The organism is Brachyspira sp. G79, from assembly GCF_002379365.1.
In the GTDB taxonomy this organism is placed as follows: domain Bacteria; phylum Spirochaetota; class Brachyspiria; order Brachyspirales; family Brachyspiraceae; genus Brachyspira.
The window spans coordinates 2,155,504-2,204,563 of sequence record NZ_JQIU01000008.1 but is presented as its reverse complement, the minus strand read 5'-3'; the positions used below and the strand labels follow the sequence as shown (position 1 = coordinate 2,204,563).

General features: G+C 26.8%; 53 protein-coding genes, 1 tRNA gene, 4 pseudogenes and 1 riboswitch. Of the genes and pseudogenes, 42 read left to right on the top strand and 16 right to left on the bottom strand.

Annotation, left to right across the window (positions count from 1 at the left end; genetic code table 11):
• The 3 genes and pseudogenes from KQ44_RS14605 to KQ44_RS15470 all read left to right on the top strand — a co-directional run.
• A pseudogene (locus KQ44_RS14605) lies at nucleotides 1-210 on the top strand (hypothetical protein); the annotation flags it as partial.
• A 75-nt stretch (nucleotides 211-285) separates the two neighbouring features.
• Nucleotides 286-519 (top strand): Imm17 family immunity protein, encoded by a 234-nt coding sequence (locus KQ44_RS11110; RefSeq protein ID WP_096737452.1) that lies wholly within the window; start codon nucleotides 286-288, stop codon nucleotides 517-519.
• Between the two features lie 19 nt (nucleotides 520-538).
• Nucleotides 539-1,232 (top strand): annotated as a pseudogene (locus KQ44_RS15470) (uracil-DNA glycosylase family protein).
• Between the two features lie 392 nt (nucleotides 1,233-1,624).
• Here KQ44_RS15470 and KQ44_RS11100 read toward each other — a convergent pair.
• The 3 genes from KQ44_RS11100 to KQ44_RS11090 all read right to left on the bottom strand — a co-directional run bounded on the left by KQ44_RS11100 (nucleotide 1,625) and on the right by KQ44_RS11090 (nucleotide 4,822).
• A complete protein-coding gene (locus KQ44_RS11100) occupies nucleotides 1,625-3,277 on the bottom strand; it encodes a Na+/H+ antiporter NhaC family protein (protein WP_096737451.1) in 1,653 nt (550 codons plus the stop codon).
• Between the two features lie 298 nt (nucleotides 3,278-3,575).
• Nucleotides 3,576-4,403, bottom strand: coding sequence for a hypothetical protein (locus tag KQ44_RS11095; RefSeq protein ID WP_096737450.1), 828 nt, complete (start codon nucleotides 4,401-4,403; stop codon nucleotides 3,576-3,578).
• A 95-nt stretch (nucleotides 4,404-4,498) separates the two neighbouring features.
• Entirely contained in the window at nucleotides 4,499-4,822 is a 324-nt protein-coding gene (locus tag KQ44_RS11090) for a hypothetical protein (RefSeq protein WP_240516612.1), read from the bottom strand.
• 211 nt (nucleotides 4,823-5,033) lie between these two features.
• On the opposite strand from KQ44_RS11090, the gene KQ44_RS11085 reads away from it, so the two are divergent.
• The 12 genes and pseudogenes from KQ44_RS11085 to KQ44_RS15155 all read left to right on the top strand — a co-directional run bounded on the left by KQ44_RS11085 (nucleotide 5,034) and on the right by KQ44_RS15155 (nucleotide 17,908).
• Nucleotides 5,034-5,486 (top strand): DIP1984 family protein, encoded by a 453-nt coding sequence (locus KQ44_RS11085; protein ID WP_096737448.1) that lies wholly within the window; start codon nucleotides 5,034-5,036, stop codon nucleotides 5,484-5,486.
• Between the two features lie 456 nt (nucleotides 5,487-5,942).
• Nucleotides 5,943-6,082, top strand: a riboswitch (FMN riboswitch).
• A 149-nt stretch (nucleotides 6,083-6,231) separates the two neighbouring features.
• Nucleotides 6,232-7,340, top strand: a pseudogene (gene ribD, locus KQ44_RS11080) (bifunctional diaminohydroxyphosphoribosylaminopyrimidine deaminase/5-amino-6-(5-phosphoribosylamino)uracil reductase RibD).
• Between the two features lie 149 nt (nucleotides 7,341-7,489).
• Nucleotides 7,490-8,143 carry a riboflavin synthase gene (locus tag KQ44_RS11075; protein WP_096737447.1) on the top strand — a complete coding sequence of 218 codons (654 nt, stop codon included), beginning with the start codon at nucleotides 7,490-7,492 and terminating at the stop codon, nucleotides 8,141-8,143.
• Nucleotides 8,144-8,215: 72 nt separating this feature from the next.
• Entirely contained in the window at nucleotides 8,216-9,415 is a 1,200-nt protein-coding gene (locus KQ44_RS11070; RefSeq protein ID WP_096737446.1) for a bifunctional 3,4-dihydroxy-2-butanone-4-phosphate synthase/GTP cyclohydrolase II, read from the top strand.
• A gap of 445 nt (nucleotides 9,416-9,860) precedes the next feature.
• Nucleotides 9,861-10,730 (top strand): hypothetical protein, encoded by an 870-nt coding sequence (locus tag KQ44_RS11065; RefSeq protein WP_096737445.1) that lies wholly within the window; start codon nucleotides 9,861-9,863, stop codon nucleotides 10,728-10,730.
• A gap of 415 nt (nucleotides 10,731-11,145) precedes the next feature.
• Nucleotides 11,146-11,982: a hypothetical protein gene (locus KQ44_RS11060; RefSeq protein WP_096737444.1), complete on the top strand. Its 837-nt coding sequence runs from the start codon at nucleotides 11,146-11,148 to the stop codon at nucleotides 11,980-11,982.
• 201 nt (nucleotides 11,983-12,183) lie between these two features.
• On the top strand, nucleotides 12,184-13,050 hold the full coding sequence (locus KQ44_RS11055; protein WP_096737443.1) for an Rpn family recombination-promoting nuclease/putative transposase: 867 nt from the start codon (nucleotides 12,184-12,186) through the stop codon (nucleotides 13,048-13,050).
• A 349-nt stretch (nucleotides 13,051-13,399) separates the two neighbouring features.
• Nucleotides 13,400-13,870 carry a 6,7-dimethyl-8-ribityllumazine synthase gene (gene ribE, locus KQ44_RS11050; RefSeq protein ID WP_008727357.1) on the top strand — a complete coding sequence of 157 codons (471 nt, stop codon included), beginning with the start codon at nucleotides 13,400-13,402 and terminating at the stop codon, nucleotides 13,868-13,870.
• Nucleotides 13,871-14,059: 189 nt separating this feature from the next.
• The gene (locus tag KQ44_RS11045) at nucleotides 14,060-14,554 is read left to right on the top strand and encodes a ferritin family protein (RefSeq protein WP_096737442.1); all 495 of its coding nucleotides are present in this window, start codon (nucleotides 14,060-14,062) and stop codon (nucleotides 14,552-14,554) included.
• 248 nt (nucleotides 14,555-14,802) lie between these two features.
• Nucleotides 14,803-17,547, top strand: a complete 2,745-nt coding sequence (locus tag KQ44_RS11040; RefSeq protein ID WP_240516611.1) for a PD-(D/E)XK nuclease family protein — start codon at nucleotides 14,803-14,805, stop codon at nucleotides 17,545-17,547.
• Between the two features lie 47 nt (nucleotides 17,548-17,594).
• Nucleotides 17,595-17,762 carry a hypothetical protein gene (locus KQ44_RS15160; protein WP_240516610.1) on the top strand — a complete coding sequence of 56 codons (168 nt, stop codon included), beginning with the start codon at nucleotides 17,595-17,597 and terminating at the stop codon, nucleotides 17,760-17,762.
• Nucleotides 17,738-17,908 (top strand): hypothetical protein, encoded by a 171-nt coding sequence (locus tag KQ44_RS15155; protein WP_240516609.1) that lies wholly within the window; start codon nucleotides 17,738-17,740, stop codon nucleotides 17,906-17,908. Before KQ44_RS15160 ends, KQ44_RS15155 begins: the two co-directional genes overlap by 25 nt.
• Nucleotides 17,909-18,161: 253 nt before the next feature.
• On the opposite strand, the pseudogene KQ44_RS15615 reads toward KQ44_RS15155, so the two are convergent.
• Nucleotides 18,162-18,589 (bottom strand): annotated as a pseudogene (locus tag KQ44_RS15615) (EamA family transporter).
• 144 nt (nucleotides 18,590-18,733) lie between these two features.
• On the opposite strand from KQ44_RS15615, the gene KQ44_RS11030 reads away from it, so the two are divergent.
• Both KQ44_RS11030 and KQ44_RS11025 read left to right on the top strand, forming a co-directional pair.
• Nucleotides 18,734-19,276: a hypothetical protein gene (locus KQ44_RS11030; RefSeq protein ID WP_096737441.1), complete on the top strand. Its 543-nt coding sequence runs from the start codon at nucleotides 18,734-18,736 to the stop codon at nucleotides 19,274-19,276.
• Nucleotides 19,273-19,695 carry a hypothetical protein gene (locus KQ44_RS11025; protein WP_096737440.1) on the top strand — a complete coding sequence of 141 codons (423 nt, stop codon included), beginning with the start codon at nucleotides 19,273-19,275 and terminating at the stop codon, nucleotides 19,693-19,695. Before KQ44_RS11030 ends, KQ44_RS11025 begins: the two co-directional genes overlap by 4 nt.
• Here KQ44_RS11025 and KQ44_RS11020 read toward each other — a convergent pair.
• The 3 genes from KQ44_RS11020 to KQ44_RS15455 all read right to left on the bottom strand — a co-directional run bounded on the left by KQ44_RS11020 (nucleotide 19,692) and on the right by KQ44_RS15455 (nucleotide 21,330).
• Nucleotides 19,692-20,573, bottom strand: a complete 882-nt coding sequence (locus tag KQ44_RS11020) for a VIT1/CCC1 transporter family protein (RefSeq protein WP_096737439.1) — start codon at nucleotides 20,571-20,573, stop codon at nucleotides 19,692-19,694. The two genes, KQ44_RS11025 and KQ44_RS11020, sit on opposite strands and share 4 nt — an antisense overlap.
• A gap of 69 nt (nucleotides 20,574-20,642) precedes the next feature.
• The gene (locus KQ44_RS15460) at nucleotides 20,643-21,020 is read right to left on the bottom strand and encodes an HAD-IA family hydrolase (protein WP_276307043.1); all 378 of its coding nucleotides are present in this window, start codon (nucleotides 21,018-21,020) and stop codon (nucleotides 20,643-20,645) included.
• Nucleotides 21,007-21,330 (bottom strand): HAD family phosphatase, encoded by a 324-nt coding sequence (locus KQ44_RS15455; protein WP_276307042.1) that lies wholly within the window; start codon nucleotides 21,328-21,330, stop codon nucleotides 21,007-21,009. The genes KQ44_RS15460 and KQ44_RS15455 overlap by 14 nt, the downstream gene beginning before the upstream one ends.
• A gap of 637 nt (nucleotides 21,331-21,967) precedes the next feature.
• On the opposite strand from KQ44_RS15455, the gene der reads away from it, so the two are divergent.
• From der to KQ44_RS10925, 18 genes are all read left to right on the top strand, one after another.
• Entirely contained in the window at nucleotides 21,968-23,431 is a 1,464-nt protein-coding gene (der, locus tag KQ44_RS11010; RefSeq protein ID WP_096737438.1) for a ribosome biogenesis GTPase Der, read from the top strand.
• A 4-nt stretch (nucleotides 23,432-23,435) separates the two neighbouring features.
• Entirely contained in the window at nucleotides 23,436-24,083 is a 648-nt protein-coding gene (gene plsY / locus KQ44_RS11005) for a glycerol-3-phosphate 1-O-acyltransferase PlsY (protein ID WP_096737820.1), read from the top strand.
• 130 nt (nucleotides 24,084-24,213) lie between these two features.
• A complete protein-coding gene (locus KQ44_RS11000) occupies nucleotides 24,214-24,642 on the top strand; it encodes a DUF3592 domain-containing protein (protein WP_096737437.1) in 429 nt (142 codons plus the stop codon).
• A gap of 373 nt (nucleotides 24,643-25,015) precedes the next feature.
• Nucleotides 25,016-26,515: a DUF2828 family protein gene (locus tag KQ44_RS10995; RefSeq protein ID WP_096737436.1), complete on the top strand. Its 1,500-nt coding sequence runs from the start codon at nucleotides 25,016-25,018 to the stop codon at nucleotides 26,513-26,515.
• Between the two features lie 341 nt (nucleotides 26,516-26,856).
• The gene (locus KQ44_RS10990) at nucleotides 26,857-28,098 is read left to right on the top strand and encodes a phage capsid protein (protein ID WP_096737435.1); all 1,242 of its coding nucleotides are present in this window, start codon (nucleotides 26,857-26,859) and stop codon (nucleotides 28,096-28,098) included.
• Between the two features lie 53 nt (nucleotides 28,099-28,151).
• Nucleotides 28,152-28,964, top strand: coding sequence for an Rpn family recombination-promoting nuclease/putative transposase (locus KQ44_RS10985; RefSeq protein WP_096737434.1), 813 nt, complete (start codon nucleotides 28,152-28,154; stop codon nucleotides 28,962-28,964).
• Nucleotides 28,965-29,418: 454 nt separating this feature from the next.
• Entirely contained in the window at nucleotides 29,419-30,399 is a 981-nt protein-coding gene (locus KQ44_RS10980) for a phage capsid protein (protein ID WP_096737433.1), read from the top strand.
• A gap of 95 nt (nucleotides 30,400-30,494) precedes the next feature.
• Entirely contained in the window at nucleotides 30,495-30,863 is a 369-nt protein-coding gene (locus KQ44_RS10975) for a phage capsid protein (RefSeq protein ID WP_096737432.1), read from the top strand.
• A 245-nt stretch (nucleotides 30,864-31,108) separates the two neighbouring features.
• The gene (locus KQ44_RS10970; protein ID WP_008721534.1) at nucleotides 31,109-32,152 is read left to right on the top strand and encodes a hypothetical protein; all 1,044 of its coding nucleotides are present in this window, start codon (nucleotides 31,109-31,111) and stop codon (nucleotides 32,150-32,152) included.
• Nucleotides 32,153-32,373: 221 nt separating this feature from the next.
• Nucleotides 32,374-32,670 (top strand): hypothetical protein, encoded by a 297-nt coding sequence (locus KQ44_RS10965; RefSeq protein ID WP_096737431.1) that lies wholly within the window; start codon nucleotides 32,374-32,376, stop codon nucleotides 32,668-32,670.
• Nucleotides 32,671-32,966: 296 nt separating this feature from the next.
• The gene (locus KQ44_RS10960) at nucleotides 32,967-33,350 is read left to right on the top strand and encodes a hypothetical protein (RefSeq protein ID WP_096737430.1); all 384 of its coding nucleotides are present in this window, start codon (nucleotides 32,967-32,969) and stop codon (nucleotides 33,348-33,350) included.
• A gap of 39 nt (nucleotides 33,351-33,389) precedes the next feature.
• Nucleotides 33,390-33,947 (top strand): hypothetical protein, encoded by a 558-nt coding sequence (locus KQ44_RS10955; protein ID WP_008721524.1) that lies wholly within the window; start codon nucleotides 33,390-33,392, stop codon nucleotides 33,945-33,947.
• On the top strand, nucleotides 33,931-34,203 hold the full coding sequence (locus KQ44_RS10950) for a hypothetical protein (RefSeq protein ID WP_096737429.1): 273 nt from the start codon (nucleotides 33,931-33,933) through the stop codon (nucleotides 34,201-34,203). The genes KQ44_RS10955 and KQ44_RS10950 overlap by 17 nt, the downstream gene beginning before the upstream one ends.
• A gap of 208 nt (nucleotides 34,204-34,411) precedes the next feature.
• Nucleotides 34,412-35,809, top strand: coding sequence for a phage tail protein (locus KQ44_RS10945; protein WP_096737428.1), 1,398 nt, complete (start codon nucleotides 34,412-34,414; stop codon nucleotides 35,807-35,809).
• A gap of 463 nt (nucleotides 35,810-36,272) precedes the next feature.
• A complete protein-coding gene (locus KQ44_RS10935; protein WP_096737426.1) occupies nucleotides 36,273-36,629 on the top strand; it encodes a hypothetical protein in 357 nt (118 codons plus the stop codon).
• Nucleotides 36,630-36,769: 140 nt separating this feature from the next.
• Complete coding sequence (locus tag KQ44_RS15150) at nucleotides 36,770-36,931, top strand: hypothetical protein (protein WP_168171272.1); 162 nt, start codon at nucleotides 36,770-36,772, stop codon at nucleotides 36,929-36,931.
• A gap of 327 nt (nucleotides 36,932-37,258) precedes the next feature.
• Nucleotides 37,259-38,410 carry a hypothetical protein gene (locus KQ44_RS10930; protein WP_205676567.1) on the top strand — a complete coding sequence of 384 codons (1,152 nt, stop codon included), beginning with the start codon at nucleotides 37,259-37,261 and terminating at the stop codon, nucleotides 38,408-38,410.
• Between the two features lie 273 nt (nucleotides 38,411-38,683).
• On the top strand, nucleotides 38,684-39,238 hold the full coding sequence (locus tag KQ44_RS10925) for a hypothetical protein (RefSeq protein ID WP_096737424.1): 555 nt from the start codon (nucleotides 38,684-38,686) through the stop codon (nucleotides 39,236-39,238).
• A gap of 100 nt (nucleotides 39,239-39,338) precedes the next feature.
• Here the strand turns inward: KQ44_RS10925 and KQ44_RS10920 are convergent, their stop codons facing one another.
• Nucleotides 39,339-40,175: a bifunctional 5,10-methylenetetrahydrofolate dehydrogenase/5,10-methenyltetrahydrofolate cyclohydrolase gene (locus KQ44_RS10920; protein ID WP_096737423.1), complete on the bottom strand. Its 837-nt coding sequence runs from the start codon at nucleotides 40,173-40,175 to the stop codon at nucleotides 39,339-39,341.
• 93 nt (nucleotides 40,176-40,268) lie between these two features.
• Here KQ44_RS10920 and KQ44_RS15145 point away from each other — a divergent pair, with 93 nt between their 5' ends.
• From KQ44_RS15145 to KQ44_RS10905, 4 genes are all read left to right on the top strand, one after another.
• Nucleotides 40,269-40,688 (top strand): hypothetical protein, encoded by a 420-nt coding sequence (locus KQ44_RS15145; protein ID WP_240516607.1) that lies wholly within the window; start codon nucleotides 40,269-40,271, stop codon nucleotides 40,686-40,688.
• The gene (locus KQ44_RS10915; RefSeq protein ID WP_240516606.1) at nucleotides 40,655-41,464 is read left to right on the top strand and encodes a hypothetical protein; all 810 of its coding nucleotides are present in this window, start codon (nucleotides 40,655-40,657) and stop codon (nucleotides 41,462-41,464) included. Before KQ44_RS15145 ends, KQ44_RS10915 begins: the two co-directional genes overlap by 34 nt.
• A 72-nt stretch (nucleotides 41,465-41,536) precedes the next feature.
• Nucleotides 41,537-42,946 (top strand): alanine/glycine:cation symporter family protein, encoded by a 1,410-nt coding sequence (locus KQ44_RS10910; protein WP_096737422.1) that lies wholly within the window; start codon nucleotides 41,537-41,539, stop codon nucleotides 42,944-42,946.
• An 82-nt stretch (nucleotides 42,947-43,028) separates the two neighbouring features.
• Nucleotides 43,029-43,102, top strand: a tRNA-Ile gene (locus KQ44_RS10905).
• 124 nt (nucleotides 43,103-43,226) lie between these two features.
• Here the strand turns inward: KQ44_RS10905 and KQ44_RS10900 are convergent.
• Nucleotides 43,227-43,544: a hypothetical protein gene (locus tag KQ44_RS10900; RefSeq protein WP_096737421.1), complete on the bottom strand. Its 318-nt coding sequence runs from the start codon at nucleotides 43,542-43,544 to the stop codon at nucleotides 43,227-43,229.
• Between the two features lie 348 nt (nucleotides 43,545-43,892).
• Between KQ44_RS10900 and KQ44_RS10895 the strand changes: the two genes are divergently transcribed.
• Genes KQ44_RS10895 through KQ44_RS10885 form a run of 3 tightly spaced genes read left to right on the top strand, consistent with a single transcriptional unit; the run spans nucleotide 43,893 to nucleotide 45,542 of the window.
• Complete coding sequence (locus KQ44_RS10895) at nucleotides 43,893-44,411, top strand: YcxB family protein (RefSeq protein WP_096737420.1); 519 nt, start codon at nucleotides 43,893-43,895, stop codon at nucleotides 44,409-44,411.
• 53 nt (nucleotides 44,412-44,464) lie between these two features.
• Entirely contained in the window at nucleotides 44,465-45,067 is a 603-nt protein-coding gene (locus tag KQ44_RS10890; RefSeq protein WP_096737419.1) for a RecX family transcriptional regulator, read from the top strand.
• A gap of 52 nt (nucleotides 45,068-45,119) precedes the next feature.
• Nucleotides 45,120-45,542 (top strand): hypothetical protein, encoded by a 423-nt coding sequence (locus KQ44_RS10885; RefSeq protein WP_096737418.1) that lies wholly within the window; start codon nucleotides 45,120-45,122, stop codon nucleotides 45,540-45,542.
• Nucleotides 45,543-45,553: 11 nt separating this feature from the next.
• Here KQ44_RS10885 and KQ44_RS10880 read toward each other — a convergent pair whose 3' ends face one another.
• From KQ44_RS10880 to KQ44_RS10860, 7 genes are all read right to left on the bottom strand, one after another.
• A complete protein-coding gene (locus KQ44_RS10880) occupies nucleotides 45,554-46,132 on the bottom strand; it encodes a chromate transporter (protein WP_013113681.1) in 579 nt (192 codons plus the stop codon).
• A 24-nt stretch (nucleotides 46,133-46,156) separates the two neighbouring features.
• Nucleotides 46,157-46,741 carry a chromate transporter gene (locus KQ44_RS10875; RefSeq protein WP_096737417.1) on the bottom strand — a complete coding sequence of 195 codons (585 nt, stop codon included), beginning with the start codon at nucleotides 46,739-46,741 and terminating at the stop codon, nucleotides 46,157-46,159.
• A gap of 204 nt (nucleotides 46,742-46,945) precedes the next feature.
• On the bottom strand, nucleotides 46,946-47,263 hold the full coding sequence (locus KQ44_RS10870) for a hypothetical protein (protein ID WP_096737416.1): 318 nt from the start codon (nucleotides 47,261-47,263) through the stop codon (nucleotides 46,946-46,948).
• A gap of 114 nt (nucleotides 47,264-47,377) precedes the next feature.
• Complete coding sequence (locus KQ44_RS10865; RefSeq protein ID WP_096737415.1) at nucleotides 47,378-47,686, bottom strand: hypothetical protein; 309 nt, start codon at nucleotides 47,684-47,686, stop codon at nucleotides 47,378-47,380.
• Nucleotides 47,687-47,856: 170 nt separating this feature from the next.
• Nucleotides 47,857-48,000, bottom strand: a complete 144-nt coding sequence (locus tag KQ44_RS14465; RefSeq protein WP_013113676.1) for a hypothetical protein — start codon at nucleotides 47,998-48,000, stop codon at nucleotides 47,857-47,859.
• A 36-nt stretch (nucleotides 48,001-48,036) separates the two neighbouring features.
• A complete protein-coding gene (locus KQ44_RS14460; protein ID WP_168171271.1) occupies nucleotides 48,037-48,201 on the bottom strand; it encodes a hypothetical protein in 165 nt (54 codons plus the stop codon).
• 47 nt (nucleotides 48,202-48,248) lie between these two features.
• The gene (locus KQ44_RS10860) at nucleotides 48,249-48,932 is read right to left on the bottom strand and encodes a MerR family transcriptional regulator (RefSeq protein WP_096737414.1); all 684 of its coding nucleotides are present in this window, start codon (nucleotides 48,930-48,932) and stop codon (nucleotides 48,249-48,251) included.
• Between the last annotated feature and the right edge of the window lie 128 nt (nucleotides 48,933-49,060).

Below are 49,060 nucleotides of genomic sequence, written 5' to 3'. Positions count from 1 at the left end.
ATTATTGATATTGCAGTTGCTGTTATTTATTTCTTTAATATTTTATTTAATGTTTTTATTTTGACATTAGAATTAATAAGCTCTCCTGCAAAATCAGAAGTTTTAATCATGCTTTTTACTCTTTTTCCTACGGGATTAATTTTTATAGTAAACATTTCTTCTCTTATAATGCAGGAAAAACTTAATAATATTTGGAATAAAGTTCAGTAATTTTTTATAATATTATTTATTATTGCCTGTCTTATTATAATTTAATATTATCAATAATTATTGGTTTTATTAATTATGAGATATGAAGAGATTATAAAAAAGTTTCCATATTTGTTTGCAATATTAGCGGGCATTTTATTTATTTTAGCTGCTGTTTTTAAATGGTATTTTCTTCTAAACTATAACAGTTCAAATTTTATGATGAATATATATAAGATGTTTGGAGAGATTGGGGTTAGAGTAGTTACATTTATTTTGGGTATTATAATAATAATATGCTCTATAATAATTTGGATAATAAGAAAATAATTTTTGATGATTTTTAATAATGGATATAGAAAAACATTTATTTGATGATATTAACTTCTTTCCTGATAGAATGAGAGTTTTGATACTAGGTACTTTTCCAGTTCCTAATTATTCAAATATAGAAAAGTTTGAAAAATTAAGCAGCAAAGAAAAAGAAAATGCTTGGTATTATGCAAGTAAGAGAAGTGAGTTCTGGAAGATAATATCATACAGTTTTGACATTGATTATAATAATTTAATTTCATCAAAACAAAATAAAAAAAACTTTTTGAAGAAAATAGGGTAGGTATAGCTGATGTTTTCTTAAAATGCAAAAGAAAAAATAAAGAGAGTGCCAGAGATACTGACTTAATAATACTTGAATACAATAATATATTAAGCGAAATAATAACAAATAAAGATTTGAAGATTATAATATTTACAAGCAGATTTACAGAGAATCATTTTTTTAAGATACTTAAGAGTAATAAAATAGATTATAATACAGAAGAGAGTAGGGGAGTTTATGATTATTATAATAATGGGGCAAATGATAAAGGTATTACTATTAATATTATAAATTCATTAAAAGAGCGTTATTTATATATTAATAATTCCAATAATTCAAAAAAATAAAACTTGCAACTATTACGTTAAAAATAAGTCCTATAAAGGGTGTAAGTTTATATTCAACAAAGAAAGAACTTTACAAATATTATTTAACTGTCAATTAGATTTTATTTTTACTCCCACCCTTTAAATTTTTGAATAATATTTGTTATTTATAGCTTATTTTTCTGTTTTTACTTTGATTGTTATTATGACTGCCCACCCAAGTGCGTTTTAAATTTATAACATTATTCAACGCACGTTTAATCGATTCTTAGATATAAACCTATTATTAATTTTAATTTGTATTATATATAAATGTTTCATGCTGCGTGCGTTTAGGAGAATCTTAAATTTAAATAACGCTTGGGCGGGTGTACTTAAAAAATATAGACTTATAGATTTTATCAGAACCTATTAAAAAAATAAAACTTTTAAATCTAAAAGGGTGGGGATTAGAAAAAATATTTTATTCTAATCCCTACAATATAATAGCATAAATATTAAAAAGCTATAATTATTTAGAATCTTCTGATATATTTTTTTTATATAGAAGAGATACTCTGTCATAGAATTTAGGTGCAAGCAAAGCAAGTATACACATCACTATAAAACCTATTAATAAAGCAGCTATAGGACTTAAAGTAATACCTCCTACTACAACACCTACAAATGATGAAATAGCAACTAATCCAGCATAAGGAATCTGAGTTGCCACATGCTCAAGTAAAGGACAATTACTTCCAGTAGAAGAAAGTATAGTAGTGTCAGATATAGGCGAACAGTGATCACCAAAAACAGCTCCAGAAACAACAGAGCCTACACTTATAAGAAGAATATTAAGAAGAGCATCTCCAGTATATCCATTTCCAGCAGCAAGTCCATTAGCTATAGGTATAACTATAGGTATTAGTATAGCAAAAGTACCCCAGCTTGTACCAGTAGAGAAAGCTATAACGCAGCCAAGCAAATATCCTATAGCAGGAAGTATCCAAAGAGGGAAACCGCCTCCTTTTACAGCCTCAGAAAGAAAAGCAGCAAGACCAAGTCCTCCGTCTTCAGGGCTTGATTTTATAACACTTCCTATAGACCAAGCTAATGCAAGTACTACTAAAGCTGGAACCATTGATTTTATACCTTCTATTATAGAGTTACCAGCTGAACGTATATTTAATAATCTTCTAGCCATATAATATATGTACATTATTATAATAGAAATAACTGCCCCATAAAATAAAGCCTTAGAAGCATCAGTATCCAAAAAAGCCTGATTTAAAGATATGCTAGACATAGCAGCAGAAAAAGTATCTATCCCTTCTTTTCCTATTAATCCCATATATGTTGTAACTGGAAACATCACTATACATACTATAATAAGAACAACTATCGCTATAACCATGTCATACCATTTAGCAGTATCATTTGAAGAGCTTTCCAAATTACCCGGGCAATCACCGTATAATTCCTCATCAAATAATTTTCCTTTTTGGGCATTATCTTCACTTCTTTTCATAGGTCCGAAATCTTTAAATACCAAAGCCATAAGAACTACAAATGCCAAAGCCAAAAGCGGATAAACAGAATAAGGTATCATTTTTATAAAGAAAACAAATTCGCTGATATTTAAAGATTCAAAACCTTCGGAATCTCTAATATAGCTCATAACAGTAACAACCCAAGTAGATATAGGAGCAAGTATACAAACAGGAGCAGCAGTTGAATCTAGTATATATGCTAGTTTAGCCCTTGAAATTTTATTCTGGTCGAAAGCAGGACGCATAACAGTACCTACAGATAAACTGTTGAAATAGTCATCTATAAATATAATAAGTCCAAAAAACCAAGTGAATATAAGTATGCTCTTTTTTGTTTTTAAATATTTACTAGCCCAAAGACCAAATGCCTTAGTAGCACCAGTCTTTGAAAGCATGCTCACAAAAGCACCAAGCAAAGCACAAAATAAAAGTATGCGTATATTCCAAGCATCACCGCTCATTTCAGCAACCTTATCTGTAAATATTGTAATAGCTGTAAATATATTTCCATGTGCTATTATCAATGTTCCAGAAAGTATACCAAGCGTAAGAGAGATGATAACTTCTTTTGTGACCAAAGCAAGTATAATGGCCAAAAGAGGCGGTATAATACCTAACATACCATAATGTTCCATAAAGTTTACTCCTAATTAATATATACATTTTTTATAATTATAAAAATATTTTAATGATAAATGTTAATGACAATAAAAAATATAAAAAAAGCCCCCTTATTTTGGGAGGCTGAATTTTAAAAATTATTATATATTGCAAAATATCAATAATTTAACACTCCCAAAGAGAGAAGGCTTTTTTTAACTTTTTGTGCAAAAAAGAATTATTCATTATAATATTCCAAAATTATTTCTTACTTTTAATAGTAAAGATAATTTTATATTAAAAATACTGATTTGTCAATAGCATACATTTTAATCAATTAAACTCATAATGAAGTGTGTATCTTTCCATAATTGATTTGTTTCCAAAGCAGACTAATGCTATATAATACTTACTTCCAGCTTCAAAACTTGTATTTAATCTGTTAATTGATTTCTTTATATAATTATAATTTTCATCAAATAAAAGCATCTCTATATCCTTTGAATATTCAAGAACTATATTAATAGAAGTATTTATATCTGTATCATTTTCTATTTTATAAATATCTATATCTGTTATATCAGAGTTTTTTATATAAGGTTTTATATTTTCATCTATATCAAAATCATTATACAAAAAATATCCGTAAACTAATTCATTGGGATAATTAATTATATTTGCTGAATTAATATTATTATTAGGCTCTATCTCATTAGAAGGAAAATAATCATTTTTAAACTCAAATCTCAAATCATATTTACCCTCTTTATCAGAACTTAATTTAAGAAAATAACTATCATCATAAAACATAAAATCTTTTAATTCAATAAAGCCTTTATAATTTTCAATATCTTTTGTATTAATATTAATTACATTGCTGTTTGAAGATGATATCAAAGTTAAATTTATATCCAATTTGTTTGCATAAATAGATAAATCCATAACCGATGCATTGGTGGGTTTTATCTGGTAATAATCTATATCTTCATCACTTTTAAAACTAGCATTTATAGAAGTACTTGTGTCTATAAACTGTGAATATTCTAAACTATCATTAGGCTCTATTTCATCTCTATTTACAGAGATCATATTATTTTCTCTATTATTATTTTTGCATGAAAGTATTATAAGTAATAATATTATTATCAATTTATATTTCATCTGCTTCTCTTTTATTAATTATATAATTAAAAATATACATTCCTTTATAAAAGAATGCAAACTAATAAATTAATATTATATCACATATTAAAAAATTATAAATTTGTACTATCAGAAATAAGTTTATAAATCCAAGTATCCTCAGAATTATTTAAAGGCAGAGTATATTTCTTTCCGTCATAATCTGTAAATATTATTCTTTTTTTATTATAATCAATCATCATTTTACTATTATCAATATTTAAATACTGAAAACTGTTTGTATCTTTAATATCCTTTATATATTTAGCTTCTTCTATGTATTTTATATTTTGGCTGCCGTTTTTATTATCTATTTGTCCAGATATATATGTTATATTATTAAATGATGTTTTATCTTCTCTTTTAAGCAGTATAAAAGTTAATGTTTCATTTGTCAATCTGTTTCCTTTAGCATCTTCATCGAATATTAAAATGCCTATATTATCATTTACATATATATTGCAGCTTATTAAAATAATAATAATAAAATAGACTCAAATAAAATTTTTCTATAATAAATCACCTTAAAATTATTATTGACTAGAATAACTTTTCTATTATACTTTATTCATATTATAACAATTAAAAATAAAAAAAATAGGAGATATTATGAAATTAGGAGAAGCTTTATTAAAAAAAGATGAATATATTAAAAGACAGGAAAATATTAAAAAGAGAATAAAAAGTAATGTTGTACTAAGAGATGATAATGAAAACAATGAAAATCCTAATGATTTAATAAAAGAATATATTGATGTAAATAATGAGCTTTCAGATTTAATTGTAAAAATAAGTAATAAAGAACATGAAACAAAACTTGATATAGGAATATCTATTGCTGATGCCATAAACATAAGAGATAAATTAGATAGAGAATTAGATATTTATAAAACTGTTTTAAAAGAGCTTAACAGCAAAGATTATAGAAATGCTAAAAATGAAATAAAGATGAAAGTTTTAGTTAATGTAAAAGAGATTCAGGCAGAAGCTGATAAACTTTCAAAGGCATACAGTGATATAGATGTTATTATTCAGTCTGCTAATTGGAATACTGATTTATGATTTATATTTTCACTTTATTTTACGCACGCAGAACGGATTAAAAAACATAAATTGATTAACAATTCTAATTTTTATTACTTATAAGGATAAAGTTAAACGTGCGTTAAATAATATTACAAATTTAAAAATCACTTGGGTGGGCAGCCAGAGTAACAGTAAAAGCTAAAAAATAAAAATTATTTATAAATAACAGATAATATTAAAAATTTAAAGGGTGGGTATGAAAATAAATTTTAAAACTTTACTCTAATTCCCGCCCTTTTAGATTTAAAAGCTTTATTTTTTTATATCGGATTTAATTAAATATACAAGTCTATACATCAAAAAGTACGCCCACCCTAGCGTTATTTAAATTTTACACTTTTATCTACGCATGTACTTAATTAGTTTAAATATTTTAATCAAATCTACGTTATACTTGACAATGAATTTTTTTTGTATTATAATATTAGTATAATAAATCTTCGGGGCTAGGTGAAATTCCATACCGGCGGTAAAGTCCGCGAGCTTTTTTGAAAACTATTCTTTTTTCAGAAACAGCCGATTTGGTGAAACTCCAAAACCGACAGTTAAAGTCTGGATGGTAGAAGATGTTAATGTAAACTTACTACATATTAAAAATTAAGGCTCTATTTGTTATGTTTTAACATTTAGAGTTTTTTTGTTTCTGCTTTAATAAAACACTTCCAAAATTAAACCCAAAGATTTAAAAAATAAAAAATTGTTTTTTAAGAGTATTAGTATTATGCAAGAAAAGATGCATGAAAAATATATAAGAATGGCTATTGAAGAAGCAAAAAAAGGAGAAGGCTTTACTAGTCCTAATCCTTTGGTTGGTGCTGTAATAGTGAAAGATGATAAAATTATAGGTATAGGTTATCATCAAAAATACGGTGAAAATCATGCTGAAATTAATGCCTTTCTTGATGCCCAAAAAAAAGGAGAAGATGTTGAAGGAGCTTCCATATATGTAACTTTAGAGCCTTGTTCTCATTATGGTAAGACTCCTCCTTGTGCTGATGCTATTATAAAAAATAAAATAAAAAAAGTTATTATAGGGTGTGTTGATTCTAACCCTAAAGTTGCAGGTAACGGCATAAAAAAATTAAAAGATGCTGGAATTGAAGTTATAGTTAATGTTCTTGAAGAAGAGTGCAGAAAATTAAATGAAGTGTTCTTTTATTATATAGCAAATAAAAGACCTTTTGTTGTGATGAAATATGCTATGACTATTGACGGTAAAATTGCATCGTCAAGCGGAAAGTCAAAATGGATAACTTCAGAAAAATCAAGAGAACATTCTCATAGATTTAGAAATAAGTACTCTGCCATAATGGTTGGAATAAATACTGTAATAGAAGATAATCCTACTCTTAATTGCAGACTTCCAAATACCAGAAACCCTATAAGGATAATTTTAGATAGTTCTCTAAAAATAGATTTGAACTCTAATATTTGTAAAACTGCAAAAGAAATAAAAACTTTTATAGCTACTGTTAGTAATGATGAAAAAAAATAAAAGAGATTGAAAGTTTAGGAATTGAAATAATAAAAACAGAAAGTGATAATGGAAGAGTAAACTTAAAAGAATTAATGAAAATATTAGGTGAAGATAAAAATATTGATAGTGTGTATGTAGAGGGAGGTGCTTCTTTGCATGCTAGTTTGATAGAAGAAAGATTGGTAAATAAGGTTTTAGTTTATATAGCACCAAAAATATTTGGAGGCATTAAAGCAAAAAGCCCTATAGGTGGCGAAGGTATAGATGATCCTAATAATGCTTTTAGACTTATATGCGGAGATATAACAAAAATAGATGATGATTTATTTTTGGAATACTATTTAAATTATTAATTTATAGATAAAATATATTAGCTTTACATATAATTAATTTTACACTTGCACTTTTTGGTACTTTTGGTGAAGCCCGCCACTCTGTGTGCCGTAGGCAAGCGAAGGCGGGAAAAAGTACAGAAATTATTTTAAGAGAGAAAATATCAATAATGTTTACTGGTATAGTTGAAGAAATAGGAATTGTTAAATCGGTACAGAGCAAAGTTATTACTATAGAAGCAAATAAAATATTTGATGATTTGCATTTGGGTGATAGCGTTGCTGTTAATGGTACTTGTTTAACTGTTTCTAGTTTTGATAATAAGATATTCAATGCTGATGTTACTCAGGAGACTTTGAACCGCACTAATTTGGGAAGTTTAAAAAATGGAAGCAGAGTTAATCTTGAAAGAGCAATGACTTTAAGCGGAAGATTTGGTGGTCATATAGTAAGCGGGCATATTGACGGAGTAGGAAGCATTAAATCTATGAAAAAAGATGATAATGCTATTATACTTACTATTGAAGTACCTAGACAATTAATGAAATATATAGTAGAGAAAGGCTCTGTTGCTGTTGATGGTATAAGTTTAACAGTGGCAAGTTTAACTGATAATACTTTTTCTATAGCTGTTATTCCTCATACATTAAAGGAAACTGTACTTTATTATAAAAAAGAGGGTGATAAGGTTAATATAGAAAATGATGTTATAGGCAAGTATGTTGAAAGGCTTTTAACATTTAAAGAAGATGATAAAGAAAATAGTAATGACAGTAAAAAATCCAATATCACAATGGAGTTTTTGCTTAAGAACGGATTTTAATACTTTTAGTGTTTTTGCTTAAAATATTTAGGAAAAGCACAAAATTAAAAATGAATGAAAAGGAGCATTCAAATGGAAAATATTTACAGCACTATTGATGAGGCTTTAGAAGATTTAAGAAACGGAAAAATAATAGTTGTTTCCGATGACGAAGATAGAGAAAATGAGGGTGATTTAATCTGTGCAGCTGAGTTTGCTACTACAGAAAATATAAACTTCATGGCTACTTATGCTAAAGGCTTGATATGCATGCCTATGAGCAAAGAGCTTACAAACAAACTTAATTTAAATCAAATGGTTACAAAAAATACTGATAATCATGAAACAGCTTTTACAGTATCTATAGACCATGTTGAAACTACAACAGGTATTTCAGCAGTGGAAAGATCAATCACAGCTTTAAAAGTAGTTGATGATTCTTCAAGACCAGAAGATTTCAGACGCCCTGGTCATATGTTTCCATTACTTGCAAAAGACGGAGGCGTACTTGTAAGAATGGGGCATACTGAAGCTACTGTTGATTTGATGAGACTAGCAGGATTAAAAGAATGCGGTTTATGCTGCGAGATTATGAGAGATGACGGCGATATGATGAGAAGAGATGATTTGATTGATTTCGCTAAAAAACATAATCTTAAAATGATAACTGTTTCTGATTTGATAGACTACAGAAAAAAGAATGAGGACTTGATGGAGCTTTATGCTAAGGCTAAAATGCCTACTAAATACGGGGAGTTTGAAATACTTACTTTTGTAAATAAAATAACAAAAGAACATCATGTAGTTTTAACTATGGGAGATATTTCAAGCGGAGAAGATGTGCTTTGCAGGGTGCATTCTGAATGTTTGACAGGCGATGCATTAGGTTCAAAAAGATGCGACTGCGGAGAGCAGTATGATTATGCTATGAGAAAAATTGCTTCTGAAGGCAGAGGTATAATGGTATATATGCGTCAGGAAGGCAGAGGAATAGGACTTGTTAATAAATTAAGAGCTTATGAGCTTCAGGACAGCGGACTTGATACAGTGGATGCTAATATAGCTTTGGGTTTTAGAGATGATATGCGTGAATATTATGAGGCTTATCAAATGCTTAAAAATTTGGGAATTAAGAGCATAAAAATAATGACTAATAACCCAGATAAGATAAAGTATTTGAATAATTACGGACTTGAAATAAAAGACAGAGTGCCTATACAAATAGAGGCTTCAGAGTATGATGCATTTTATTTAAAGACTAAAAAAGAAAGAATGGGACATATATTAGATTAAAAAATATATACAAGCATAGTAATTAATAATAAAAAATTACGAGCCTTTGAAGACTATATAAACTAAATAAAAAACTTGTGGGTGTAGTAACGAACAAGTTTTTTATATAATGAAAAAGTGAGCCGAAGCAGCCAGTAACTTTAGTTGCTGGCTTATATTAGCGACCAAGTAGTCACTTCGGTGGGCGACCAACACTCTGCGTACCGGACGAAGTCCACCTATGGTGTAGGCAAGGCACCTTTCGGGTGGCATAGCAACAGAATAAAAAATTACTAGCTTTAGACTAACAAGTTTTTACATTTAATAAATAGGTTTTTAATATGCACTTTTTGCAACTTTTTGCGGCGGGAAAAAGTTGTAAAGAATATAAAATTTATTGATTCTTATAATTTTAATCAGTAGTAAGAATCGAATAATTGTTATTTATAAACAAGGAGCTATTGTAATGAAAAAAATTATTTTATTTCTTTTAAGCATTAATTTATTATGGGCATTTCCACCTACTGAAGCGTATTTTTCTGAACTTTTAAGTGATAATGGTAAAGTAACAAAAAATACACTTAAAGCCTATAATGTAGAAAGTGGTGGTATGGTTTATTTTGATGGAGAGATTACATTAACAGGAGTTCTTGAAAGAGCTGATAATGAAGATATGGGAGATAATTATACTGCTTTAAGATTTTATCCTGATAATAATGTAAATCTTCCTTTTTTATATGCTTCATCTGAAATGTATTTGGAAAATCAAGGTGCTTCCAAATATGGTGATTCTTGGGATTTTAGCGGCGTTGAATTTGACAGATTGGAATTCGGTGTTTTATTAAAAAATATTGAAGTAAAATTACCAGAACCTTTAAATAAAAGATTTTTAGGCGTTGCTGCGGTAAGAGCTGAAGTTACAATTAGAAATTATCGTTTTTATGGAGAAGGTGAAGCATCTAGAGAGGCTTACGGTGATATTGTAGGTTTTAAGGCTTTAGGTGATGTAGAAACAGAGTATTTTAGTAAAGATAATTATAATGACGGAAATGTTTATTACAACGAACTTCAATATAATTCTAAAGATGATTATGTGAATATAAGAGATAAAGCAAATGGAAAAATAATAGGTAAGATTTTGAAAAATGATATGATTAATAATGGGGGAGTTTTATTATCTATCAATGGAGCAGGTATTGATTATATGAATTATGAAAATTTTGAAAAAAATTGGTATGAGGTATTTTATCTTCCTCCAGTGGTTGGAAACGGAAAAAATGCAATTCATGGCTTTGTGCATGGTTCTCAGGTAAAACTTGAAAACGGAGGCTATTAAAAGAGAATAGAAATAATAAAAAATTACAAGATTTTGAAAACTATATATACTAAAAATTTTTAAGTTTGTCAATTTTTTATTGTTCTTTTTCCCGCCGCAAAAAGAACCAAAAAGTGCAAGTGTAAAATTAGTACTAAATCATACTAACTTTATTTTACATGTAATATAAATTATTAAAATTAAGCTCAAATATAGCCTTTTTGCTTCTTTGTGGCACGCCACGGGCGGACAGCGTCCAAAAGAAGTGGGGGTTCGGGGGCTAGTCCCCGAAAATAATGACAATATAAAAAATAAAATTTACAAAATATATTTGTTTAGGTATAAACTAAATAAAAAACTTGTGAGTGCCTGCCATTTTTCAAAATGGCAGGGCTTATTAACGAACAAGTTTTTTATATATAATGGGAGTTATTCAATGAAGAAAATTATTTTATTTCTTTTAAGCATTAATTTATTATGGGCATTTCCGCCTAGTGAAGCGTATTTTTCTGAACTTTTAAGCGATAATGGTAAAGTAACAAAAAATACACTTAAAGTAAAAAAAATTGATGGTGGCAATTATTCTGCTTATTTTGATGGTGAAATTACATTAACAGGAGTGTTGGAAAGAACTGATAATTCTGATGTTGATATTATTTATAGTGCTTTAAGATTTTATCCTGATAATAATATTGATTTGCCTTTTTTATTTAGTATATATTCAGATAATATGGAGGATTATAAAGAATTTGAAAGATTGGAATTCGGTGTTTTATTAGAAAATATTGAAGTAAAATTACCAGAACCTTTAAATAAAAGATTTTTAGGTGCTGCTGCTGTAAGGGCAGAGGTAACAATAAGAAACTATTCTATTTTTTGTGAAGGTGAAGCAGGAAGAGAGGCTTATGGCGATCTTGTAAATATTAAATTACTTGATGATGTACAAATAGAATATTTTTCTAAAGATAATTCTGCAGGCAGTTATTATCATGCTGGAAATTCTTATTATACTAAACTTGAATATAATTCTAAAGATGATTATGTGAATATAAGAGATAAAGCAAATGGAAAAATAATAGGAAAGATTTTGAAAAACGATATGATTAATAATGGAGGTCTTTTATTAGCTATTGATAATTATTATTATTATGAAATAGATGATAAAGGTTGGTGTGAAGTATATTATATGCCTCCAAATGCTAAAGATGGAAAAGATGCAATTCATGGTTTTGTGCATAATTCGCAGATAAAACTTGAAAATGTAGGCTATTAAAAGAGCATAACAATAACAAGTGAGCCGACCAACACTCTTTGTGCCGTAGGCAAGGTACCTTTGGTAAGCCAGCTAGTGAGTTTACTTGCTAGCTTATTTAAGGCAGCACCTTGCTTCGCAATGCGGACTTCGTCGCGAGCATAGCAATAATAATATAATAATTTTGACAATTTATATTAATTTTATTATAATGTTTGTATGATGGATAATAACTACAGAAGCATAAAATATTTTAATACATTGAACGATTATTTTGTGAGATATCTTTTCTCTGATAAAGGAAGCGAGGCAATATTGCTTGATTTTATTAATTCAACAATGCTTGATGCTGGTATGAAGACTTTTAGGTCAGTAGAGATATTAACTCCTTTTAATTATAAGGAAAATTACGAGAATAAAGAGACCATAACAGATGTTAAATGTATAACTCAAAATGGTTCAGTTGTTATTATAGAGATTCAGCTTCAAGGCAATTCAAGATTTCCAGAACGCATACTTTATTATTGGGCTTCTAATTACAGCAAACTTTTAAAGCAAGGTGAAAAATACGATGCATTAACTCCAGTAATAAGTATTAATCTTCTTAATTTTAATTTAGATGACAGTAACAATATACATTCGTGCTATATGATTTATGATACAATTAATCAAAGACTTTTAACAGATCATTTACAAATACATATAATTGAACTTAAAAAATTTCATAATAATTTATTAAACCCAGATTTAAATTGCTGGCTAAAATTCTTTACAATGAAAGAAAATGAGGAGGTTATAATGTCAGAATTAGTAAAAGAAAAACCTGTAATGGAAGAAGTGCAAAGAAGATATAATAATTTTATTAAAGACAGACTAATGATGAATGAATATGATAAGAGACAGGCTTATTTATATGGTAATCAAATAATGCTTGAAGAAGAGCGAAGATTAGGAATTGAAGAGGGTATGGAGAAGGGAAAAAGAGAACAGCAGATATATATAGCTAGAAACTTAAAAAAAGCTGGTATAGATATAAAAATAATTAGTGAAAATATAGGTTTAAGTATAGAGGAAGTGGAAAACTTATGAGTTTATTAAAGAACAAGTTTTCTCATATAATAAATTAAAAAAGCTAGACTACTGCCAAGCATAATAATAACAAACGAGTTGACGAAGTCTATCTCATAAAATATGCAGTAAGGTACCTTTGCATAATAGTCTGTGCTTTAGTTGCTAGCTTATAATAGCGTAGGACTTATAAATATTTTGAAACGACAAGAAGACAGTGTAAGAAAATTATTAAGTTTTATGAAAAAAAGTCAAATATAAAAACTGCAGTCCTTTTGGTTCTTTGGGTCACCAAAAGAACTGGGGTTTGGGGTGAAACCCCAATAAAAATATTAGGACCTAATAATAACAATAATAAAGGATAGTTAAGATGAAAACTTTTGAAGGAAAACTCGTTAGTGAAAAACCAATTAAAATTGGTATAGTATGTGCCAGATTCAATGAATTTATTGTTTCTAAACTTTTGGGCGGTGCTTTAGATGCTTTATCTCGTCATAATATCAAAGACGATGATATTTCTGTAGCTTGGGTGCCTGGTGCTTTTGAGATACCTCTAATAGCTTCTAAAATGGCTAAATCCAAAAAATATGATGCTGTTATATGTCTTGGTGCTGTTATAAGAGGCTCTACTACTCATTATGATTATGTTTGTGCTGAAGTATCTAAAGGTATTGCTAATGTTTCGCTTAATTCCGATGTACCTGTAATGTTCGGTGTTTTAACTACTGAAAACATTGAGCAGGCTATTGAAAGAGCTGGAACTAAAGCTGGAAACAAAGGTTTTGATTCTGCTATGGGTGCTATTGAGATGGTAAACCTAATTAGAGAAATAGAAAAATAATATAATCTTAGTAATAATACTATACCATAAAAACAAGGGCTTAAATTGTTTTATAGCCCTTGTTTTTTTATTGTCCTTATTTATATTATTTTGTTATATTTAATATAAATTCAAATTATAGGTATATATTTTTTATTGTAATTAGTATATAATATTTATTAGCAAAAATTATCGATAACGGAGACTCATATGAAATTAAAAGGATCTAAAACAGAAGTTAATTTGAGAAATGCATTTATAGGAGAGGCTATGGCTAGATGCAGATATATGTTTTATGCTGAAAAGGCAAGAGAAGAAGGAAGAGAAGATGTAGCTTTAATGTATGAAAGAGCTGCTAGGAATGAACAGGAACATGCAAAGATATGGTTTGAAAACTTTCATGGTATATTTTCTACTGAAGATAATTTAAAAGAATCTATTACAAATGAAAATTATGAATCTATAGACATGTATTTATCGTATGCTAAAACAGCTCAGGAAGAGGGCTTTGATGATTTGGCTATGGCCTTTATGAATGTAGCAAGAATAGAAGACGGACATAAAAAACAGTTTCAAAGTTTCTTAGAAGATAAAACATTTGATATAGAAAATTGGCAGTGTGATATATGCGGATATATTGATTTGGCAAATGAAAACCCAGATATATGCCCTGTATGTAAGAACCGTAAAGCTAAAAAACAATAATTCATTTTATATAAAATATTTTAAGCCTAATATATGAAGTGCATACTGAAAATTATTAAGTATACCTAAACACATTTTTTAGTTATTTGTTTGATTAGAATAATTTTGAAATGCTTTTGTATTGTGTATGTTATTATGCGTTTTAAGGAAGCAGCGTTATGTATAATGTGTTGTGTTAAAAAATAGAAATAAAAAATTAACAAATTTAAAAATTTTCAGTATAATAAAATAAAAAAGTGATTTTTATTATGCCAGAACTAATTTTATTTCCAAATTATAAAGCAAAAAATAATTATCTTAAAGATAAATTCAAAAATTATACAATGGATATCAGTAATTATCAGATACTGCATAAATATTATAAAGACAATAAAGAAAATTTTTTTATAAATTACAGAATAGATAATCAAAAACAATATATAGATGAATCAATAGCAATAATTAATATTCATAACATATTAAATGAATACAAATATAATAATAAAAATTCTGTAATAGCGAAACAGAATATTACCTATGAACTTGCATACACATTCTATAAACTTATAGAAGAAATCACTTTGGCTAAATTTTATGGTTTTGATTTGAATAATTATAAAGAGCTTAAAGAGATAAATACAATTATAAGGTATTATAAAGAATATAACAAACAAAATGACCTCTTAGATGAGTTTGATATATTTGAGCTTTTTATAGAGGCTATAAAAAACAGAGAGCTTGATTATTTGAATGAGTATAACAGTATAATCATTTATGGTTTTGAAAAGATACCGCCATTGCATTTAATATTTTTAGAAAGCCTTAAAAAATATTATAATATAAATATTAAAGTAGAACTGCCTTATGACATGAAGAAATATTTTTATGATTATAGATCATTTTATCAGGGTATTGATAATTTTGATATTAGTGCCAATTCAGATTTTTCAAAATCTCTTATAGATAAAACTAATTTAAGTAAATATAAAGAAAAAATAAAATTCATATCTGGTTTCGGAGTAAAGCAGGAAGTTGATACGGTAGTAGATGAGATTATAAAATTAATAAAAAATGGTACTCCATTATATGATATAGGAATAATATTTTCGGATATTCAAAAATACAGTGATGTAGTTTCAAGAAGATTAAAAGAATGTTCTATTAAGTTTAATGAAAGAAGGGCTAATTTTGTGTGGAAAGTACCTATAATACCAGTGCTTACTTCTATATTTTCTATACTTGATAAATATAATGGAGAGCTTAATATAGATGCTTTAATAAAGGTTCTCTCTTCTTCATATATAAAAAATCTTGAGGGATTAAATCCTTATAATATAAGAGATTTGATTTACTCTTATGATAGGTATGATAAATATAATTCGGTAGAAATATATTCAAAAATGTCTTTTAATGACTTTAAGGATAAAATAGCAAGAAAGTTCAATAATAATAACACTTCAAAAACTATAATAGAGTTTATTGATTTGCTTAATATATTGGTATCAAAGAAAACTTATAAAGAGATAGGACTTGCTTACATAAATATTTTAAAATTTCTAAAAATTGGTTCTGTATCTTATGATGATGAATATGAAAGAGAATATTATAATAGAGATAATAAGGCATTGGCCCTATTTATTGATTTGGTGCTTACTATATCATATACTGAAGAGATAGAAACAATAGAAAAAGAGAGCATAAGTCATTTCGATTTTCAAACTGCTTTGAATGTATTATTAAGAGATAAATCTCTTATGGACAATGATGATAAAGAAATTTCTCTTACAGTTAGTAATTTATATGATGCTAGAGGACTTAGATTTAAACATTTATTTATATTGGGTATGAATAATGACTTTATAAACAGAAGACCTAATGTATTTTTTATAGGCGAGAAATTAAGAGAGAGTATTAATAAAGATTTAAAAAAACATGCATTTAATACTCATCATTATTTATCGGATATTTCTTATGCTTTATTTTTGAATATATTATCATACTGTTATGAAGAAAGTCAGGTTTATTTTTCTTTCAGATTAAAAGATGATAACGGTAATTTAGAAGTTCCTTTTTATTATTTGGAAGATTTATATAATGAAATTTATCATAATGATTTTAAGTTTGATAATTTAAAAGAAAACGGACTTATATACAGAAAAGAATATATACAAAAAGAAAATAATATTCATACTAATAAAGAAAATTTAATGAGTTTATTTTTTAATCATGAGGCAGCATATTATATAGATGATGTAAAAAATATCATGAATAAAGTATATCATAAGAGAAATAAAAACGGATATAATAATTTTGATGATAAAAGCGAAGAGATAAAAACATTTTTCTATAATATTTTTAAAAGTCCAGTTTCAGTTACAACTCTTCAGTCTATAATGGAATGCTCTGCTAAGTTTTTTTATTCAAGTTTATATCAGAAAGATTCTGTTGAGGCAAAAGTTCAGGGTATTAATCGTGCTGATAAAGGTATTACTTATCATAAATTTTTTCAGAAGTTTTATAAAGATGTACAAGATAAATCACCTATTTTTGACTGCTCGCTTAAAGAAGAAGAGTTTAATACCTACTGCAGTATAGCTGATGAAGTAGTGGAAGCTCATATTAATGATATGATAGAAACATATTCAAAAAAAGATTTGGAAGAGAGATATTTTATTGAGTATCAGTTAGATCAAAATATTATAAAAAAAGAAGCATTAAATGTTATGCATGCCTTCATAAAAAAAGAGATAATAACAAATAAAGTTAAAGATATGAACGAGGGTTATCATTATATACCTTTTGATTTTGAAAGACGTATAGGCTTCGATGAAAGAGAATATATAATATATAAAAAAGGAGATTTCACATTAAAGATAAGAGGTGTAATAGACAGAATAGATTTCAGCTATAAAGATGATAAATATAAAAATATAAATGGTGTTAGAATAGTGGATTATAAAGGAAGTCCTAGAACAGAAAAAAAGATAAAGATAAAAAAGAAAAAACAAATATAGAAATTATAAAAGAGACAATACTTACATATCTTCAGCCTATACTTTATTTGAAATTAATTTTAAGCGAATACATAAAAAATAATGTAGCGGAAAAAATAGAACACTCTGAAGTAGTATTTACTATATACAGAGAAAAGGATGTTATAGATGGGAATACTGAAATAAATGAAGTGTATAATGACAGAGATTTTTGCTTTCAGTATGCGGATATATAGAAAGCGAATATAATTTGAATAATTATTTTGATGAAATATTTGAAGATATTTTAAATGGAAAACTTAAATATAATCCAAGTATGAATAATTGCGATAGCTGCTATAATGCTCCTTATTGCAAACATTTATATCAAAAAGAAGAATAAAATAAATATAAAAAATGATAATTAAAGTATTGACAAATTAATACTGTAGTAAAATAATTTTATTTTATCAATTTATATATTTTTGTAAATATATTATTAAATTCTTTTGCCGCATATGCTGCACAAAAGGAGATTGGTTGATACGACTGCCCTATATATTAAAAAAATATAATTTTATTTTTGACAAATTGTATCTGTTTAGTTACATATCAAAATCATATCATCTATAAAATAAATGTATAGTTAATATTTTTTATAAAGTTATTATCAAAGTACCTGCAAGTATAAAAAAAGCACCTATTATAATCTTTAATGTTAAAGCCTCTTTTAAAAATATTGAAGATAGTATAATTGTAAATACTATAGAGAGTTTATCTATTACAGCTACTTTATTTACATTGCCAATCTGCAAAGCCTTAAAATAAAATATCCAAGAAAGCCCAGTTGCTATACCTGAAAGTATTATAAATATTAATGTTTTACTGTTTATATTTTTTATAGTTTCAATTACAGAGCTGTTTTTATTTGTATAAAAAAACTATAATCCAAGACATTATTAATATTATAATAGTTCTTATTGCAGTTGCCAAATTAGAGTTAATATTAAAAAGCCCTATTTTTTATTAATATGGCTGTTAGTGCTGCAAATATTGAAGAAAGCAATGCAAATAAAATATACATAAATAAAAAATCCTTAAATAAAATTTATTAATTATTTTATATTAAAAAATATCAATATACTATAATTTTTTATGATTTTTCTTGATTTTTTACCTAAAATATTATAGCCTATTAGTATGAAAGAAAACTTTGGGGGCTATTTCTATGAACAAAAAACTTCCTTTAATTATTTTAACTACTACTATAATTACAGCCTCAGCAGCAGTAATGATATTTAAAAGAAAAAATAATAAAGGATTATTTCATATAAAAAGCTATGACGGAAAATTTGATATAGCTTTTTCTAATGAATGGAGATTAAGTAAAGTAAAAAATGAGCTTAATGAAAACTCCAATTTAGAAGCAATAAATACTAAAAATGGAATATGCTTTATAATGTTTTCTAAAAACAAAGAAGAGTTAAATAATATTACTTTAGAAGAGTATAATGAAAATATTTTAAATAGTGTAAAAGGCGAAAATATTATATCAAATAAAAGTGTAAAAGCAAATGATAAAGAATTATATATTACAGAGTTTGACTCATATTATGAAAATGTTTTGGTGCATTATCTGCTTTATACTTTAGAGACAGAAAATTACTATCATCAGGTAATGGTTGCTTTAATTAATAATAATATAAAAAATAATCACAGCAAGAAAATTAAAGATATTAATAATATATTATCTACAATAAGAGAGATATGAAAAAATTTATACTAGTATTTTTTTTGATAATCAATACAGTTCTTTTATCAGAACAAAAGATATTCGTGTCAACAAAGTTAAAAGGAAGTGATTTAAGAAAAGAGATACTTAAATGGGTACAACAAGAGGCACAAAACAATAAATTCAGCAGTTACGATAATGGGCTTGTATATTTGTTTTTTGTATCAAACAATATAATAGATAATAACTCCTTATGTTTTGATATAAGTTTTCATTTGGAATATGACAAATTTATAGTAAACTTTTCAAATACGAAATTATTAGACAATACCACAGGCAATACCAAAGATTTAAAATTCAGCATTTGGTCTACTCTTACAAACAGCGGCTGGTTTAAAGAATATAATGATACTATTAGTATGATAATAGATGAATTAGAAAATATAGTAAATAATTAAATATCAATTCCCAAAAACTGCTTAACTAAAAGTCCTACCAAAAAACTTATGCCAGCAACAGTTAAACTAATTCCAGCCATCTCTAAAAATCTTTTCTTAAAAGGCAGACTTTTAGCAACTGATATATAGTACGTAAAGAAAAATATTATAAACACCACTATACAAAGCATAGTAATTAATGCGTACAAATAATGATTATTAGGGTATATAAGATAAGGCAATATAAGAAGAGTAACAGTTATCAAATACATTATTCCAGTGTATGATGAAGACTTAAAAGCATTTTTATCTCCGTCGGCTTTGGCAGATAAATACTCTGATGACGCCATAGAAAGTGTAGCTGATATTCCAGTAATAATTCCAGATAAAGCTACAAGTCTGTTATTTTGCAATGCAAAACTAAGACCTGCTAATGTGCCGCTTATCTCTACTAATGCATCGCTTAATCCCAAAACCATAGAGCCTACATATTTAAGTCTTTCTTCATCTAAAATGTCAATCAGGTTTTTTTCATGCTCATCTTCTTCAAAGGCTATTTTTTTGGCATCAGGAACTTCTTCTACTATTTTTGAATATATATACTCAGCATCTTTTTCTCCGCCTTCCATAATCTTTATAACGAAAGTATATCCGAATATAAAACTTAATACAAAGAATTTTAATACTTTAAACTTATTAGGCTTTAATTTTTTATTTGTGTATTTCTCTAATATCTTTGCATGTGCATATTCTTCTTTTGCTATTCTAATAAGCACTTTTTTATCGTCTTCTTTTTTTACAAACTTTGCTAAATTTAAATATACTGCATGCTCTGTAACTTCATTTTGCTGCATTTCAAGTAAGAGTTTTAATGTTTCTTTTGAAATATTTTTTTCCATAGGTAATATTCCTAATGCATAATAATGATAAATATTACTATAAAAATCAATTAATTTCCAGCATAATAATTACTTATTTTTATTAAAAAAATTATTTTTTATATAATCTCTTACTTCTATTAAATCATTAAATTTTTTATATGATAATTCCTTTTCATCTTCTTCTGATAATAAAAGCAAATCTGGTATATATAATCTTTTTTCTATATCAGCATTTTTAGCAGATAATAAACCATTTTTAGAATCTTCTAAGATTATCACATTATTTTTATCAAAATTAAAATAGCTGCATACATTATTATACAAGTCTGGATAAGGCTTTGGGTGAGAAGCTTCATCTCCGCATAATATATAATCAAATTCTTTTTTTAAATTAGTTTTGTCTAAATATAAATCAACTTTCTTTCTTATACTTGAACTTGCTATAGCTTTTTTATTTTTTATCATTTAAAAAATTAATAAGTTCAACAGCACCTTTTTTTATACTTATACCATCTTCCATTACTATATTAAAAGCCTCTTCTATTTGATTATCTATAATATCATAAAATGTTTCTTCATCGATTTTTGATAATTCCATCATTGTATTTTTTATAGAAGTTTCATTTGAGCCTAATATCTTTGTAAAAAAAAGTTTTTCTGTGTCAATATTAATATTATAATTTTTAAAAGATTTTTTCCAAGCAGCCAAACTTATAGTTTCAGTATCAAGTAAAAGCCCGTCCATATCGAATATTACTAAATCTAATTTATTCATACTTTATTATATACCCCTAATTTTTTAATTTATTGATTAATCATATATATTGCAAATTTTTAAGTTTGTCAACTGATGCACTTTATATAGAAATTATCAACTTTTTGTCTACAAAAAGTTGTAAAAATGCAATTTCTAAAACTCTATATTTTAAATATATATATATATATATTAAACGTATGGTAATATGTAAAATTTGGGCAGTACCTTGCCTACGGTACGCAGAGTGCGGCAAAGCCCAAGATATTAAAAACAAAATGTGATTTTATTTTTGACAAACTATATTTGTTTAGGTATATACTAAAAATTTTAAGTTTGTAAAAAATTATGTATTATGATATTAATTTAGTTATATAATATTTTACACTTAAAATTTTAATTAAAAAATATTGATAAAGGAATATTTTATGAAAAAATTATATTAATTATTTTATTATTTATAATATATACTTTAGCATTTGCTAAAATAGAAGTTATAATAGAAGATGAATTTAATAAAAACTTCGTTAAAGTTGTAAAAATACTGATGTAATAATGTATCTTATTCATTTAAATATAATAATAAAAATATAATAGCAATATATTCAAAACTATGATATTATTTTATTTACATTTGATTATATAAAGGTTTTTATAAATGAAAAATATCGCTATACTTGGAAGACCTAATGTTGGTAAGTCCACACTGTTTAACAGATTTGCTGGAAGAAGAAAATCTATAGTTGATCCTACTGCTGGAGTTACCAGAGATATAAGTATGTCTTTAGCATATATTGATGATATAGCTTTTAATGTATTTGATACTGGAGGACTTCTCGATATAAGCGATGATACTTTAAATGAGAAGGTAAGAGAAAAGGCATTAAAGACCGCTGCAGAGGATGCGGATATATTACTCTTTTTGGTAGATGCTCATCAAAGTCACCCTGATGATAGACACTTTATTAATATCATAAGAAAATCTGGAAAGCCTATAATACTTGTAATTAATAAAGTAGATGCCGATTCTCATAACAATTTGATTAATGAATTTTATTCTTTAGGTATAAATGATGTTGTTCCTATAAGTGCCGAGCATAATAATGGCATTGATGATTTGAGAGAGAAAATACTTGAAGTACTTGAGAGAATAGGTGTTGATTTGGAGGCTGAAAGAGAAGAGCAGATAAATCAGATAAAAGAGAGTAATAAAAGTTTATACAATTCAGAAAATATAGATATTGAATATGATGAATTATTAGATGAAGATAGTGGCGATTATGAAGAAACCATAATAGAAGAAATAAAAGAAGATGAAAATAAAATTATAAATATAGCGATAGTAGGTAAGCCTAATGCTGGTAAGTCTACTTTATTAAATACATTGATAGGTAAAGATAGAAGTATAGTTTCAGACATTGCAGGTACAACTCGTGATGCTATAGATGAAACTTTTAATTTTAAAGGTGATAATATTTGTCTTGTTGACACTGCTGGTATAAGAAAAAAGAAAAATGTTAATACAGATGTTGAATATTACAGCGTAAATAGAGCAATAAAAGCAATAGAATCTTCAGATGTATGCATACTAATGCTTGATGTATTTGAAGGTTTAACCGACCAAGATAAAACAATCGCAAATTTGATAATAGATAGAAAGAAGGGCATTGTTATAGCTGCAAACAAATGGGATATAAGAGAGAAAGGCACTACTTGGAATGATTATGAGGCATATATGAAAAGTGCTTTTCCTATACTTAATTATGCTTTTTATGCTAGGGTTTGTGCTGCTAGAAAAAATGATGCTGAAAAACTTTTATCGCTTGCTGTGCGTGTGGCAAAAACTAGAATGCAGAGATTTGAAACTCATGCTCTTACAGAGACTATGGTTAGAGCTACTAGAGAGTATACTATATCTGCAGGAGGAAATCCTTTTAAGATTTTTTATGTTACTCAGACTGGAGTAAATCCGCCAGCATTCGCTGTATTTTGCAATCATCCGCATAAATTAAATTCGCATTATAAAAGATATTTAGAAAATAGATTTAGAGAAATGTTTGATTTCAGAGGAACTCCGATTATTCTTAATTTCAGAAAACGGGGTAAAAAGTATGGAGGTTAAAAATATGCTTTTAAAAATTATCATAAGTATAGCAGTATCCTATATAATAGGAGCTATTCCTTTTTCATTTATAATAGGAAAAATAAACGGACACGATGTAAGAAAAGAGGGAAGCTGTAACCCCGGTGCTAGTAATGTTCTTCGTGTATGCGGAAAGAAAGCAGGTATTGCTGCCTATATACTTGATATAGGAAAGGGTATGATTGCTGTATTAGTACCTTCTTTTATACTTGCTGATATGCTCTCTACTCATAGTTATATTTTAGTGGCATGTGCTGTGGCTTCTATACTTGGGCATGTATTTTCTATATTTTTGGGATTTAAAGGCGGTAAGGGTGTTGCTACAAGTGCAGGTTCTATGTTTATGCTTGCTCCTATAAGCCTTCTTATTACTATGGTATTTTTCTTTATAGGATTATTTTCTTCCAAAAAAACTGTTGCTATAGGTTCTACATGCGGGGCTATAGCTTTTCCTATAGTTTTGAGTATTTTATATTTTAAGGCTAATTTCTTATACAGAATATTTTTTAATATAAATTATATTGTTCTTCTTCCTATAGCGATACTTCTTGCTATATTCATAATAATAAAGCATATACCTAATTATAAAAGAATGCTTAAAGGCGAAGAGAATAGTTTTTCTAAAAAATAATTAATTATTTATATTTTTGTAAGTGTATTACAAGATTTTTTAATTTGTTAAATTATGAATTTAAAAATGTTATACTTGTTTCAAAACTACTTTACAAGATTATATATGAAATCTTTTTGGAGTTCTAATGATGAATAGAAAAAAAATTTCAATTATTTCAATTATAGAAAAAATATTAGTATGTTTGGCAGGAATAGCTTTAACTTTGGAGGGGGTAGTAGGATTCTTTTCTTTTATTAATACAAGAAATTATATTCATACTGTAGGAGTGGTTGAAAAGTTAGATAGAAAAAAAATAGTATATAATCCTAGAAAAATTAGATATAAAAAGGTAATGGTAATAAGTTATGAAGCTGATAATCATGGAACATTATATGCTACTTTAAGAAGTCATTATCCATTTAGAAAAGTAGGCGATGAATTGCCTTTATGGTATGATCCTGATGAACCAAAAAATATAAAACTTCCGCTTTCTGATAGTATTTCTTATATATTAAGCATTGTTATAGGATTGCCAATAATTTATTTTGGACTTTATATTGTAAATAAAAATAGATAGCTGTATTGCTGTTATTATCAATGCTTTTAATATTAGATACTTTAAAAGATTATAATATTGATATAAAAGACTAATGAAATAGTTTATAATCTACATACTCCATCTAAAAGATTGACAAAATTAATAATCAGTAATATAATGAAAAATAGATTCCAACAGCAATATATTTAAGCCACAATCTGGATTAAATGGAATCTAGTTTTTTATTTTTTAGACACGAACAGCAATTTATTTTCTGGTAGTAAGAAGGTTCAAATCCTTTAGCCATTTTTAATGGTGTATATCGTGTCTAGTTTTTTTATTCTATGCTTATTTTATTATAGGCATAGAATATTTTTTATTATAGAACCTTTATTATAGGAGAATTAATTTTATGCCTTTTTTAGATTCGCTTAAAAATTCTTTTAATAAAACTTATACGCAAAATTTTGCTGATACTAATATTTCATCATTAAATGGTGTAATAGATTTATTTGCAACTATGGGAGCAAGCAGACTAAAAACAGGCGATGAATTATTAAAATATTTTATAGACGCTTGGAGAGAAAGTCCTGAACTTACAGCTAAATGTATAATGTATTTGAGAGATATAAGAAAAGGTATTGGTGAGAGAGAAGTTTTTAGGAAATATATAAATATTATGATTAGGCAAAATCATACTCTAACAGCAATAGAAATCTTAAAAATTATACCAGAGCTTGGAAGATGGGACGATATTATTTATATATGGTATAAGAATAGAGAAAATAAAAATATTTCTGACTTTACAAAAAATATAATATTAGAACAATTAAATAAAGATAAAACTACTGATAATGTTTCACTTCTTGCTAAATGGCTTCCTAGTGAAAATACATCATCAAAAAATACAAGAAGCATTTCAATAGAACTAATAAAACTTTTAAATATAAACACTAAAGAATATAGAAAAACTTTATCTGCTTTAAGAAAGAAAATAAAAATAATAGAAAATAATTTAAGAGAAAAAGATTATACATTTAATTATTCTTCAGTTCCTGCACTTGCTATGAGAAAATACTCTAAAGCATTTATTAGAAATGATGAAAAAAGATATAATAATTTTTTTGAAGATGTAAAACTAGGAAAAGTAAAATTAAATACAAGCGTCTTAACTCCTTTTGATGTTATAAGAGAGATTTTAGACTGTGACGAAGAAGATAAAAAATCGAGAAGAGAAGAATTTGATTTAACTTGGAAAAATCTTCCAAATATTTTTGGAGATAATAATTTAAATACAATAGCAGCATGCGATGTATCTGGAAGTATGGGAATGGCTTTGAATGGTGAACCATTAATATGCTCTGTAGCTTTGGCAATATATATAGCACAGTTAAATAAGTCTGCATTTCATAATCATTTTATAGATTTCTGCGGTAATTCTAAAATGCATGACATATCAAATATAAATAATATTGTTGATGCAGTTGATTATGTTTTAAGATCATCTGTTGATTATAGTACAAATATTGATTCTGTATTTAAAGCATTACTTGACACTGCTGTAAACAATTATGTAGCACAGGAGGAGCTCCCTAAATATATAATAATAATTTCTGATATGGAGTTTAATCAATGCGAACTTACAAATAAAACTAATTTTGAATATTGGAAAGAAATATTTAATAAAAATAATTACAAACTTCCTAGAATAATTTTCTGGAATGTAAACTCATTAAGCAGAATAATGCCTGCTTTAAAAAATGATGATGTATTATTTGTTTCTGGAAGAAGTCAGAATGCTATAAAGAATATAATCAATATAGATAAATACGATTTAACAAATCAAGATGAACTGTCAATGCTATTAATATTAGATACTTTGAAAGATTATAGTATTAATATAAAGGATTGATATAAATATAATTTCACTTAATGCACGGTTAGTAATAATTTTAGGTATTGCCATAAAAAGTACACCAGCCACCATTTTTTATATTTTGAATTAATACACTATTAATGATTTTATTTTTATACTGAAACTTTTTAAGTTTGTCAATTTTTTTATTGTTATTTTCCCGCCGCAAAAAGAACTTATATCCTCGACAAGCTCGAATACGCTTCGCGAAAGTGCAAGTATTGAAATTATTATCAAATAGTAGTAATCATGTCTTACAAGTGTATACAATAAAAACTTATAATCACTTATATTTTTTGTTATTAGTATAAAGATTAATTTTTAATAGGTTTTCATTTATGCAAAATATAGAAAATAAACAATCACAAATAGAAAAAATTATTGAAGAATATGATAATAAATTAAAAGATAAAAACAGAGAAATAGAAAAATTAAATGATGAATTAAACAGAATATCCACAAAGAGTTATAATTCTGGCGTTCCTAATGTAATATATAATAGGGGAGATGAGAGCGATGATTTTTCATTTCCTCATAAATGGGCATTAACCTGCAAGAGAATGGAGAGTTCTATTTATCTTGAGCCTATACTTCAGTTTTACAGAGGAGTTATTAATTCTTTTGATTATTTTGTAGAAAAGCCCAAAGAATGCGAAGATAATGAAAGAGTAAATAATGCATATAATTTTTTTGTAAATCAGTTTAAAAGGTCTGGCGGACTTAAAAACTTAATAGTTAATGTTACTTATAATGCTTTGGTTTACGGATTTTGTTTTTTTACTCCGAAACTCGAAGTTGTATCTGCAAAGGCTTACGGATTTAAGGGAAGACTTGACGGACTTAGAGGGTTTAAATATTATGATCCTTCTTCAATATACAGATTCCATTTTGATGAAGATGACAGTGATGAAATCAAAAGCATAAGCATTATAAAAAGTCGTAAAGAAATTTTTAATAGTTTGTATAGTGATGATGAAGCAAGCATTATAAATATAGATTTTGATTTAGCTTTAGCAGGTTATGCAAGTTATGGAAGCATTGAAGGCGATATTATAGGAAAGCCTTTTTTATACAGTGCATATTCACTTTGGCAGATTTTAGAATCTATGGATAATAGTTTTAACCGCAATTTAAAAAATATAGGCGAGCATAGTTTTAATTTTATAGCAAATACTGAGCTTAATGATTCAAAGCGTAAGGAGGCAGAGAGAGAGATAAGAAATTTCGTAAATAATGGAGGCGGAATTTTTATCTCCAAATATGGTAAGATAGAAAAGATAGAAAGTATTGATGCTAATGAATGGTATAATTTTAGAGACAGCATGCTTTCGGCATTATTTAAAAATAAAGGTGTAGATATTAAAGCACTTGGTCTAAACAAAGGAGCTACTAAATCATTAGCAGAACTTACTCAGGACAATGCTGTTCTTATGGCGAGCGATATAGTTTCTGGTATAATCAATTATATTAACAACAGTTTTATTAAAAGATATTTTGATTTGAATTTTAAAAGTTTAAGACTGTCTGGAGAATGCGATTATTTTAGAGTTTCTCATTCTGTAATTAGAAAATCAGAGTAAAATCATCAATAAAAAATTTTGACAATTTGATTGAATATAAGTATAATAAAATTATGATGAGAGAAGATATTCGTTATTTATTTTCAGATATTGGAAATGAAAAAATAGTTTTGAATTTTATTAATTCAGTTATGAAAAATATGAATATGAAAACTTTTTGCAAAGTTGAAATATTGAATCCTTTTAATTTGAGTAAATATATTAATTCAAAAGAATCTGTAATGGATATAAAATGCATTACAGAAGATGGTGAAATTGTCATTATAGAAATACAATTACAAGGCAATGAATCATTCATAAAAAGAGTTTTATTTTATTGGGCTAGCAGTTATAGTGTAAGATTAAATAAAAATGATATATATAATAAATTAACACCTGTTATAAGTATTAATATTTTAAATTTCAGATTAGTTAAGGATATAGATTATATTCATACTTGTTATGTATTAAAAGAAATAAATTATAATAAAATTCTCACAGAAGATTGTCAGCTTCATTTCATAGAACTTCCAAAATTTCATTCAAATAATTATGATGATTTACAAAAAGAGTTTTTATCTTGGTTAAAATTTTTTAAAGGAGAGGATATGTCTGTATTATTAAAAGAAAATACTATATTTGATGAAGTAAAAGAAAAATCTGAATCATTCATACATAATGAACCGTTGATAGATACTTACAGAAAAAAAGAAATAGATGAATATTTTCAAAAAGAAATGATGAATATAGAATTGATCAAAGCAGAAGAAAAAGGAGGCAAAAATAAAGCGATTTTTATAGCTAAAAATCTAAAAAGGTCAGGGCTTGACAATAAATTTATAAGCGAGGCTACGGGTTTGAGTTTAGATGAAATAGAGTATTTATAATTATATATATTTTTTAATATTGATAAATAAAAGGCTTGGTATTAATTTACCGAGCCTTTTTTATTTTGATGAACTTATAATCACTTATATTTTTTGATATAAGTATAGGGATAATAAATAATCTCTGATTGCTAACAATATTAAATAATTATAATTACTAAGCCGTACATATTTTAGCTTTATAAAATAATGAGTATTACCGTTCGTATATTGAATCTTTATTTAGTATATGAGTATAACATTTATATATGTAATAGCACTTACGTTTTTCTCGAAGCGTATCTGAAAGATAAAAACTTTTTTGTGCGACAAAAAAGTTGATAATAGATTTATAAAAATATAAAAATTGACAAAATAAATATGACTTATAATCACTAATATTTTTTGCTATAGATATATAAATAATAAAAAATCATTTCAATATAGATTAATATTTATAATTTAAGGAGATAAAATGATTAAAAAGAAATACAAAATTTTAGGGGATAGTTTCAAGCAGTATATCCCCCTTTCAAAAAATACTTTTGCTGGAACTAAAACTAATAAAATCACAGAAAAAAATATTGATGAGCTTATAAACTCATTTGAAAAAAGCACTATAGAAATATTTGTTTATAAGGGGCATAAAGAAGATGATGAAAGAGAAGCTATTGGAAAGGTTTTAAGTTTAGAAAAAGATAATGAGGCTATTGGACTTTATGCTGTTATAGAATGGTTTGATGATAGTGTAACAGAGAAAAAATCTTTTTATCCTTCTATTGAGATGGTTGGTAAAAGATCTTATGAAGATGAAGATTTTATTTATTGGGAGAATTGCGAAATAAAAGCTGTTGCTGCAGTAGAATATCCTGCAAGCCGTAATGTAGATTTGCTTTGTGCTAGTGCCATTATAAACAGTGAAGAGAATATTAACGGAGGATACATGCAAAAATTAAAAAGTGTATTAGAAAAATTATTAAGCGAAGATAAAGAAATAGAAAAGCAAGCTAGAGAAGAGTTAGTTTATTTATTTAAAAATGATGAAGATATTCAGAATATTATTATTGATATTGTAGCAGAAAAATTAAGAGAAGACAATTTAAAAGTGAATAAAGAGAGTAACAATAAAGCCTACAATAAAGATTTAAATAATTTATCCAACTTATCTAATAATGCTTCCAATAATAAAGAATTAAATCTTTCAGCTATAACTTACGGAGATTGGTGTAATGAATATGCAGAAAGTCAGAATGCTGTAAGATGCTCTTCAAAATCAGAAAGCTCTACATACGCAAAGGCAAGAAAACTTTTTAAGGCTGGACTAAGTAAAGAAGAGATAATGTCAATAGTAAGAAATGATTTAGTACCTATTGGAGTAGGAGGCACAGAGAAGATTAATTTATCAGCATTAAGTGAAGAAAATAAGTATAGTGAAATAGCTAAACTTTTTAAATAAGTATTAGCATATATTTAGATAAATCATTTTATACGTAATAAAAAGTGAAATTAATTTGTTGTCTTATATTAGCGTAGGAAATAATAGGAGTTTAAATGGCACAAGGGTCTATAATAAAAGCAGGTATTCATAGCGATGAGGCTAATTTACCTAAAAAAGGTTTTCCTGTAACAATAAAAAATGATAATGGAAAAGGTGTTTTCTCTCTATACAGTGATGGAAGTGTATTTGTAGGAGTTGCCTTGGAAGACGCTTTTTCCTATCAGGAGTTTGGATTAAAGGCAAATACAATATCGGTTTGCTATGACGGAATAGTGAATGCAGTTGTAGCTGAAAGTGTTGTAGCAGGAGATATTGTAACAGCTAGTGATAGCGGATTCAAAAAATCATTAGACGGTCATGGAGTAGGAATAGTTATAAGAGGCGGCAGCAATTATGTAGAGATACTTTTGAAATCTGTATGATATTAATTTCTTATTCACACCGTATACAATTCAAGAAATACTGCATTTTAATACTATCATAGTAATAAATAAGTGAGCTGAAGCCCTTCCCGCAGTGACACAGACGTGTGACTTAATTTATTAAGTCAAGCCTCAAGGCATAGGCGAACATAACAATAATAAGTGAGCCGAAGCCCTTGACTTAATTTATTAAGTCAAGCCTCAAGGCGTAGGCGAACATAACAATAGTAGGAGTTAAATATAATATGAGCATACCTAATTTACAAAATATACAAAATAAACTTTTTCCAATTATCAATAAAGAAATGCCTAGATATATGGGGCAGACTAATTTTGTGAGTAAATATATACCAGAGATTTTTGTCGGTGTTTCTCAGGGAGCTATAGGAGGTGATTTAGATAATACGGCATTTAATCTCAAAAACATGTACGGCGGTACTTCTTTGGGAGATTTAAATATTTTCAATGAGTATCCTAAACATGAGGCTAGAGTTTTTAAAATGGAGCCTGAAGAATATTATATTGGAATAGATATTAATAGAATAGAAGAGATTAATGAACTTTATTCAAGAGATGAGAAAAAAGCAGGTGAAGAGATTTTAAATTATATAGCTCAGAAACTTGTATCAAGATTAGGGCTTTTAAGAGAAAGAAACCTAGCAGCAAAAGTTACAGATGCTAGTCTTTACGGAAGTACAAACACTGTTGATTTAACTGCAAAACCTATAAGCACTTGGACAGAGGCTGATATTGATAATTTCTTCTCTTCATTTATAGATTTGGCTAAATATTTGAATTATGCTGTTGGAGGAAATCTATTTAATGACAGAATGGAGCTTCAAAATAACGGACAGAAACTTTATATAGTTATTCCAATAGATGTGTATATTAAACTTCAAGGTTTATTCAGATTATTTTCTAATTACATATCAATGATTGGAAATGACGCTAACGGCAAATATAAAGCATTCAGACCAGATATTTTTAATGCAGTAACAAGCGGAATAACAGTTGTAGGTACAGCATTTAGAGTTGCTGATGATCATGAAGTGGATCAAATATATCAGCTAGAAAATCTTACAGATATATGGACAGGCTCATCAATTTATATGTTTACAACTTCATCTAATATACTTGATATGGCTTCAATAAAAGAGGTGGTATATTTAAATCATGATATAAGAGAAGTTGATATATTGGGCAATAATTTGTGGAGAACAAGAACAAAGAGATGCACAGTAGCTTCCAACCCTTACGGCTTCTGTAAAATAGACTTGAGCTTGTCTTGATAATTAAATATTTATTTTAGATTTTTTAAATAACTGCATTTTATATATATAAACAAATATTTGGGGTACACTTAAACATATATTTCATCAAATGCAGTCCTTTTGCTTCTTTGGGTCACCAAAAGAAGTGGGGGTGTGGCACGACTGTGTGCTTCGCAGGGCTAGTCTCCACAAATCCAAAATTTAATATTCATATAATTAATAAATAAAAAAGAGGCACTATGTCAAAGAAATCTTTATTATTTTTTTTAGAAAATAGTATTACTAATAAAGAAATAAAAGCTAATGATTATGTTGTATCAAGAGTGGGATATTTCTTTAGAGATGTGCATGAGAGAAGATGCAAGGTAATAGTTGAAAGCGATTTAAATATATCTTTAAGCGATTCTTTTTTGATTATAAGTAAAAATGAAGCAGAGGAGCTTATAAGAGAGAAGATGAAGCCTGATGATGTTATCAATTATCTTAAAGAAGAAAACAGAAAGTTAAAAGAAAAGATAAAAGAGCTTGAGGCTTAATTTATTTTTATGTGCTGTCTTAAATTATATTAGATTTTTTCAAAAGTAATTTATAAGATTAAATATAATATTATTTATATTATAAATTAAAAATATAATGTTTTATATATTATTTATATAATTTATTATTTTAATATATAAATATGCAGTCCTTTTGCTTCTTTGGGTCACCAAAAGAAGTGGGGTTTGGGGCAAAGCCCCAACTATAAATAAAAAACTATATGCATTAATAAATTTAGTTTTAAATAAGTCTATATATTTTAGACAGCATATTGAAACTAAAAAAGGAAATTAATATGCAGGAATATATTTACGAGCCTGATATAAATTATTTTAAAAGCATATTTAAAATGTTTAACTATGATGATATTGATACAGACTTTTTAGAAGAGCAGCTTAAAAGTTATACTATTCAGTTTAGAAGAATGATTTTGAATATGAATTATACAGAGCCTACAGAAGAAAACGGGCTTCCATATATATCTATAAAAAATTATATATGCTATGATGTAGCAAGGCTTTTAACTGTTAATTTTGTATCAAACAGCGACTTGATAAACTTTATTCGTACAGAAAGTCTGCGTTTAAAAGAGTTTGCTATAAAAGATTTATCAAGCATTGTAGTTGGAGAAAATAGTTATGATAGTGTTAGTTTAGAAGGCAGAATAAAAAAGCCTTAAATCGTACTAAAAAATAAATAAAAAATCAAAAGGTTTATTATGATACATTTTAAAAACAGCGTTATATATGTTTTAGATAATTTTATGAACTTTATGGCTGATGAATATATTGATTTGTCTGGCAATAAAGTTGAAGGCGATAACCAATTAAATAAACTTTTAGATGATAAATTAAAAATAGAATATTTCAGTTTAGGAGCTTTGAGGTCTATGAGCAAATCATTTCTTTGGGCTTCAATAGCGGAAGGTGAGAGCAGGGGAAGCAATTCATATATAGGGGACTCTGCAGGTTTTGCTGATGATATATGTTTAAAAGCTACAGTATATAAAGAGCTTAAAGCTGGAGAATCATTTTTAGCTTATAATATCATACCTTTGGCACTTAATCAGGCAGCACGTTATTGGATATCAAAACTCAATGATGAGGGCGAACGTATAGCATTATCTCCTATTATCAAATGGGAAGCTCCTTCATTTGACAGTGAAAACAGCAAAAGACAGTTTAATGATTTTTCATCTATAAGAGGGGTTAATTTTTCTCTTGATATTAATTTCAAGATTATGACAGGGAGTTATTTAAATGAAGTTCTTTACTAATTTAATTAATAATTCATTTAATAAAAAAGTTTATGATTATGTTCAAAACAGAGATAAACTTTATAAAGTAAAAATCACTTCTTCTCCAGAGAATGCCAAAATAATAATGAATGAAGAAGAAAAATATTTTGGAGCTTATAAAAATGCTGAAGTTATAAATTATCAAGTAAGTCTTGAAGGATATACTACAAAAGAGGGAATCATAACTGTTAATAACAGCGATGTTTTGGAGAATGTAGTTTTAGAAAGCATTTAATATTATTAATAAAATTTATTATCCACGCGTTGAACGGGATTTTATATATAGTTGGTATTAGAATTATTATTTTATTTATATTATATGGGTTAAGTTTAACGCGTGTTAATTTATACATTTTGCGTAGAGTAGATTTGGGGGTGGGCGGGCGGGAATGTATAAAATATTTTTTGCGTAAAATAATTTTAAAAATTGTGAGTGTATAATAATGAGCATTTTTGATTTGAAAGGTAATTTAATGAATGATGAGGACGGCTTAAAAGTTGTAAGCGGTTCTAGTTATAAAGTAAGAATAGCAAAGACAAAAAAGAGAGATGAAAAAATAGATTTCTCTTCTGATGATGTTAAAGGAAAATATTTAATATATCCTTCGCAAGTGGGACTTACTCCTACTACAGAATCAATGAGTAAGGACTATATAGGCTCTCCTTCTTCTGAAAGCTATGCGGGAGCTACCACTTATGCAGGAGATATTTCCTATGGGGCTTTTCCTAATTCTAATGCATACTACGCTAGTTTAATATGGGCTAATGTTCATACAAAAGAAACATCAGGAAATATGCTTTGCATTAACTCTTTTAATAATTTTGCTGTTAGATTTAATAAGTCTTCAGAAGATGAAAGTATTAATATGCTTGAAATTATCATAGAAGAAGATGACAGTTATAGTAGTAATTTTATTGATATTTATACTTCTATGAAGCAGAAAGATTTGATTGATGCTTTAAATAAAATAACAAATATAAAAGCATTTTTAATAACAGGAAGCGAAGAAGATGATATTGATTTTACTAATATAATAAATGAATTAAAAGAGTATAATACTGAAAATAATAAAACAGAATATTTACTCAGTTTCAAAAGAGTAGGTCTTATAGAGAGCGGGCTATTTACAGAAGATAGTAAAAAGAAATATTCAAAATATCAAAGTATAATAGCCCCAAGATTCGGAGAAGCACAGTATTATAATATAGCTTTGTATGACAGCTCAAAGAATATGGACGGAAATCAATATATAGGCTGTGAAAGTAAATCAATAAATTTCAATTTTGCAAATAAGGCTATGACAGAAATAACTTCTTCCTTATGGGCTTTAGATGAAGAAAAAATAGATAAAGATGCAGTTTTATACGAAGAGAGAGCAGAAGAAAGAGATGTTGTAATGGCACAGACTTCAAAATATCCTACCAAACTTTTTATTAATGGAACAGAGGCTTCCTCTGTAAGCGATGTTTCTTTATCATTTGAATGGACTAAAGAGGAGAAGTTTAATATTTCAGCAAAAAGATACAGCTTTCCAAATTCAAAGTTTACACTTAGTTTTTCAGGCAATGCAGTTTTTAATGCTCAGTCAAAAGAGATATTTTATGACAGGGTTTTAAATGGAAACAGGCAGTCGTTCATAATATCATCAAAAACGAGATTTAAAAATAAAGATTACCCTTTTGTGTTTGTAAGTTCAGATGTAGGAGGAAGTCCGTCATTTCCAGCAATAGAGCCTAAAGAACTTTCAATATCTTTAAATAATTTTAAAGCTGTAGAGCAGTCAAATGATATGAACAGTAATTATTTGATAGCATTTACAGATAGAGAGGATTTATTTTGATATAATTTATTTTTTTTATTAATGAATTATATTTGTCTTTTTCTAGTGTTATCATATTTGATAGGAATGTACTGTTTGAATATTCAAAATTAATTTTATTTGGTTTGTATTTAAATTCAAAAGTATTTTTGGATAATGAATATAAATTATTATAGATATTTGATTGATTATATGTATTAAATTTATCAGTTAAAATATTTTTATTATAAGTGATATCAAATATATTAAAATAATTTTTTATATTTTGTGAAAAGAAAATATTATTAAAATTGAAAGAATATAATTTTAAACAGTAAAAAATTAATATAATAACTTTTATTTTCATGAAAATATTATAAACCTTATATTAATAAAATCAAGGTAAAAATTAGAGTATAAAGTATTATAATAAAAAATAGTCTATAAATGCAAATATTAAGGAAAATATGAAAATATCCTTATATTTTTTGGAGTATATAAAAAAATGGAAAAACTTGAATTTAAATGTAATGATTTTTTTAATAGATATATTGTAGAAGAAATTGTTTATAAAGATGATGGTGAAAATATTGTACCTGTTAAAGTGTTTAGCCGCTCTACTTTAGGAAGTAAGTTTAAAAGCGATGATGTAATATCTATTAATCGTCCTAGCTTTAATGAAAATATTAAATATGTTAGAGAGAAAGAAGAGAAGATTATTGATGATGATATTTTTAAATGGCTTGATGTTAGAATAAATGGTATGCTTGCTGTAAGTCTTCTTGATGAATGGAGCACTAAAGATATTAATGAGTTTGCACAGGTGATAAAAAGTTTTTTGCTGGAGAGAAGAATTATGTAGCGGGTAATTTATCTCACTTTTCTATAATAGAACAGACAGAAATTGATAATCTTACCCATTATGCTTTTAATAATAGAGAAGTTAAATATGATGATTTTTGTTATTTTAATGACTCTCTTATAAGCCTGTATACAGCTTCTTTGTTTTGGAATAAAATAATACTTGAGGCTTGGTATCAGATAATAAGCGGGAGATTTGTATATTGCAGTTATGATGAAGATGATTATTTGAGATTAGGTCTTAATTATGCTGTTTTTAGATTTAAGATTTTGATAGATAAGGCTTTGAAAGTTTCTAATTAGATTTATTTGTTTTATTAGACTTATTTCAAAACTACTTGACAACATTAAATATGAAATTATTTAATTTTTAAAATCAGAAATATGATGTTTGCATGTTGTATAAACTATCATTTTAGTATATATAACATGCAGTCTTTTGTTTCTTTGGGGCACCACCGAGTAGGATCCTATTCGGCAAAAGAAGTTGGGTTTGGTATGACTGTGTGCTTCGCAGCAAAGCCCTAACTATAATTAAAAAAATATTAAATTAAAAAACTATAATATTAATAAATTGAGTTTTGAAACAAGTATATTATTGAGTTTTTATATAGAGGTTTGTTTAAGAGTATGAGTAATAATTTCGTGAGTACAAATAAAGAATTACAGAATATAGAAGAAAGTATAAAGAAAATAAATTCAGCATATGAAACTTCTTTATTTTTTAATACTTCAAAGGATTCTTTTAATGAGTTTTCAAGTTCAGCAGCAGAGGCAAAAACTTCTATAGATAGTATAGAAACTTCTATAAACTCACTTGATAATAGTATAAATAAAGCTGATATAAAAAGCTTTTCTAGTGAAATAAAAGACTCTCTCTCAAGCATATCAAGTATATATAAGGATTTAAGTGCTAGTTTTTCAGATTTTTTTCATTATGATTTAAGCTCTTATGATGAGGCAATAGAAGAAGCTAAAAATAAATTACAGGAGTTTGACGATTATCAAAAAGAGTTAAGAGAAAATAAGAGAACTCAAGATGATGAGGATTATGAAAACTATTTATCAAGACTTGATGAAGAGCTTGAACTTGCAATTGAAAGCAAAGATGCTATGAGTGCTGAAGCTATACGCATAAAGCAGGAAGAGTTAAAGAAAAAACAGGATAAAGAAAAGGAAGATTTACAAAAAGAAAAAGAAATACAAGTTCAAAGAGAATTACTTGAAAAACAGCTTGCACAGGCAGAGTATAATAAAGCATATGCAGAGTGGGATAATAACGTAAAACTAGCAGAAATGGAAAAGGCAAAAGCAATAGCGGATGCAGTTTTAATACCGTCTCTTGCTATAGCACAATCTGCTTTGGGAGTTGCTGCTTCATTTGCTCAGGGAGGACCTGTTGGTTTTGCAGCAGGTCTTGTAATATCTGCTACTGCAATATCATCTGCTATTTCTGCAGCTTCTGGTATAGTATCATCAGCTAATGCTTTAGACAGCGTGAAATCTAATCCGCCTAGTGCTCCGCAGTTTGCATTTGGTACAACAGGGTATATTATTCCAGACGGTGGCTCTGCAATAGTAGGTGAGATGGGGGCTGAGATTGTAACAAATAAAGCTGGTAAGATGCAAGTTCAAAGTAATGCCCAGATACAGGAGCATGGGTTTTCTAAAGGCGATATTTGGAACGTTACTATTAATGTTGAACAGGCTTTAAATCCTGATGAAGTTTATAAACTTATGAATAGTTATAAGGCAAGAAACAGTCAGATGTATGCTAGATAATTTTTGATATTTTTTATTAAAAAATTATAATTTTTTATATTAAATAATATTTTACATAATATTATATTTTTCTAGTATTTGTAAATATAATTTATTTTAAGTCTTTAATAAGATATATATTCTGTAAAAAAATGTTTGTGGTTATTTTTTAGTATGATATTTATGTAAAGTTATACAAATAAATATTATGATTTTTATATATTATCAAAGTTTGTCTTTTTGTATAAAAATATTATATTTAATTTGTAATAAAAAACATAAGGAAAGAAAAAAATGAAAACAAAAATATTTTTAATATTAATTATGATAATATTTGCTGTATCTTGTACAAAAAATAATCCAGCAAATCCAGTGAATGTTTCAGAAAATAATAGCCGCAATACTGAAACAAAAGAGACATCATCTTCAGATAATCAAAAAAATTCAGATAATAATACAGGTACTTCTAGTGAGAATGATAACAGTGCAGAAAATACAGACACTATAAGTCATGAAAATCATTATAATGATAAAGCGAATGTATATAAAGGTATTGCAAAACATACTATAAGAACTGGAGGTATTACTACACAGCCTGAGGATGTTGAAATATATGCTGATATATATGAAGATGAAAATATTGTTGAATTATATATACCAAGAAGAGTATTATTTGAAAATGCCAAAGAAGAAAATGGCAAATATAACTTAACTAAAACAGAAGACGGAAAAACTTATATATTGTCTATGACAGTTTCAGGGGATTCTATATCTAATTTTGATCTTACAATACAAGGACAAGGAGAAACAGTTTATATTAAATCTGATAAATTGAATAAAACAGAATAATTATTTTTTTATAAACTCATATATTATATCTTTTTACTTGAAAATGCTAAAATTTTATTATTTTAGCATTTTCTTTTTTTATATAGTTCTATATAGTTTTTTATTTATTATTATATTTTTTATGAAGATAAAGCACATTACTCAAAAGCATAGCTACAGTTACACTTCCAACTCCATTAGGTACTGGTGTAATACTAGAAGCTATTTTTGAAGCCTCTTCAAAGTTTACATCGCCTTTTAAAGATCCGTCTTCCATTACATTAATTCCTATATCTATAACAACAGCCCCTTCTTTAATATAATCTCCAGTAATAAATTCAGATTTTCCTATTGATACACATAATATATCCGCATTTTTGCAAATCTCTTTTAAATTTTTAGTTTTTGAATGAGCTATTGTTACAGTAGCCGATTTTTGAAGAAGTAAATGAGCTAAAGGTTTTCCTACTATCTCACTTCTTCCTATTACAACAGCATTTGCTCCTTCTATATTTATGCCAGATTTTTCTATCAACGCCATTGCACTTTTAGCTGTACAAGGAGCTAAATCATTTTCACCCATAAATATCCTTCCCAAATTAATATGAGATATAGCATCAGCATCTTTTTCTACAGATATAGTTTCATATACTTTTTTCTTGCTTATATGTTTAGGTAGAGGCATTTGTATCATTATTCCGCTTGTTTCTTTTTCTTTATTTAAATATTCTATTAATGTAAGGAAATCTTCTTCTGAAGTATTTACTGGCAGATTATGAAGAGAGCCTATCATTCCAACACTTTCTGCCTGCTTTTTTGCTCTTGTAAAATATACTTCGGTTGATTTATCATCATCAAAATATAGAAAGTCTATTCTTGGTTTTTTTTGAAGCATTTCTATATCTTTTTTAATATTTTCTTTTATGTTTTTTGATAGTTCTCTTCCATCTAATATCATATAATCTCCTAATTATAATTTTCTCTATAATATAGTGTTCATAAATAAAATACAAGTATAGATTTTTTTATATTTATATTGTATATTTTTTTAATGATAAAAAAAATTATTACTTTATTTTTAATTATTGTTTTACACGCTTCAGCAGAGAAAAAAATTATTATATTTGAAACTTCTTACTCTAATAATTATACTCTTTATGCTGTAAATGACATTGTAAAGAAGAATATATTTTTGTATTCTGATTTTGATATAGTTCCTAATAATAATATAAAAACAGATAATTATAATTCAATAAAATCAAAAATTAAAGAACTTACTTTGATAAACAATGCCGATGTTTCTGTAACATATGATATATTAAGATATAAGAAAGAGTTTATACTTAATTATGTGATTTTTGATAAAAGCAAATCTGACAGGTGGCTTGAAAAAAACTTTATTCTAAAGAAGATCAATTATTTGAATCTATTAATCAAATGCTTAAAGATATATACCATTATTCTTCTGTAAGGAATGATAGAGTATATATTAAAGAAGATGAATATATTTCTTTAATAGGATACTATTCTCAAAAGATATATGAAGCAGAAGACAGCAAAAATATTTATGATGTATTTTTTAATTTTTATAAAGATAATATTTATTTTAATATAGATTATTTGGAGTATTTAATATCTAAAAGCGATAGAACAGCAGTAGAGTATATAAAAATAATTACTGATAATATGAATAAAAAACTTGATAAAAATAATCATTATTATTTATCTGCTTTGGGAGATTATTACTGCAGCAGATACAAAGTTAATGTTATACCAGATGATATAGAATTAAGTATAGAAAATTACATTAAGGCAATAGAGGCAAAAAAGAATAATTATATATATTATAAAAAATTGGCAAATGCCTATATACTAAAAAATGATTATGCAGCAGCAGCTGGAAGTTATAATAGAGCTATAGAGATATACGATAAAGATATAGCTCTTATAAAAGATGCTGTATATTTGCTTAAAAGAGATATGAATAAAAATGGCAATCTTGTAATAGAGTATTTGAAAAAAATTATTGATGTAAATAAAAATGATGATGAGGCTTTAGAGAATCTTGCTCAAATATATGATACTTTGGGAGATAAATATAATTCAGAGATATATTATAATAAACTTCTTGATGCTGTAAATTATAATCTTTATATTATTAATAATGAAAGTCCAAACCCAGTATTGTATGATAAATATATAAAAAAGCGAAATGAAATATCAAAAAAGTTAAACAGTTTTAAATAATAATATATGTAACCATTTGCACATTATAAGTATTTGATATATAATAAAAAAATACTATAATGGGGATAAAAAATGGATATTATTAATAATATAATCACATCAGTAAATAATGTAATGTATGGTTATTTGCTTCTTGCTGTATTTTTAGTTGTTTCTATATTTTTTACTTTTAGATTAAGGGCAATACAAATTTCGCATTCTATACATGCTCTAAAACTTTTACTTTCCACTCATGAAAAAGGAGATGGGGTTTCTGGTTTTGCAAGTTTTTGTATAAGTACCGCCTCAAGGGTGGGAACGGGTAATATTACTGGAGTTATGGCAGCAGTTTCTGCAGGAGGACCTGGTGCATTATTTTGGATGTGGCTAATGGCTATACTTGGAGGAAGTTTAGCTTTTACTGAAAGTACTTTAGCTCAGCTATATAAAGAAAAAGATTCTCAAGGTAAGTTTATAGGCGGAGCTTCTTTTTATATAAAAAGTAAATTAAAAAAGCCTATACTAGCGGCAATATTTGCAATTTGTATGATATTTACTTATACGACATTTAACGGTGTGCAGGCCAATACTATATCAGGTGCTTTATCAAAATACAATATATCTGTTACAATTACCGCTGTAGTTTTAACTGTTATTACTGGATTAATTTTATTCAGCAAACGAAGAGATACTATAACTCATGCATGTGTATTTATAGTACCAGTAATGGCAATACCTTATATACTTATAGGTCTTTATATATTTGTTACTAATTTGCCTTCAGTGCCTAGCGTATTTCAAACTATTTTTGTTCAGGCATTCAAGCCGAGTGCATTTTTCGGAGGTGCTATAGGTACTACAATTTCTAATGGATTAAAAAGAGGCTTGTTTTCAAATGAGGCTGGTATGGGAGGAGCCCCTCATGCAGCAGCTGCCGCTCATTCTTCGCACCCTTGCAAACAAGGTCTTATACAAATGTTCTCAGTATTTACTGATACTATATTAATTTGTTCTATATCTGGATTTATACTTTTATTATCCCCTGAAGCTATGAAAGTAATAAAAGATATGGAAGGAATTAATTTATTTCAATATGCTATGGAATCGCATCTTGGAAGTTTTGGGTCTTATTTTATAACAGTATGTATATTGTTTTTCTCTTATAGTTCCATACTTGGTAATTTTTTCTATATAAAAACAGGAGCTTTTGCTTTGAAAGACAGTATAGTTTCATATATAATAGTTGGAGCTATGACAGTAATAATGGTATTTGCAGGTTCACTTGCTGATTTTAAAACTATATGGGGAGCAGGAGATATGTTTATGGGATTTATGGCTTTGCTTAATATTATTGTTATAGTGATACTCAATAAGCCTGTATATTTACTAACCAAACATTATGTAAGCAGATTAAAATATCATAAAGACCCTGCTTTTAATAAGAACTCCATTGAAGAGTTATCTAATGATGATGCTGTAACTCAGTGGAATGAAAATTTGTAATAAAATTATGATTTTTTTGCTTTTAGGTATTGACATTTTTTGAGTTTTTTGTATAATACTTAAATCTAATAACAAAATTTAGGGGCCAGTAGCTCAGTCGGTTAGAGCAGATGACTCATAATCATCGGGTCCGGGGTTCAAGTCCCTGCTGGCCCAATCCCCTTAATTTTATTCCTTATTATATTTATTATCTCCTTTAATTTGACTTATAAGGTTAATTTTTTGGGGCTTAAAAAAGACACTTTATATCTTTCAGTGTCTTTTTTATTTTCTAAAATTATTATACTCTATTTAATGTTACATTTCTTGTTACTATTAAACTGCCGCTTATGTTTTCAGGAAGTTCTATCTCTATAGATTCATTGGAATTGAATTTTATGTAAAAATTATCTTCGTTGAATTTCATATTATAATCATCTTTATCATAATTAGAACCCAAAGATATGCTATGACTTAATTTGCCTACTATTGGTGCCAAAGTATTAACTGTAATATCTCCCTGTTCTGATATGATAGCCTCTAAATCTATATCTAATTTTACGAAATTTTTAATTGTAGCTTTCCCTTTATAAACCCCATTTCTATCTTTTAATAACATAAAATAATCTCCATATATAATAGTTATATATTATAATAATAACATTTTTTATAAAAAAAGACAAATTTTAATAAATGTCTATATTGTACTAAAAATTAACTATAGTTAATAAATAATAATTAAAAACACTATAAATAAGCATTTATATGAAATATTATGCTATTTTATATCGCATTTTTTAAGTACTGTTTATTATACTTATTTCAAAACCTATTTACAAAATTTTTTGTGAGCTAGCCCATAATTATGAATAAAATAACTTTATAAATGTTCTTAAGTATGTTATTGATACTTGAAAAAAAATATACTTATACTATACTTAATATAATACAAATATAGGTGTAGTTAATGAAAAAAGAATATAAATACAAACTTACAGAAGATGATTTTATAGATTTTCAGCTTCATTATTTAAAAATGAATACCTCAATGACTAAAACTATAAAAAGAACTATAGCAATATTAGTAGGTTTGTATTTAATCATATTTGCAGCAATGGCTTTATACTTTAGAGATAATGCATTTTTAATAATTATAATAGCAGTATTAGTTTCTGCTTTTTCTGTTATACAGATATTAACATATAGAAAACGCATAGAAAAAAAGATAGTAAAAAAAGTTAAAGACTATTCAAGAAGCGGAAAGCTCGATAAAGTTTTCGGCGATAAAGAATTAACAGTTTATGATGATAAAGTTGTATTTAAAGAAAATAGCGGTGTGAGCAAGTTTAATAAAGAAGATATACAAAAAATAGATTCTACTAACAGATGCATATTTTTTTATGTAGATGAAATGTCTGCTATTATTATACCAAAGTCTTATTTAAATTCTGACGATACAAATTTTCTCTTGTATTATAAAAAATAATACTTGAAAAACTATTAATATTATTATAGTATTTTGTTATGGTTATTATAAGAATGAAATTAAAAGGCGATAAAATATATATAAAGATATCAGGAGGAGAAGTATTTACTATACCTAAAAACGGTCTTTATGAACTTGATTTGTATGAGGGAATGGAGCTTGAATATGATGAGATTCCTCATATAAGAAATAAGGCATATGAAGCTTCCGCAAGAAAATCGGCTGTTTCAGTTTTAAAACGCGGATTTATAAGCGAGGGTATGCTTAGAGATAAATTAATAAAAAAAGGTCATAAAAAAAGATTTATCAATTATGCTGTTTCATACTGTAAAGAATATGACCTCATAGATGATAAAAGATTTGTAAAAGTGGCTGTAAGCAGTTTAAAACTCAAAGGAAAGAGTAAAAGACATATTATAGATTATCTCAAAAAATGCAAAGTAAAAAACTCATTAATAGAAAAAGCATCTAGTTCTATAAGCGATAAAAGTGAGAATAAAGCATTAAAAGAAGCTATAAAAAAATATTATAGAGTGTATGAACATAAAGAAAATAAAGAAGATTATATAATAAAAGCATTAATGAGAAAGGGCTTTAAATACGACAGAATAAAAAAATTATTAACAGTGTATTTAGAGAAAAAGAAAAATATTTAATTATAACGTTTATTGATTAATTTTGTTTTATAAATATTATGAGGCAAAATATATGAATAGTCTATTAAAAATTATTATTATATTTTCTGCATTTTTTATATGCAGCTGTCTTAACTTTTATACTTCCTCCTCATCATTAAATAATAATGAAATAGATAAAAAATATATAGGTTTGTATGAGGCTGGCATTACAACAACTGACAGATATAATATTACGTATCAGTCTTATGTCTCTGTTACAGTTTCTTCAGGCGGTGTTGTAACTGTAAATATTTCAGGAGGATATATCTCTTTTTTAAACAATATATACAAAGAAAATATGGTAAAACTCTCTGACAATTCATATTCAGCTTCTATAACTTCAAGCGGATACAGATATTATTTTACTTTTACTTTTTCTGATTATGCCCTCAATTTTTATTTTGACCGTAATGATGGTACAAAAGGAAGCGGCAATCTTATAAAGGTAAGATGATAATAACTGTATCAATATAAAATTATTCCCAAAACGGCAGAAATAGCTATTATAGCTAGTATAGGTACTTTTTTTATCTTTAAGAATATTGATAAAGCAAATATAAATACTCCTATAGGACTAATGTATTTAAATATATTTTGAATAAAAACAATATTTCTTAATATAGAAGTTTCTGTAAGCTGAACAAAAAAAGCATCTTTTGTAAAAGTTACAACAGCCGAAGCTATTAATGCCACAGCACATACACGAAGAGCATTCATTATACTGTTAAACTGTTCATTATTTTTTACAGCATAAAAAAACTTTGATACTATCATAGTAATTACAAATGCAGGGAGAAATATTCCGAAAGTAGCAACTGCAGAACCTAATACTCCAGCTACTTTATATCCTACAAATGTTGCAGAGTTAATAGCAATAGGTCCCGGAGTTATCTGAGATATTGCCACAAGATTGGAGAACTCGGCAGAAGTTACCCAGCCGTAATCTTCTAATATTCCTAAAAGTAAGGCTATAATAGCATATCCGCCTCCGTAAGTAAAAAGTCCGAGTTTTGCAAATACATAAAAAAGTCTCAAGTATATCATAGTATAAATTTCCGTTATTTATTATTATTTTTTTATAATATATTTATTAAATAGGTAATAGAGCCAGCCTATTAGTGCCGATAAAAGCAAGGCATATATTACATTAAAGTTTAAAAATACAACCAAAATAAAACTAAGTATAAAAAGAATAATAGTAAACTTATCTTTCATTACCTGTTTTCCCATTCCAAAAGCAGAAAGAAGTATAAGCCCTGCTATAGCACCGCGTATCCCTAAAAATGCTTTATGTACATACTCTGTATTTTGAAATCTCTCAAATATAGGAGCTATCATAAGTATAATGATAAATGAAGGAGCCATAACGCCTATTCCAGCCATTATACCTCCGAATATTCCAGCTACTTTAAAACCTGTAAGAAGCGATGAGTTTACAGCAATTACTCCAGGTATACTTTGAGCTAGGGCAAATATATCTATTATTTCATCTTTAGTTAAGAACTTTCTTTTACTTACAAACTCTTCTTCCATAATAGGAAGCATAGCAAGTCCACCTCCTATTGTAACAAGCCCTATATAAAAGAAAGAAAAAAACATAGTATACCATTTGGGCTTTTTTACATGTTCATTAGACTGACTGATATTATCCATTAATTTTTCCCATAAACAATTTTTTTTTTTAATAATTAAATAAAGTTACATCATATTTTATTATTGTCAACTGCAATCAATATTGTTTCATAATTTTTTATGTAGTTAATTTTATAATAAAAATATATTATATCAAGAATATAAAAAAGCTGCCTGATAATTTATATTTATCAAACAGCTTTTTATAATATATAATAATATTTATTATTGTTTAGTCCAAGAGCCGTTAAAATCGCCAGTACCATTAGCTTCTGTTTTGCTTGTGAATGTTATAGTACCAGCATTGCTGCCGTCTTTCAATAACATTATACTTAATAATTGAGCTTTTGTATCACTTGCTCCTTGAACGTTGTATGTCTGATTATTTTTTGTTATAGTTTTTGCTGAAGTGTTTACCGTAAAACTTCCGCCGCTTCCTACCCAAGTACCTCCCAAATCATAAAAACTAAAACCTTTATTACAGGATACTGCAAACATTGATAATAAAGTTAAAGCTAAAATAGTAGTGATAATTTTTTTCATTTTGTTTTCCCCTTAAAGTTTTTTATTATAAATAAAATATAAATCTTACTAATTAATTATTCAATGTTTATAATTATAATAGTTAATATTTACCCTAGGGGAATTAATAATTATTTATTTTACTCTAGCTCCTCTGCCTCTTATTTTAATTTTTTTAGAGAATCCTGATTGTACAATTTCGTATCTAGGCATAATCAAAAAATCATAATTAGTATCTTTCAAAGCCTCTGCTATTAACTGTTCTTTTAATGTAGTATCTTTTGCATCGTATGGAAGTTCTGCTGTCAGCACTTCTCCTACTGTGATATCGCTTCCGCTTAGCTGAAGACTTTGAGGAATATTGTCTGCCGTTGCTACTGTAGAACAAGCTGTCATTAATAACATAAACATTAATATTATTATGATACTGATAATTTTTTTCATTTTGTTTTCTCCTTATAATTTTTTATTATTTTATTTATTATTGAACTATTAAATATAAAGTTTTTTATTGTTTTGAACAATGATTATATTAATAAAAGTTCATAACTACTCTAGGGTAGTTATGAACTTTTTTAAAAAACTTATGGCAAGTATTAAGGTTTTAATTTCAGCTATTTATTTTTGTTCTGGTTTGGGTTTAGCTGCTTGCCTCTGTTACCCTGATTCTGGTCATATCGTATATTGTTTCCGTTATTTCCTTTATTAGGGTTTTGCATATCTGCTTCATTGTTAGGACGTTTTATTTTATCTGACATAATTTTACTCCTTTTTTAATATTTTTAATTGACTTTTTATTTTTTATCATTGTTGTTTTTTTTATTTGCTGGGTTTAATGGATTTTTCTGCCAGCCTCTATTACCTTGATTTTTATCAAATATAATATTATTACCATTAAAACCTTTATTGGGATTAACCATATCACCTTCATTGTTTGGATGTTTCTTTTTTTCACTCATAGTGTACTCCTTAATTTTTTTATATTTAATTATTAAAGCTTATAACTTTAATACCTGCCTGCTATATCATTAATATAATTTGAAAACTTCTCTCTATCAAAGATATTATTATTTTCATCATAGCAATTAAATGCACTAATCAAAATAAGTATAAACCTTATGATATTTGCATCTTCTTTATTTTCTAAATTAGAATCTTTATACTGACTTATAATATCTTTTATATATTCATCATTTAAATTATCTATATTAAAATTATTATAAAATTCTTTTTTTGTGTTTTTTATTATAGCCTTTATTATATCAGCCTCTTTTTTATTGATGTTTTCAATTAAGCCCTTCATTTTTTTAATTTCCTCTTTCTTTAGTATATCCTTACTTACAAATATTAAGTATTCTGGTATATTATCAAATATAACCTTTTTAATATCAGGTATCTCAAAACCTAATGCCTTTAAACGAAGTATCTCTCTTACAATATAAATATGCTCTTTGCTGTAGTATCTTACCTTTTCTCTTATAGGTCCATGAGTAATTCTGTATGCTGGAAGTACATTTTTATTATCCCATTCCCTTAAATTTTTTAATGTTACATTATTAATTTCTTCGTCTTTTAAAATTTCTAAAAAATTTCCTATAGCAATTAATTCATTTTTGTTTTTATTTTTTCTGCTTTCAAGAATATATCTTTTATTTTTTATAAAATATGATACAGGCTTATCGTTTAACATTTATTTTTTCCTATAAATAAATAAAGTAATTTTTAACATTAACTTTTATAAAAAAAAATAATACAAACAAAAAATTAAAATATTTACCCATAGGTAATTATTTATAAATTTATTATAGGAAATAATGA

Bases quoted from the DNA above. Each gene is read 5' to 3' on its own strand.
- KQ44_RS11110 (WP_096737452.1), top strand. From the start codon at position 286: ATGAGATATGAAGAGATTATAAAAAAGTTTCCATATTTGTTTGCAATA.
- KQ44_RS11100 (WP_096737451.1), bottom strand. From the start codon at position 3,277: ATGGAACATTATGGTATGTTAGGTATTATACCGCCTCTTTTGGCCATT.
- KQ44_RS11095 (WP_096737450.1), bottom strand. From the start codon at position 4,403: ATGAAATATAAATTGATAATAATATTATTACTTATAATACTTTCATGC.
- KQ44_RS11085 (WP_096737448.1), top strand. From the start codon at position 5,034: ATGAAATTAGGAGAAGCTTTATTAAAAAAAGATGAATATATTAAAAGA.
- KQ44_RS11075 (WP_096737447.1), top strand. From the start codon at position 7,490: ATGTTTACTGGTATAGTTGAAGAAATAGGAATTGTTAAATCGGTACAG.
- KQ44_RS11070 (WP_096737446.1), top strand. From the start codon at position 8,216: ATGGAAAATATTTACAGCACTATTGATGAGGCTTTAGAAGATTTAAGA.
- KQ44_RS11065 (WP_096737445.1), top strand. From the start codon at position 9,861: ATGAAAAAAATTATTTTATTTCTTTTAAGCATTAATTTATTATGGGCA.
- KQ44_RS11060 (WP_096737444.1), top strand. From the start codon at position 11,146: ATGAAGAAAATTATTTTATTTCTTTTAAGCATTAATTTATTATGGGCA.
- KQ44_RS11055 (WP_096737443.1), top strand. From the start codon at position 12,184: ATGGATAATAACTACAGAAGCATAAAATATTTTAATACATTGAACGAT.
- ribE (WP_008727357.1), top strand. From the start codon at position 13,400: ATGAAAACTTTTGAAGGAAAACTCGTTAGTGAAAAACCAATTAAAATT.
- KQ44_RS11045 (WP_096737442.1), top strand. From the start codon at position 14,060: ATGAAATTAAAAGGATCTAAAACAGAAGTTAATTTGAGAAATGCATTT.
- KQ44_RS11040 (WP_240516611.1), top strand. From the start codon at position 14,803: ATGCCAGAACTAATTTTATTTCCAAATTATAAAGCAAAAAATAATTAT.
- KQ44_RS11030 (WP_096737441.1), top strand. From the start codon at position 18,734: ATGAACAAAAAACTTCCTTTAATTATTTTAACTACTACTATAATTACA.
- KQ44_RS11025 (WP_096737440.1), top strand. From the start codon at position 19,273: ATGAAAAAATTTATACTAGTATTTTTTTTGATAATCAATACAGTTCTT.
- KQ44_RS11020 (WP_096737439.1), bottom strand. From the start codon at position 20,573: ATGGAAAAAAATATTTCAAAAGAAACATTAAAACTCTTACTTGAAATG.
- KQ44_RS15460 (WP_276307043.1), bottom strand. From the start codon at position 21,020: ATGATAAAAAATAAAAAAGCTATAGCAAGTTCAAGTATAAGAAAGAAA.
- KQ44_RS15455 (WP_276307042.1), bottom strand. From the start codon at position 21,330: ATGAATAAATTAGATTTAGTAATATTCGATATGGACGGGCTTTTACTT.
- der (WP_096737438.1), top strand. From the start codon at position 21,968: ATGAAAAATATCGCTATACTTGGAAGACCTAATGTTGGTAAGTCCACA.
- plsY (WP_096737820.1), top strand. From the start codon at position 23,436: ATGCTTTTAAAAATTATCATAAGTATAGCAGTATCCTATATAATAGGA.
- KQ44_RS11000 (WP_096737437.1), top strand. From the start codon at position 24,214: ATGAATAGAAAAAAAATTTCAATTATTTCAATTATAGAAAAAATATTA.
- KQ44_RS10995 (WP_096737436.1), top strand. From the start codon at position 25,016: ATGCCTTTTTTAGATTCGCTTAAAAATTCTTTTAATAAAACTTATACG.
- KQ44_RS10990 (WP_096737435.1), top strand. From the start codon at position 26,857: ATGCAAAATATAGAAAATAAACAATCACAAATAGAAAAAATTATTGAA.
- KQ44_RS10985 (WP_096737434.1), top strand. From the start codon at position 28,152: ATGATGAGAGAAGATATTCGTTATTTATTTTCAGATATTGGAAATGAA.
- KQ44_RS10980 (WP_096737433.1), top strand. From the start codon at position 29,419: ATGATTAAAAAGAAATACAAAATTTTAGGGGATAGTTTCAAGCAGTAT.
- KQ44_RS10975 (WP_096737432.1), top strand. From the start codon at position 30,495: ATGGCACAAGGGTCTATAATAAAAGCAGGTATTCATAGCGATGAGGCT.
- KQ44_RS10970 (WP_008721534.1), top strand. From the start codon at position 31,109: ATGAGCATACCTAATTTACAAAATATACAAAATAAACTTTTTCCAATT.
- KQ44_RS10965 (WP_096737431.1), top strand. From the start codon at position 32,374: ATGTCAAAGAAATCTTTATTATTTTTTTTAGAAAATAGTATTACTAAT.
- KQ44_RS10960 (WP_096737430.1), top strand. From the start codon at position 32,967: ATGCAGGAATATATTTACGAGCCTGATATAAATTATTTTAAAAGCATA.
- KQ44_RS10955 (WP_008721524.1), top strand. From the start codon at position 33,390: ATGATACATTTTAAAAACAGCGTTATATATGTTTTAGATAATTTTATG.
- KQ44_RS10950 (WP_096737429.1), top strand. From the start codon at position 33,931: ATGAAGTTCTTTACTAATTTAATTAATAATTCATTTAATAAAAAAGTT.
- KQ44_RS10945 (WP_096737428.1), top strand. From the start codon at position 34,412: ATGAGCATTTTTGATTTGAAAGGTAATTTAATGAATGATGAGGACGGC.
- KQ44_RS10935 (WP_096737426.1), top strand. From the start codon at position 36,273: ATGGAAAAACTTGAATTTAAATGTAATGATTTTTTTAATAGATATATT.
- KQ44_RS10930 (WP_205676567.1), top strand. From the start codon at position 37,259: ATGAGTAATAATTTCGTGAGTACAAATAAAGAATTACAGAATATAGAA.
- KQ44_RS10925 (WP_096737424.1), top strand. From the start codon at position 38,684: ATGAAAACAAAAATATTTTTAATATTAATTATGATAATATTTGCTGTA.
- KQ44_RS10920 (WP_096737423.1), bottom strand. From the start codon at position 40,175: ATGATATTAGATGGAAGAGAACTATCAAAAAACATAAAAGAAAATATT.
- KQ44_RS15145 (WP_240516607.1), top strand. From the start codon at position 40,269: ATGATAAAAAAAATTATTACTTTATTTTTAATTATTGTTTTACACGCT.
- KQ44_RS10915 (WP_240516606.1), top strand. From the start codon at position 40,655: ATGCTTAAAGATATATACCATTATTCTTCTGTAAGGAATGATAGAGTA.
- KQ44_RS10910 (WP_096737422.1), top strand. From the start codon at position 41,537: ATGGATATTATTAATAATATAATCACATCAGTAAATAATGTAATGTAT.
- KQ44_RS10900 (WP_096737421.1), bottom strand. From the start codon at position 43,544: ATGTTATTAAAAGATAGAAATGGGGTTTATAAAGGGAAAGCTACAATT.
- KQ44_RS10895 (WP_096737420.1), top strand. From the start codon at position 43,893: ATGAAAAAAGAATATAAATACAAACTTACAGAAGATGATTTTATAGAT.
- KQ44_RS10890 (WP_096737419.1), top strand. From the start codon at position 44,465: ATGAAATTAAAAGGCGATAAAATATATATAAAGATATCAGGAGGAGAA.
- KQ44_RS10885 (WP_096737418.1), top strand. From the start codon at position 45,120: ATGAATAGTCTATTAAAAATTATTATTATATTTTCTGCATTTTTTATA.
- KQ44_RS10880 (WP_013113681.1), bottom strand. From the start codon at position 46,132: ATGATATACTTGAGACTTTTTTATGTATTTGCAAAACTCGGACTTTTT.
- KQ44_RS10875 (WP_096737417.1), bottom strand. From the start codon at position 46,741: ATGGATAATATCAGTCAGTCTAATGAACATGTAAAAAAGCCCAAATGG.
- KQ44_RS10870 (WP_096737416.1), bottom strand. From the start codon at position 47,263: ATGAAAAAAATTATCACTACTATTTTAGCTTTAACTTTATTATCAATG.
- KQ44_RS10865 (WP_096737415.1), bottom strand. From the start codon at position 47,686: ATGAAAAAAATTATCAGTATCATAATAATATTAATGTTTATGTTATTA.
- KQ44_RS14465 (WP_013113676.1), bottom strand. From the start codon at position 48,000: ATGTCAGATAAAATAAAACGTCCTAACAATGAAGCAGATATGCAAAAC.
- KQ44_RS14460 (WP_168171271.1), bottom strand. From the start codon at position 48,201: ATGAGTGAAAAAAAGAAACATCCAAACAATGAAGGTGATATGGTTAAT.
- KQ44_RS10860 (WP_096737414.1), bottom strand. From the start codon at position 48,932: ATGTTAAACGATAAGCCTGTATCATATTTTATAAAAAATAAAAGATAT.